Annotated in this window: 53 protein-coding genes and 10 pseudogenes (2 of these 63 running past the window's edge); 34 read left to right on the forward strand and 29 right to left on the reverse strand. The window is 36.9% G+C overall.

Annotation, left to right across the window (positions count from 1 at the left end; all coding sequences use genetic code 11):
* A protein-coding gene (locus CWATDRAFT_RS01475) for a glycosyltransferase family 39 protein (protein WP_007303311.1) crosses the window boundary here: on the forward strand, positions 1–888 show its end. Its footprint begins 954 nt before the window's first position; only the last 888 of its 1,842 coding nucleotides appear in the window; the start codon falls outside the window, past its left edge; the stop codon is at positions 886–888.
* Between the two features lie 149 nt (positions 889–1,037).
* Here CWATDRAFT_RS01475 and CWATDRAFT_RS01480 read toward each other — a convergent pair whose 3' ends face one another.
* The 5 genes and pseudogenes from CWATDRAFT_RS01480 to CWATDRAFT_RS41265 all read right to left on the reverse strand — a co-directional run bounded on the left by CWATDRAFT_RS01480 (position 1,038) and on the right by CWATDRAFT_RS41265 (position 3,887).
* The gene (locus CWATDRAFT_RS01480; RefSeq protein ID WP_007303312.1) at positions 1,038–1,283 is read right to left on the reverse strand and encodes a type II toxin-antitoxin system Phd/YefM family antitoxin; all 246 of its coding nucleotides are present in this window, start codon (positions 1,281–1,283) and stop codon (positions 1,038–1,040) included.
* Entirely contained in the window at positions 1,274–1,663 is a 390-nt protein-coding gene (locus tag CWATDRAFT_RS01485) for a type II toxin-antitoxin system VapC family toxin (RefSeq protein ID WP_007303313.1), read from the reverse strand. Before CWATDRAFT_RS01485 ends, CWATDRAFT_RS01480 begins: the two co-directional genes overlap by 10 nt.
* A pseudogene (locus CWATDRAFT_RS01490) lies at positions 1,663–1,889 on the reverse strand (type II toxin-antitoxin system Phd/YefM family antitoxin). Before CWATDRAFT_RS01490 ends, CWATDRAFT_RS01485 begins: the two are co-directional and overlap by 1 nt.
* 738 nt (positions 1,890–2,627) lie before the next feature.
* Positions 2,628–3,782, reverse strand: a complete 1,155-nt coding sequence (locus tag CWATDRAFT_RS01495) for a serine/threonine-protein kinase (RefSeq protein WP_326997395.1) — start codon at positions 3,780–3,782, stop codon at positions 2,628–2,630.
* Between the two features lie 3 nt (positions 3,783–3,785).
* Complete coding sequence (locus tag CWATDRAFT_RS41265) at positions 3,786–3,887, reverse strand: 4-Cys prefix domain-containing protein (protein ID WP_007308919.1); 102 nt, start codon at positions 3,885–3,887, stop codon at positions 3,786–3,788.
* 132 nt (positions 3,888–4,019) lie between these two features.
* Here CWATDRAFT_RS41265 and CWATDRAFT_RS01500 point away from each other — a divergent pair, with 132 nt between their 5' ends.
* The 3 genes from CWATDRAFT_RS01500 to CWATDRAFT_RS01505 all read left to right on the forward strand — a co-directional run bounded on the left by CWATDRAFT_RS01500 (position 4,020) and on the right by CWATDRAFT_RS01505 (position 6,447).
* The gene (locus CWATDRAFT_RS01500; protein ID WP_007303315.1) at positions 4,020–4,346 is read left to right on the forward strand and encodes a hypothetical protein; all 327 of its coding nucleotides are present in this window, start codon (positions 4,020–4,022) and stop codon (positions 4,344–4,346) included.
* Positions 4,347–4,690: 344 nt separating this feature from the next.
* Positions 4,691–4,846, forward strand: coding sequence for a hypothetical protein (locus CWATDRAFT_RS36860; protein ID WP_157134024.1), 156 nt, complete (start codon positions 4,691–4,693; stop codon positions 4,844–4,846).
* A 173-nt stretch (positions 4,847–5,019) separates the two neighbouring features.
* Positions 5,020–6,447, forward strand: coding sequence for an RNA-guided endonuclease InsQ/TnpB family protein (locus CWATDRAFT_RS01505; RefSeq protein WP_007303316.1), 1,428 nt, complete (start codon positions 5,020–5,022; stop codon positions 6,445–6,447).
* A gap of 246 nt (positions 6,448–6,693) precedes the next feature.
* Here the strand turns inward: CWATDRAFT_RS01505 and dxs are convergent, their stop codons facing one another.
* Positions 6,694–8,604, reverse strand: coding sequence for a 1-deoxy-D-xylulose-5-phosphate synthase (dxs, locus tag CWATDRAFT_RS01510; RefSeq protein ID WP_007303317.1), 1,911 nt, complete (start codon positions 8,602–8,604; stop codon positions 6,694–6,696).
* Positions 8,605–9,084: 480 nt separating this feature from the next.
* Here dxs and CWATDRAFT_RS01515 point away from each other — a divergent pair, with 480 nt between their 5' ends.
* From CWATDRAFT_RS01515 to CWATDRAFT_RS01530, 4 genes and pseudogenes are all read left to right on the forward strand, one after another.
* Positions 9,085–10,569, forward strand: coding sequence for an IS1380-like element ISCwa5 family transposase (locus tag CWATDRAFT_RS01515; protein ID WP_007303318.1), 1,485 nt, complete (start codon positions 9,085–9,087; stop codon positions 10,567–10,569).
* A 231-nt stretch (positions 10,570–10,800) separates the two neighbouring features.
* Positions 10,801–11,046: a hypothetical protein gene (locus CWATDRAFT_RS01520; protein WP_007303319.1), complete on the forward strand. Its 246-nt coding sequence runs from the start codon at positions 10,801–10,803 to the stop codon at positions 11,044–11,046.
* 417 nt (positions 11,047–11,463) lie between these two features.
* Positions 11,464–11,880 carry a peroxidase family protein gene (locus tag CWATDRAFT_RS01525; RefSeq protein WP_007303320.1) on the forward strand — a complete coding sequence of 139 codons (417 nt, stop codon included), beginning with the start codon at positions 11,464–11,466 and terminating at the stop codon, positions 11,878–11,880.
* A gap of 125 nt (positions 11,881–12,005) precedes the next feature.
* Positions 12,006–13,532 (forward strand): annotated as a pseudogene (locus CWATDRAFT_RS01530) (IS5-like element ISCwa2 family transposase).
* Positions 13,533–13,558: 26 nt separating this feature from the next.
* Here the strand turns inward: CWATDRAFT_RS01530 and CWATDRAFT_RS01540 are convergent.
* The 3 genes and pseudogenes from CWATDRAFT_RS01540 to CWATDRAFT_RS01550 form a co-directional block, all read right to left on the reverse strand.
* Positions 13,559–14,275: pseudogene (locus CWATDRAFT_RS01540) on the reverse strand (IS1380-like element ISCwa5 family transposase); the annotation flags it as partial.
* Between the two features lie 204 nt (positions 14,276–14,479).
* A complete protein-coding gene (locus CWATDRAFT_RS36560) occupies positions 14,480–15,886 on the reverse strand; it encodes a hypothetical protein (protein ID WP_007303323.1) in 1,407 nt (468 codons plus the stop codon).
* 278 nt (positions 15,887–16,164) lie between these two features.
* The gene (locus CWATDRAFT_RS01550; protein ID WP_007303324.1) at positions 16,165–17,691 is read right to left on the reverse strand and encodes an IS5-like element ISCwa2 family transposase; all 1,527 of its coding nucleotides are present in this window, start codon (positions 17,689–17,691) and stop codon (positions 16,165–16,167) included.
* A gap of 137 nt (positions 17,692–17,828) precedes the next feature.
* On the opposite strand from CWATDRAFT_RS01550, the gene CWATDRAFT_RS32615 reads away from it, so the two are divergent.
* Together CWATDRAFT_RS32615 and CWATDRAFT_RS42105 are read left to right on the forward strand one after the other, a co-directional pair.
* Positions 17,829–17,903 carry a PEP-CTERM sorting domain-containing protein gene (locus tag CWATDRAFT_RS32615; protein WP_268742150.1) on the forward strand — a complete coding sequence of 25 codons (75 nt, stop codon included), beginning with the start codon at positions 17,829–17,831 and terminating at the stop codon, positions 17,901–17,903.
* A gap of 215 nt (positions 17,904–18,118) precedes the next feature.
* Entirely contained in the window at positions 18,119–18,310 is a 192-nt protein-coding gene (locus CWATDRAFT_RS42105) for a response regulator (protein WP_430639726.1), read from the forward strand.
* On the opposite strand, the gene prfB is transcribed toward CWATDRAFT_RS42105, so the two are convergent.
* A protein-coding gene (prfB, locus tag CWATDRAFT_RS01560; RefSeq protein WP_157134025.1) for a peptide chain release factor 2 occupies positions 18,300–19,413 on the reverse strand; the annotation gives its coding sequence in 2 pieces (ribosomal slippage) (positions 18,300–19,340 and positions 19,342–19,413; 1,113 coding nt in all). The two genes, CWATDRAFT_RS42105 and prfB, sit on opposite strands and share 11 nt — an antisense overlap.
* 34 nt (positions 19,414–19,447) lie before the next feature.
* Positions 19,448–19,702 (reverse strand): hypothetical protein, encoded by a 255-nt coding sequence (locus CWATDRAFT_RS01565; RefSeq protein ID WP_007303326.1) that lies wholly within the window; start codon positions 19,700–19,702, stop codon positions 19,448–19,450.
* Between the two features lie 126 nt (positions 19,703–19,828).
* On the opposite strand from CWATDRAFT_RS01565, the gene CWATDRAFT_RS01570 reads away from it, so the two are divergent.
* The 3 genes from CWATDRAFT_RS01570 to CWATDRAFT_RS01580 all read left to right on the forward strand — a co-directional run bounded on the left by CWATDRAFT_RS01570 (position 19,829) and on the right by CWATDRAFT_RS01580 (position 21,790).
* Complete coding sequence (locus tag CWATDRAFT_RS01570) at positions 19,829–20,410, forward strand: helix-turn-helix domain-containing protein (protein ID WP_007303067.1); 582 nt, start codon at positions 19,829–19,831, stop codon at positions 20,408–20,410.
* A 64-nt stretch (positions 20,411–20,474) separates the two neighbouring features.
* On the forward strand, positions 20,475–21,116 hold the full coding sequence (locus CWATDRAFT_RS01575; RefSeq protein WP_007303327.1) for a transposase: 642 nt from the start codon (positions 20,475–20,477) through the stop codon (positions 21,114–21,116).
* On the forward strand, positions 21,113–21,790 hold the full coding sequence (locus CWATDRAFT_RS01580; protein ID WP_232286925.1) for a PP2C family protein-serine/threonine phosphatase: 678 nt from the start codon (positions 21,113–21,115) through the stop codon (positions 21,788–21,790). The genes CWATDRAFT_RS01575 and CWATDRAFT_RS01580 overlap by 4 nt, the downstream gene beginning before the upstream one ends.
* A 20-nt stretch (positions 21,791–21,810) precedes the next feature.
* Here CWATDRAFT_RS01580 and CWATDRAFT_RS01585 read toward each other — a convergent pair whose 3' ends face one another.
* Both CWATDRAFT_RS01585 and CWATDRAFT_RS38115 read right to left on the reverse strand, forming a co-directional pair.
* Entirely contained in the window at positions 21,811–22,077 is a 267-nt protein-coding gene (locus CWATDRAFT_RS01585) for an STAS domain-containing protein (protein WP_231589094.1), read from the reverse strand.
* Between the two features lie 318 nt (positions 22,078–22,395).
* Complete coding sequence (locus CWATDRAFT_RS38115) at positions 22,396–22,539, reverse strand: hypothetical protein (protein ID WP_007303330.1); 144 nt, start codon at positions 22,537–22,539, stop codon at positions 22,396–22,398.
* 52 nt (positions 22,540–22,591) lie between these two features.
* On the opposite strand from CWATDRAFT_RS38115, the gene CWATDRAFT_RS01590 reads away from it, so the two are divergent.
* Positions 22,592–23,182 carry a ribonuclease HII gene (locus tag CWATDRAFT_RS01590; protein ID WP_007303331.1) on the forward strand — a complete coding sequence of 197 codons (591 nt, stop codon included), beginning with the start codon at positions 22,592–22,594 and terminating at the stop codon, positions 23,180–23,182.
* Between the two features lie 149 nt (positions 23,183–23,331).
* Here CWATDRAFT_RS01590 and CWATDRAFT_RS01595 read toward each other — a convergent pair whose 3' ends face one another.
* From CWATDRAFT_RS01595 to CWATDRAFT_RS01610, 4 genes are all read right to left on the reverse strand, one after another.
* Positions 23,332–24,273: an RluA family pseudouridine synthase gene (locus CWATDRAFT_RS01595; RefSeq protein WP_007303332.1), complete on the reverse strand. Its 942-nt coding sequence runs from the start codon at positions 24,271–24,273 to the stop codon at positions 23,332–23,334.
* 290 nt (positions 24,274–24,563) lie between these two features.
* Complete coding sequence (locus tag CWATDRAFT_RS01600; protein ID WP_007303333.1) at positions 24,564–25,556, reverse strand: aspartate carbamoyltransferase catalytic subunit; 993 nt, start codon at positions 25,554–25,556, stop codon at positions 24,564–24,566.
* A gap of 226 nt (positions 25,557–25,782) precedes the next feature.
* A complete protein-coding gene (locus tag CWATDRAFT_RS01605; RefSeq protein WP_007303327.1) occupies positions 25,783–26,424 on the reverse strand; it encodes a transposase in 642 nt (213 codons plus the stop codon).
* A gap of 64 nt (positions 26,425–26,488) precedes the next feature.
* Positions 26,489–27,070, reverse strand: coding sequence for a helix-turn-helix domain-containing protein (locus CWATDRAFT_RS01610; RefSeq protein WP_007303150.1), 582 nt, complete (start codon positions 27,068–27,070; stop codon positions 26,489–26,491).
* Between the two features lie 127 nt (positions 27,071–27,197).
* Between CWATDRAFT_RS01610 and CWATDRAFT_RS01615 the strand changes: the two are divergent.
* The 4 genes and pseudogenes from CWATDRAFT_RS01615 to CWATDRAFT_RS01630 form a co-directional block, all read left to right on the forward strand.
* Positions 27,198–28,586: pseudogene (locus CWATDRAFT_RS01615) on the forward strand (IS66-like element ISCwa4 family transposase); the annotation flags it as partial.
* 421 nt (positions 28,587–29,007) lie between these two features.
* Positions 29,008–29,796: a Zn-binding domain-containing protein gene (locus CWATDRAFT_RS38120; RefSeq protein WP_007303335.1), complete on the forward strand. Its 789-nt coding sequence runs from the start codon at positions 29,008–29,010 to the stop codon at positions 29,794–29,796.
* Positions 29,797–29,972: 176 nt separating this feature from the next.
* Entirely contained in the window at positions 29,973–30,545 is a 573-nt protein-coding gene (locus CWATDRAFT_RS01625; protein ID WP_007303336.1) for a zeta toxin family protein, read from the forward strand.
* Positions 30,542–30,742 (forward strand): hypothetical protein, encoded by a 201-nt coding sequence (locus CWATDRAFT_RS01630; protein WP_007303337.1) that lies wholly within the window; start codon positions 30,542–30,544, stop codon positions 30,740–30,742. The genes CWATDRAFT_RS01625 and CWATDRAFT_RS01630 overlap by 4 nt, the downstream gene beginning before the upstream one ends.
* A 50-nt stretch (positions 30,743–30,792) precedes the next feature.
* On the opposite strand, the gene CWATDRAFT_RS32640 is transcribed toward CWATDRAFT_RS01630, so the two are convergent.
* Both CWATDRAFT_RS32640 and CWATDRAFT_RS01635 read right to left on the reverse strand, forming a co-directional pair.
* Positions 30,793–31,017, reverse strand: a complete 225-nt coding sequence (locus CWATDRAFT_RS32640) for a CHAT domain-containing protein (protein WP_007303338.1) — start codon at positions 31,015–31,017, stop codon at positions 30,793–30,795.
* Positions 31,014–31,553 (reverse strand): annotated as a pseudogene (locus tag CWATDRAFT_RS01635) (transposase); the annotation flags it as partial. The gene CWATDRAFT_RS32640 and the pseudogene CWATDRAFT_RS01635, both read right to left, overlap by 4 nt.
* Before the next feature lie 70 nt (positions 31,554–31,623).
* Here CWATDRAFT_RS01635 and CWATDRAFT_RS01640 point away from each other — a divergent pair.
* The 6 genes and pseudogenes from CWATDRAFT_RS01640 to CWATDRAFT_RS01665 form a co-directional block, all read left to right on the forward strand.
* Positions 31,624–31,923 (forward strand): annotated as a pseudogene (locus CWATDRAFT_RS01640) (DUF6444 domain-containing protein); the annotation flags it as partial.
* Positions 31,924–32,010: 87 nt separating this feature from the next.
* Entirely contained in the window at positions 32,011–32,433 is a 423-nt protein-coding gene (locus tag CWATDRAFT_RS01645) for a putative toxin-antitoxin system toxin component, PIN family (RefSeq protein WP_007303341.1), read from the forward strand.
* 5 nt (positions 32,434–32,438) lie between these two features.
* Positions 32,439–32,657 carry a ribbon-helix-helix protein, CopG family gene (locus CWATDRAFT_RS01650; protein WP_007303342.1) on the forward strand — a complete coding sequence of 73 codons (219 nt, stop codon included), beginning with the start codon at positions 32,439–32,441 and terminating at the stop codon, positions 32,655–32,657.
* 2 nt (positions 32,658–32,659) lie between these two features.
* Complete coding sequence (locus CWATDRAFT_RS01655) at positions 32,660–33,628, forward strand: tyrosine-type recombinase/integrase (RefSeq protein ID WP_007303343.1); 969 nt, start codon at positions 32,660–32,662, stop codon at positions 33,626–33,628.
* Between the two features lie 314 nt (positions 33,629–33,942).
* Positions 33,943–35,469, forward strand: a complete 1,527-nt coding sequence (locus CWATDRAFT_RS01660) for an IS5-like element ISCwa2 family transposase (RefSeq protein WP_007303344.1) — start codon at positions 33,943–33,945, stop codon at positions 35,467–35,469.
* 3 nt (positions 35,470–35,472) lie between these two features.
* The gene (locus tag CWATDRAFT_RS01665) at positions 35,473–35,865 is read left to right on the forward strand and encodes a hypothetical protein (RefSeq protein WP_042711076.1); all 393 of its coding nucleotides are present in this window, start codon (positions 35,473–35,475) and stop codon (positions 35,863–35,865) included.
* 16 nt (positions 35,866–35,881) lie between these two features.
* Here CWATDRAFT_RS01665 and CWATDRAFT_RS39200 read toward each other — a convergent pair.
* Together CWATDRAFT_RS39200 and CWATDRAFT_RS01670 are read right to left on the reverse strand one after the other, a co-directional pair.
* A pseudogene (locus CWATDRAFT_RS39200) lies at positions 35,882–36,274 on the reverse strand (hypothetical protein); the annotation flags it as partial.
* Positions 36,275–36,416: 142 nt separating this feature from the next.
* The gene (locus CWATDRAFT_RS01670; RefSeq protein WP_007303346.1) at positions 36,417–37,127 is read right to left on the reverse strand and encodes a precorrin-2 C(20)-methyltransferase; all 711 of its coding nucleotides are present in this window, start codon (positions 37,125–37,127) and stop codon (positions 36,417–36,419) included.
* A gap of 158 nt (positions 37,128–37,285) precedes the next feature.
* Between CWATDRAFT_RS01670 and ndk the strand changes: the two genes are divergently transcribed.
* A complete protein-coding gene (ndk, locus tag CWATDRAFT_RS01675; RefSeq protein ID WP_007303347.1) occupies positions 37,286–37,735 on the forward strand; it encodes a nucleoside-diphosphate kinase in 450 nt (149 codons plus the stop codon).
* Between the two features lie 154 nt (positions 37,736–37,889).
* Positions 37,890–39,017 (forward strand): threonine synthase, encoded by a 1,128-nt coding sequence (gene thrC / locus CWATDRAFT_RS01680; RefSeq protein WP_007303348.1) that lies wholly within the window; start codon positions 37,890–37,892, stop codon positions 39,015–39,017.
* Positions 39,018–39,019: 2 nt separating this feature from the next.
* On the opposite strand, the gene CWATDRAFT_RS01685 is transcribed toward thrC, so the two are convergent.
* Positions 39,020–39,745 carry a succinylglutamate desuccinylase/aspartoacylase family protein gene (locus CWATDRAFT_RS01685; protein WP_071892116.1) on the reverse strand — a complete coding sequence of 242 codons (726 nt, stop codon included), beginning with the start codon at positions 39,743–39,745 and terminating at the stop codon, positions 39,020–39,022.
* Between the two features lie 280 nt (positions 39,746–40,025).
* Here CWATDRAFT_RS01685 and CWATDRAFT_RS35370 point away from each other — a divergent pair.
* Positions 40,026–41,552, forward strand: a pseudogene (locus CWATDRAFT_RS35370) (IS5-like element ISCwa2 family transposase).
* 108 nt (positions 41,553–41,660) lie between these two features.
* Here CWATDRAFT_RS35370 and CWATDRAFT_RS01700 read toward each other — a convergent pair.
* The 4 genes from CWATDRAFT_RS01700 to truB all read right to left on the reverse strand — a co-directional run bounded on the left by CWATDRAFT_RS01700 (position 41,661) and on the right by truB (position 47,347).
* Entirely contained in the window at positions 41,661–42,902 is a 1,242-nt protein-coding gene (locus CWATDRAFT_RS01700) for a DUF3747 domain-containing protein (RefSeq protein WP_007303352.1), read from the reverse strand.
* 215 nt (positions 42,903–43,117) lie between these two features.
* Positions 43,118–45,220 carry an AAA family ATPase gene (locus tag CWATDRAFT_RS01705; protein ID WP_007303353.1) on the reverse strand — a complete coding sequence of 701 codons (2,103 nt, stop codon included), beginning with the start codon at positions 45,218–45,220 and terminating at the stop codon, positions 43,118–43,120.
* A 295-nt stretch (positions 45,221–45,515) separates the two neighbouring features.
* Positions 45,516–46,244, reverse strand: a complete 729-nt coding sequence (locus CWATDRAFT_RS01710; protein WP_007303354.1) for a hypothetical protein — start codon at positions 46,242–46,244, stop codon at positions 45,516–45,518.
* A gap of 209 nt (positions 46,245–46,453) precedes the next feature.
* A complete protein-coding gene (truB, locus tag CWATDRAFT_RS01715) occupies positions 46,454–47,347 on the reverse strand; it encodes a tRNA pseudouridine(55) synthase TruB (protein WP_007303355.1) in 894 nt (297 codons plus the stop codon).
* Positions 47,348–47,474: 127 nt separating this feature from the next.
* Between truB and CWATDRAFT_RS01720 the strand changes: the two genes are divergently transcribed.
* The 6 genes and pseudogenes from CWATDRAFT_RS01720 (at position 47,475) to CWATDRAFT_RS01740 (ending at position 54,150) form a co-directional block, all read left to right on the forward strand.
* Entirely contained in the window at positions 47,475–48,080 is a 606-nt protein-coding gene (locus tag CWATDRAFT_RS01720; RefSeq protein WP_007303356.1) for a chorismate lyase, read from the forward strand.
* 314 nt (positions 48,081–48,394) lie between these two features.
* Complete coding sequence (locus CWATDRAFT_RS01725) at positions 48,395–51,286, forward strand: glycerol-3-phosphate acyltransferase (protein ID WP_007303357.1); 2,892 nt, start codon at positions 48,395–48,397, stop codon at positions 51,284–51,286.
* 11 nt (positions 51,287–51,297) lie between these two features.
* Positions 51,298–52,797, forward strand: coding sequence for an Ig-like domain-containing domain (locus CWATDRAFT_RS01730; protein ID WP_007303358.1), 1,500 nt, complete (start codon positions 51,298–51,300; stop codon positions 52,795–52,797).
* Positions 52,798–52,880: 83 nt separating this feature from the next.
* Positions 52,881–53,081: pseudogene (locus CWATDRAFT_RS41595) on the forward strand (hypothetical protein).
* A 7-nt stretch (positions 53,082–53,088) separates the two neighbouring features.
* On the forward strand, positions 53,089–53,859 hold the full coding sequence (locus tag CWATDRAFT_RS01735) for a cobalt-precorrin-6A reductase (RefSeq protein ID WP_007303359.1): 771 nt from the start codon (positions 53,089–53,091) through the stop codon (positions 53,857–53,859).
* A gap of 6 nt (positions 53,860–53,865) precedes the next feature.
* A complete protein-coding gene (locus CWATDRAFT_RS01740; RefSeq protein WP_007303360.1) occupies positions 53,866–54,150 on the forward strand; it encodes a DUF2470 domain-containing protein in 285 nt (94 codons plus the stop codon).
* Between the two features lie 63 nt (positions 54,151–54,213).
* Here CWATDRAFT_RS01740 and CWATDRAFT_RS01745 read toward each other — a convergent pair whose 3' ends face one another.
* From CWATDRAFT_RS01745 to thyD, 3 genes and pseudogenes are all read right to left on the reverse strand, one after another.
* Positions 54,214–54,543 carry a XisI protein gene (locus tag CWATDRAFT_RS01745; RefSeq protein ID WP_007303361.1) on the reverse strand — a complete coding sequence of 110 codons (330 nt, stop codon included), beginning with the start codon at positions 54,541–54,543 and terminating at the stop codon, positions 54,214–54,216.
* Positions 54,531–54,944 (reverse strand): annotated as a pseudogene (locus tag CWATDRAFT_RS01750) (element excision factor XisH family protein). Before CWATDRAFT_RS01750 ends, CWATDRAFT_RS01745 begins: the two are co-directional and overlap by 13 nt.
* A gap of 203 nt (positions 54,945–55,147) precedes the next feature.
* Positions 55,148–56,071, reverse strand: coding sequence for a thylakoid membrane protein ThyD (gene thyD, locus CWATDRAFT_RS01755; RefSeq protein ID WP_007303363.1), 924 nt, complete (start codon positions 56,069–56,071; stop codon positions 55,148–55,150).
* Positions 56,072–56,197: 126 nt separating this feature from the next.
* Here thyD and dnaB point away from each other — a divergent pair, with 126 nt between their 5' ends.
* Positions 56,198–57,671: the 5' portion of a replicative DNA helicase gene (gene dnaB / locus CWATDRAFT_RS01760; protein ID WP_007303364.1), read on the forward strand. Its footprint extends 1,352 nt past the window's final position; 1,474 of the gene's 2,826 nt are visible here — the first part of the coding sequence; the start codon lies at positions 56,198–56,200; its stop codon lies off the right edge, out of view.

Consider the following 57,671-nt stretch of genomic DNA (forward strand, 5'->3'; position numbering starts at 1 on the left):
CCAGTTGAATCTGATTCTATTCCTATTGTTATTCTTTCGGGTTTAATTTTACTGTTATTTTTTATCTGGTTAATTCCTTATAGTATCAGAGGTATAAAAAAAGGATTAAAATTGAATGAATTTCGTCTTCCACTGTTAATTTTAATGACATTTATTGGTGGGGTTATTGCTTTATTTTTAATCATAACTTATGGTGTTGGCGTTGACTTAACTCGTGCTGCTCGTTATAGTTTTACTTATTTTCCTGCGGTGATAGTATTAGTGGGTTTTAGTTTAGGTATTTTATGGCACGAAATTAAACAAGAAAATGAACAATTACAAGCAAAAGAAACAATTAATCCTTTAATTTTATTGAGGAAATTGTATGATAAGTTGAACTGTAATGGTAAATTAGCCTTTTATGCTGTGTGGTTGATGGGATTTCTAGGTGCAGTAACTGTATTGATTAATTTAGGGTATCAAAAATATTATCGTCCTGAACAATTAATATCAGTTATTGAAGAAAATTCATCACAACCTGTTCTTATTGCTACCACTCACAAAAGTTTAGTCCAAGTAGGGGAAATGATGGGAATAGGATTAGAATTAAAGAAAGTTAGTAATCCCCCCAAACCCCCCTTTCTAAAGGTTGATACCCCCAAACCCCCCTTTCTAAAGGGGGGCAATAAGGAAAGAGAAAATCCTGAATTTTTATTCATTCATCAAACCCAAGATAATGATCCACAATCAACTATAAAGCTACAAGAAACAGTTAATAATATGTCTAAACCCCTAGAAGTTTGGGCAGTTAATTTTAATGCAGAAATTGAGTTAAATAATTGTACCCTTGACACAACAAAATATCCTTATATTGATGGTTACGGATATAAAAGATATATTTGTAATTAAATATAATATAACTACTTTGCCAATTATTCCCCCCTTTTTAAGGGGGGTTAGGGGGGATCGTAGGGGATCTCCTTTATCAGAAATAACCTTAATACCGATTTCAAACAAACTAGCAATACTTAATAATAAATATAGCAATCAGTAATGATTTATGAGAATTTCTCAGGACATAATAATATTATTGGTTCATCAAAATCACTACTAATTGTTATTAAACCCTTTGCAGTGCCACGATGACGGCGTTTAGAACTTGGTTGATTAATTCTAGTTAGTTTATAAATTGCTTGAGCATTTTTTGTAATAATTATCTCTTGGCTATCTCTAGATAAAACTTCTAAGATTTCCGGATTTTCTTTAATTTCTTTTAGTTCTATTTTCACTTTAACTAAGTCCATAAACGTTGAACAGAATAAGAATAAAATGCTATATCTCTACTTAAAATAGGAATATTTTCTGTAATCCCTTGAGCGATCAATAACCTATCAAATGGATCATTATGATGAAAGGGTAAAGTAGAAATTAAAGCTAAATGGTTCAATTTGATTGGTAATAAGTCAAAGTCTTCGAGTTTAATTTTATCATTAATATAGTCTTCTAATGGTAAGGATAGACTTAGTTTACCTTTGCTTTGTTTTATTCCCATTTCCCATACACTGGCTAAACTAATCAGTTTTTGATGGTTAACATCATCCATGATTTGACGACCCCTATTACTCAAGTTAGGATGACCAGAAAAGAACCAAATTAAACTATGAGTATCTAATAATACTTTCATTACATATAGTCCTTAAAGTCTTCTAAGGGTTCGTCAAAGTCATCACTAATAGAAATAATATCTTTATCACTTCCAAAAAGAGAAGGACGTTTTTTATCTTTTTTATTGAAACTAATTTTACCATTGGCTGATTATTTTCAGTGATAATGATTTCTTCTCCTGTTGATGCTATCTCCAGAAGTTTTTTTATCTGAGGTAATGCTTGATTAATATCTATGGTTTCCATTTTTTATCGAAAAATAATGGGTCTAAAACCCCGCCCTAACAGGCGTAATTGTGTTACAATCAGATTGTAGCAATATTCAGCTACCTACTGGGGGTCCCCCAGAAAGTGACGACTAACCCTGAATTGGCAGGGTGTCTGGAAACAGATGGATGTATGACCTAGTAAGGTAAGTACCAGTCAGCCTGAGTTACCTCGTATGAGAGTAGGTTTCAACAAGTAATTGTTGAATCAGAACCCACTCGCCTTTAGGCAGTGGAGTATGTCAAATTCCTTTTAAGCTGTTAAGCATCTAAATTACTATACTAGACTTACGGGGAGAGGGTTTGCTAATTTTTTGCTTAATTTCATGATATGTGGTTTAAATGAAACCTTAACCCAAACCCAACATTAAACCCAATAAAACCTATTTGTAGGGGTCAACGGCCGTTGACCCCTACCGTACTAAATATTTAGTACAAAAAACAATAATAAATAAATCGATCCGGCTGACGGCGGAAACCACAAAGGTAAAAAATGAAAAGGGTAGAGAACAAGAGGATAAAAGAGTAAAGGGTCAAAGATTTCTCCCGAACACACATACTACCCGAAAACCGTAATTGACGTTGCGGACTTCGCGCCTAAGGACGTCGTTGCGAAACGCGGAACGGCAGTAAACAGGATTTTCGCCCCAAGAAACGCTCCGCAGCACTGAATATGATTAATTTTGCTTATTTTTAGCTAAATATAAGGTTTCAAATTTCATCCAAGCACTGCCATCATTAGGCGCACCTTCATAGTTAGAATGGAAATCATCTCTAATGGATCAGGTTTAGGTTGAGGGGTTTGTATTTGAGGAGAGGAAGGAACAAAAGTCTTAGCTATTGGTTTTTCTGAGGAAGAAGAAGGAACAAAAGTCTTAGCAACTTGTTTTTCTGAGGAAGAAGAAGGAACAAAAGTCTTAGCAACTTGTTTTTCTGAGGAAGAAGAAGGAACAAAAGTCTTAGCAACTTGTTTTTTAACTGGAGGTTGAGGTGTTACTATTGGTGAACTTGTAACTTGAGATGTATCTAAACTATTTAGGTCATTTAATACTGCCTCTGCTGTTTGATAGCGGTTGCTTATATTCTGTGCCAACATTTTATCTAAAATATCTGCTAACCCTGGATTAATAGTTATTCCTTGTTCTTGTGCGTATTCTCTCCATCGCCAATCACTATGATTTTCGTCTAATAATTTATCAATAGTATTGCCATATTCATCCTCATCATTGGGGAAACATTGAGTTAATAATCTAACTGCTGTTACCCCTAAACTATAAATATCACTAGCAGGTTTTGCTCTCCCTTGCATTTGTTCCATTGGTGCATAACCTGGAGTATAAATAACACTCCCTGCCATAGATTTCATGGTGGTACTTACTTGTTTAGATGCACCAAAATCTATCAATATTAATTCTGCTGTTTTTCCTGATTCATAATTATTAGTCGAAACCCGACGCATGATATTCTCTGGTTTAATATCTCGGTGTAATATTTTTTGTTTATGGAGATAGTCCAAAACAGGCAATAATTCTCTTAAAAATAGCTTAATTTTTCCTTCACTAAACCGCCCTTTTTGCCAAACCTCATCAAATAATGTATCACCTTCAATAAATTCTTGAACCAGATAAAAATCATTATTATCTTCAAAATAAGCATAAAGTTTAGGGATTTGGGGATGATTTAATTCATAGAGACGTTTTTTTTCCCGTTTAAAGAGTTCTTGTGCCTTCTTTAAGTTAGCACCTTGCATTACAGTTACTAACTTCTTAATGACTCTTTTTTCATCCATTAAATGCTGATCTTCAGCTAAATATGTTCTACCAAAAGCTCCTTGTCCAAGTTTTTTAATGATTTTATAATGAACTTGAAAAATATATTATTGACTGCTTTGAGGTAATTTTTCGCCACAGCCATGACACTTTCTATTGTTATCGGGATTTTCTGGTTTGTTGCAACTAGGGTTGAGACAATATAGCATTTTTTTCAGTTATCAGTTATCAGTGATCAGTGATCAGTGATCATTAGATTGTAGGCCGATGCACTGCCCACCTTACTAAAAATAGGATAATATATTAGTAACATAAACTATCATTGATTTGAGTCTAGCATAATGTCAACAGTCACAGAAAACGACCTAAAAGAATTAAAAGAACTGATCATCGATAATAATAAGACATTGGAGATGATCATAAATAATCAGAAAGTGTTAGAAAAAGGTCAAGCTGATTTAAAAGAACAGTTAACAGGGATTGATAAAAGATTAGCTATTGTAGAAACCCGTTTAGAAGACTGGAAACCTTCTATTGATAAAATTCCTGACTTAGCAGAAAAAGTAGGAGAGTTAAAGAACTGGAGACAGTTTTTAATTATTACTGTAACTGCTGTTTTTAGTGGGTTTATTGGTTGGTTTATTCGAGGAGGTACTTTCAAACCTTAAAGAGATTTGGAGTTCCTCGGAATGACAATTATCCATCATTAAGGAGTGATCAGTTATCAGTTGAATGAAACCCTTTAACTAGAATAAGGACAAAAACCAACAACTACAACAAGAAAGAGGAATTAGCTTTGATAATATTATCCAAGCTATTGAACAAGGAAACCTCCTTGATGTTATCAAACACTATAACCCCGATAAATATCCCAACCAAAAGATTTTTATTGTTAAAATGGACGATTATGCTTATCTTGTTCTCTTTATGGAAAATGACTTAGAGATATTTCTAAAAACAATTATCCCGAGTCGAAAAATGACAAAAAAATACTTAGGAGGTTAATTAAATCATGAATTCCCTTAATCATGAAGAAAAAGAACTTTTAGAAAGCGTTAAAAAAGAAGAATGGCAAAGTGTTGACAATGTATCCCAGGAAATTAAGCGTTATCAAACCTATGCTAGTCATCAAATAAATCAGCAAAAAATAGAAGTAACTTTATCCTAATGTCGGGCAGAATACCCCATCCTTCTACAAGGTGGGGATGAATGACCGACCAAAATATAAACTGACCTAAGGGAATCCTATTAGAGAAATACAGTGGCAATTCTTTCAATTAACCACTATAATAAGAAAAACAATATGCGATCAGATTCTTGAGTAGAAAAATCTAACCAATAATGATCATAGCTCACAAATACAAGTTAAAAGCAAGTCCATCTCAAGAAATAATAATGACCAACTGGTTATCTATGCTCAGAAGTCATTACAATTTCTGCCTGAGAGACAGGATTGAAGCGTATGAGCAAGTTAAATCTCCCAAACTAGGTAACTATTCGGACTTAAAAACAAAAGCCCCTTGTTGTCCGTTTACCTGTTCAATTTCTCCACAATCCCAATTAGGAGAACCCTTCAAAAAATCAGGTAAAAAACGTAATGCCTATGAAATGCAATCCTCTGAATTGCCCTTCTTAAAACAAGCTAGACCCTGGTACAAAAACATTCATTCTACAGTTCTACAGCAAAATTTAAGGCGACTTAAAACGGCTTTTCAAAACTTCTTTGATGGTAGAGGATATCCAAAGTTTAAGACTCGTCAAAGATTTAAAAGTTTTAGCTATCCTCCCAATCAAGTTAAATTGGAGTTAAACAAAATCTATCTTCCTTCTATCGGTTGGATGAGATTTTTTAAGTCTCGAAATATTCCTGATGGATTTCAGTTAAAGACTGTAACGGTTCGCTCATTAGCTGATGATTGGTACGTTTCGATAAGAATAGAAAATAAGGATGTTCCTCAATCAAGTCCGAAGGATTTAAAACAGATCAAAACAGCCATTTCGGGAGACTTAGGAATCAAGAAGCTATTAGCTTTGAGCAATGGAGAATTGATAAAAAATCCTCAATTTGAGAAACGCTTGTCAAACAGAAAAGCCATTAGACAACGTAGAGCATCTCGTAAAAAAAGAGGCTCATCTAACCAGAAAAAAGCCTATACTAAATTAGCTCGTATTGACCAAAAAATAGTTAATCAAAGAGAGGATTATCAATGGAAAGTCGCTCACCACCTTGTTCGTTTATCTGATGTAATTATTTTAGAAGACCTAAACATACAAGGAATGATTAAAAAATGTCGTGCTAAACAGGATGAGAACGGCAAATTTCTTAAGAATGGTCAATCAGCAAAAAGAGCATTAAATCGATTAATCAGAGATTGTTCTTGGGGAAATCTTATAGAAAAAATTGAGTCGGTAGCTGCAAAGTTTGGGTCGATTTGTTTAAAGGTTAACCCTAAATTTACATCCCAAAAATGTTCGCATTGTGGACATATTCAAAAAGAAAACCGCAATAAAGAACGCTTTTTGTGTCTTAATTGCGGTTTTCTGGCTGATGCTGACGTTCAAGCTAGTGTGAATATCGGTACTAAAGGACTTGAAACTCTTGGAATTAGTCAATCTAGGCTACTGATGGTCAATCAGAAAGTTACGCCCAAACCTGAATTAACAGGTTCTAGTCATAGGGAAACATCAGTCTCGTTGGAGATTGAGCCTGGGAACCCTCAGCAATTAAGTTTGTTTGAGTGGGTGAATGGGGAAGTGATTCCCTGTTAGAATCCCCAACTTCAGCGCAGCAAGTTGGGGTACTTCAACCGTAGAAGATAGTCAAAAAATTCAAAATCTCTCTCATAAGCTTGGTCAATCTATTAGTAATTTAAGTCAAGACATTTTACATAAATATTTACAAGGTGAATTAATTGAAAGAGAACGATAGAGAAAAATTGATAAAAAAACCCTAGTGCTAGGGTTTTTGAATAAGTAGGAGGAATTAATAAATTCCCCCATAAATATAATTTAAGGTTAAGCCACCACAGAGGGTTGTGCTACCTTAAAGAAAAGTTGTCGAATTTGTTCAGCAATTTGAGGACTGGTTAAACCTAAATCAGCCTTTGACTGATCTGGTTTAGCATGATCAACTAATTTATCAGGAACCCCAAACCGTTTAATGGGAACCACCACATCATTATCCATTAATGCTTCAGCAACTGCCGAACCAAAACCACCCATTAAACAACCTTCTTCCAAAGTAACTACCTTACCAATGCGTTGCGCTAAAGGTAAGATTAACTCCGTATCCAAAGGTTTAACAAAACGGGCATTAATTACCGTTGCTTCAATACCGTGTTCCTTGAGAAGTTCCGCCACTTGTAAAGATTGATGAACCATAGTTCCGTAAGCAACGAGGAGTACATCATCACCGCTACGTAAAATCTCTCCTTTACCCACAGGAATCGGTTCCCAACCTTCTTCCATCAAAGGAACACCTACACCATTACCACGGGGATAACGCATAGCAATGGGACCATCTGTATAGTTAATTCCCGTTACCACCATACGCTGTAACTCCGCTTCATCTTTGGGAGCCATAATGGTTAAATTAGGAATACAACGCAGATAGGCTATGTCGTATAAACCTTGGTGAGTAGGTCCATCGGCCCCCACAATACCGGCCCTGTCTAAACAGAGGAAAACGGGAAGATTTTGGATACAAACATCGTGTAACACCTGATCGTAAGCCCGTTGTAAGAAGGTGGAGTAAATAGCCGTTACTGGACGTATGCCTTCACAAGCTAACCCGGCAGCCAATGTTACAGCGTGTTGTTCAGCAATACCCACATCGATGTATTGTTTAGGCAGTTTTGCCTGTAGTTTATCTAAACCCGTTCCCGTAGCCATAGCAGCAGTGATACCAATAATCTTGGGGTTATTTTGTGCCAGGGTTGTCAGAGTATGGGCGAAAACCTTGGAATAACTGGGGGGTTTAGGTTTATTGGAGGGAATAGCCTTACCCGTAGCCAAATTAAAGGGACTTTGAGCATGGTAGCCCACCTGATCCTTTTCTGCCAGTTCATAGCCTTTACCTTTGACAGTAGCTACATGAACAAATACGGGGCCAGGGGTTTTATGGGCCTGTTTAAAAGTAGAAATGAGTTCCTCTAAATTATGACCATCAATGGGGCCAAAATACTTAAAGCCCAATTCTTCAATTACCGCCCCAACTTTAGGCATGGCCAGGCGTTTCATCCCTTCTTTAACCCGTTCCATGTCTGGGGTTAAAGACTCTCCAAAGAAGGGTAAATGTTTGAATTGTTCTTCCAGGTTATCAGAAAGAAACTGTACTGGATCACTCAAACGAACTTTATTGAGGTAGCGAGAAATAGCCCCAACATTGGGAGAAATAGACATTTCGTTATCATTCAACACCACCATTAAATTAGTGTGGGGTAAATGTCCAGCGTGGTTAATAGCTTCCAGAGCCATACCACCAGTTAAGGCACCATCACCAATGATAGAGACAACCTTATAATCTTCTCCCTTTGCGTCCCTGGCCAATGCCATCCCTAAGCCAGCAGAAATACTGGTAGAAGCGTGTCCAGCACCAAAATGGTCAAATTTGCTCTCGCAGCGTTTTAGGTAGCCAGCAATGCCATCCTTTTGCCGTAGGGTATGAAAATCATGATAACGACCAGTTAACATTTTATGGGGATAGGCTTGGTGGCCCACATCCCAAATCACTTTGTCGCGATCGAGATCGAGGGTTTGATAGAGGGCAACGGTTAATTCTACCACCCCTAAACCAGGGCCGAGGTGTCCTCCACTAGCAGCAATGGTCTGTAAATGCTTTTCTCGAATTTGACGGGTAACGTCTTCTAATTGTCGAATTGATAAACCATGTAGCTGATTAGGATGAGTAATATCGCTTAAATTCATCGAAAATTTTTGTTCCCAAACCCCGTCCCTTCAGCAAGCCAAGGGACGGCTTTACAATCCCCTAACGGGGGCGAGTTTTGAAACACCGACAAGGCCGAGACTCGCAAACTCCTATCGTTGTATACTATTTTGACATCTTAGGCTCGGCTTTTTCATGGTGAGGCTGGGGAACAAGAAAAAAATTAGGTGCAGCCGTTGATTGTCAAGCAGGTTTCCCGAATTTCTCACAAAATCTGCGATCGCCAAACACAGAAGCCTTACAGGAAGTGGGTTTGAACAGAGCGATCGCAGATTTCCCCAACCAACAGTCTGTTGTCAGATTTTAAGTTAAAATCAACCCGAATTAGACAAAGATGAAAAGATAAATCAATCACTCATTTTTCCAAAAAAATTATTAATAAAATCTCTAATAGTACTAGATTGTTAGAATAAAATATGCTATAATTTAATTATTAAAGCAATTTATCTTAAACTGATTTAATGAGTCCCAGTCATCCCCGAACCCCTCGTCAAGTAATCAACTTTAGTAAACAGAAAGGAAAAGAAATAATCGCTAATTTTGATGGGGGACTAATCACTTCAGATGCGGGGATTGTCTGGATAGCTGAGTTGGATAAAAAACTGGGAATTACGGAGAAGTTTGGTAACTGTTTTCAAGATCATCGTCATCAATCTTATGTAGATCATTCCGTTCATGAGTTATTAGCACAAAGGCTTTATGGAATTATTTTAGGCTATGAAGATGTCAATGACCATGATAAATTACGTCACGATCCTGCCCTTAAGATCGCTTTAGAAAAGCTTAATGAACTTGAAGATAAAAAGGGATGGTTAGCTGGAAAAAGTACAATTAATAGATTGGAATATTGTCCTGAGACTATTCTCGACCAAAAAACGAGTCGTTATCATAAAATAGAACCCAACTTTGAAGCCATTGAAAAATCTTTTGTCGAATTTTGTTTAGAGTCTTATAAAAAACCTCCCTTAAGTATTATATTAGATATGGATGTCACGGATGACCAAGTACATGGTAATCAAGAAGGGGCATTTTTTAATAGTTATTATCACGGAGTATGTTATGCTCCTTTATATATTTTCTGTGGGCATCATTTATTAGTGGCTAAACTTCGTTCATCTAATGTAGATCCAGCCGATGGAGCCTTAGACGAATTACAAAGAATTATCGGACTAATTAGAGAAAAATGGTCAGAGACTCATATCCTAGTTAGGGGTGATAGTGCCTATGCCCGTGAAGAAATCTTCTATTTTTGTGAAAATCAGCCTTTAGTTGATTATGTTATAGCTATGGGAACAAATGGCGTTCTTAAGTTACGAGCGGATGATGTAATTGAAAAAGCCAAACATGAATATGAAAAAAAACTAGCTCCAATAACTGAATTAATGGATAGTTTATTTCAGAAAAAAGAAGATTTAGAAGAAGTTAAAAAATTAGTACCAATTTCTACTTGGTATCGCTCTATTCGTTATAAAACAGAAAAGTCATGGAGTTGTCAAAGAAGAGTAGTGACAAAAGTTTGTTATGGAAGTGATGGCTTAAAAATGCGCCATGTGGTGACATCTTTGCCCGCTTCAAAAATTCCACCCTCAAAACTTTATACAAAAAAATACTGTCCGAGAGGCGAGATGGAAAATCGGATTAAAGAACAACAATTAGACTTGTTAGCTGATAGAACTTCAACTCAAACATTTCAAAGTAATCAACTAAGATTATGGATACATTCCTGGGCTTATGTTCTCATAAATGCTTTTCGTCAACACTGTTTAAAAAAAACTTCATTGGCTAAAGCAACTGTGGGAAGAATACGTCTAAATCTTCTTAAGTTGGGAGCCAGAATAAAGATTAGTTGTAGAAGAATTATTATCGCTATAGCTAGTGCTTGTCCTTATCAAGATATTTTGTCTATTGCTAACAAAAGAATTAAAACTATTCCTAATACTGGATAAGTAGAATAAGTTGTTTTCTAAAAAAGATATCTATCATAAGTTGTTGACTGACTGATACTTTCATTTAGTCTTATTTATCGTGGAGAAAATCAAAAGTTAATATAATTATTCCCTCTTAAACTCAATTTTTGGATAATCAAAGTCAATTTTTTTATTCATCTATATTCAAAATTTCTATTAGTCCTAAAAATTATCATTTTTCATCTCTGGATTGGGCTTTCAAATTAATTTGTGAGAAATCCGGGGTTACCATTAGTCCCTTGTCTATTAGCACTTTTTACAGCAGCAATTATCCTCTGGTTTATCGATAATAAGCAACGAGATAAAATGGTTTTTAAACTAACATTAGATTCATTATTAAAGACACTTACAGATAAACCAACGGTGGGACGTATTGCGATCGAATACCTTAAACAGTCAGAAAACCGAGAAAATAAAGCTTTGATTACAGAAAAGTTGTTGAAAAAAACTCAATAATTGACTTCTCCTGACTCCAAAGCAATTAATAATTAACAATTAATAATTAAGGTTCTCCAGGACATATAGCAATCAGTTATCAGTTGTGAGAATTAAGTGAATTGTGATCCCCCCACTACCCCCCAACCCCCCTTATTAAGGGGGGATCATAAGGGGGGAACTGAACGGGGGATCTTGATGTTCTCATGAATCATTCCTGATTGCTATACTATGCTAAAAAACAGTTTTAAATCCGTGAAAGCAAAGAGTGGGCAAGCAATTGAGATTCAAAAATCTGTTAAAAACCCAAAGCCTTGCCCTATCTGGCTTTTTGATGATTTAGCATAGTTCATACTGTAGAACCGTCTAGGTAGCTAAAACCTATCTATATCTTCTAAAATAATATAAATATTAGTAGATATATAGGAGTCAGTAACAATGGCACTGTTCAACCTGAATATTGCCCAGGCAAGAACTGTAAATAATACTCAGACTTTTTCTGATACATATAGTCGAATGTTTCCCTGTATTAGTGCTTTAAGTGCCGATGAAAAGGCTTTAGTTCATTTGGGAACAGCAATGATTCAATCAAAGGCCCAAAGTCTTGATAAAACCTTAGACAATAAAACAATTCCCGCAGGCTATACCTATTTAGGGCAATTTATTAACCATGACCTTGAATTTGATATTATCTCTGTGGGTTCAAAATTAGTGGAACCTGAACAACAAAAAAACTTTCGTACTCCTCTGTTAGATTTAGATAGTGTTTATGGACAAGGACCCAAAATTCAACCCTATCTTTATCAACCAGAAGATCCCGATCTACTAATGATTGGATTAACTAGGGTTTGCTGAATAAAAGCAAAAGCCTATTCTTTAAAAGGTTACACCCATATTCGCGATCGCAAAAAAGATCAGCTTTGTCGGCTACAAACCGCTATAATTGGTAGAAACACCTCCCAGTTGTTGGTCAAGAATAAATGTATCGAAAAGAGGAGCAACCTTTACCGCCCCCAGAAAAATTTGAATTACCTTTCGAGGGCAAATTGTCCCCCAATAATCGTTGGGTAATCATGGCAGAGTTGATACCTTGGGATGATTTTGAGGAAGAATATGCTAAACTTTTTTCAGCAGAAAAAGGTGCGCCAGCCAAACTATTTAGAATGGCATTAGGGACATTAATTATTAAGGAAAAATTAGGAACAAGTGATAGAGAAACTATAGAACAGATTAGAGAAAATCCCTATCTACAATACTTTATAGGTTTAAATTGTTATCAACAAGAGCCACCACTGGAATCTTCAATGCTAGTTCATTTTAGGAAAAGAATTGATGGAGAATTGATAAACAAAATCAATAAAAAAATAGTAAAAAGAGAAATAGACAAGAGTGATAAAGAAGTAAAAAAAAAGGATTGTCTCCAAGAAAAAGGAGGAAAAATAAAAAATAAAGGTAAACTAATTTTAGATGCGACTTGTGCGCCAGCAGACATCAAATACCCAACGGATTTAGGCATATTAAATCAAGCCAGAATTGAGACAGAAAGAATAATAGATAATCTTTATAAACCATTAAGAGTAAAATTGAGAAAAAAGCCGAGAACTTCTAGAAAAATTGCTAGAAAGGAATACTTAAAAGTAGCTAAAAAACGAAAAGTATCTTATCAAGAAAGAAGAAAAGCTATCGGGAAACAGTTAAAATACCTTAAGAAAAATTTAGGAAATATAGAAGACTTAATTCAAGCTGGGGCTTCCCTGGAAAATCTGAGTAAAAGACAGAAAAATTGTCTAGAGACTATCAAAAAAGTTTATGAACAACAACAGTCAATGTGGGAGAATAAGACCCAGAGTGTTCCTCAAAGAATTGTAAGTTTAACTCAACGGCATATTCGTCCAATAGTGAGGGGAAAAGCAGGAAAACCAATAGAGTTTGGAGCTAAACTCTCAGTAAGCTGTGTAGATAACTATGTGTTTCTAGATAAAATAAGTTGGGAAAACTTCAATGAATCTTGTCATTTAAAAGAACAAGTAGAAAAGTATAAAGAAACGTTTGGCTATTATCCCGAATCCGTCCATGTAGATAAAATTTATCGAACTAGGGAAAACAGAAATTGGTGTAAGGAAAGAGGGATAAGAATCAGTGGTCCGAAGTTAGGAAGACCTCCGAAAAATGTCAGTGAAGAAGAAAAGAAACAAGCCCACTCCGATTAATGCTTCCGTAATGCTATTGAGGGAAAGTTTGGACAAGCTAAACGAAGATTTAGCCTAAATCTCGTGATGACAAAACTCCCTGAAACCTCCATTACATCTATTGCTATTACATTTTTAGTTGTCAATCTTTCTAAACTTCTGAGGCAGTTTTTGTCGCTTTTTTTGTCCTTATTTACTAATAATAGAACAGGGAAACTCATCAAACCGCCTTTCATTAATTTTGATTATACTTTAAACAATTTTTATGTACTAAAACTTATTGATTTGTCAGAAAATTCTTGGTCAAAAGTGGCATAAATTTTGGAGAAACTTTTTCAGCAAACCCTAATTAGTCCGATAATTCTTTGTAATTCGTCTAAGGCTCCATCGGCTGGATCTACATTAGATGAACGAAGTTTAGCAACTAATAAATGATGCCCACAGAAAATATATAAAGGAGCATAACATACTCCGTGATAATAACTATTAAAAAATGCCCCTTCTTGATTACCATGTACTTGGTCATCCGTGACATCCATATCTAATATAATACTTAAGGGAGGTTTTTTATAAGACTCTAAAAAAAATTCGACAAAAGATTTTTCAATGGCTTCAAAGTTGGGTTCTATTTTATGATAACGACTCGTTTTTTGGTCGAGAATAGTCTCAGGACAATATTCCAATCTATTAATTGTACTTTTTCCAGCTAACCATCCCTTTTTATCTTCAAGTTCATTAAGCTTTTCTAAAGCGATCTTAAGGGCAGGATCGTGACGTAATTTATCATGGTCATTGACATCTTCATAGCCTAAAATAATTCCATAAAGCCTTTGTGCTAATAACTCATGAACGGAATGATCTACATAAGATTGATGACGATGATCTTGAAAACAGTTACCAAACTTCTCCGTAATTCCCAGTTTTTTATCCAACTCAGCTATCCAGACAATCCCCGCATCTGAAGTGATTAGTCCCCCATCAAAATTAGCGATTATTTCTTTTCCTTTCTGTTTACTAAAGTTGATTACTTGACGAGGGGTTCGGGGATGACTGGGACTCATTAAATCAGTTTAAGGTAAATTGCTTTAATAATTAAATTATAGCATATTTTATTCTAACAATCTAGTACTATTAGAGATTTTATTAATAATTTTTTTGGAAAAATGAGTGATTGATTTATCTTTTCATCTTTGTCTAATTCGGGTTGATTTTAACTTAAAATCTGACAACAGACTGTTGGTTGGGGAAATCTGCGATCGCTCTGTTCAAACCCACTTCCTGTAAGGCTTCTGTGTTTGGCGATCGCAGATTTTGTGAGAAATTCGGGTATAAGTCCCTCCAGCAACCCAAATTTTATCCCCACTGCGGGATGCAGCTAAAGCATCTTGTAGATCGGTAAACGCATTACTCCAAGAAGTCCCATTATTATCCCCTAAAGCAGTTGCTCGGACATAAAGAATGCGAGAAGCAGCAGGAGTGGGTGCAGGAGAGAGTTCTGCCCCTTCATAAGCTCCTAACTCCACGTTTGGTCCGAGAACACGGGAATTACCGGATAAATCTAAGGGTATGGGTTCTGTGGTATTACCATCCCCATCTAAGTCTTGATCATCAGAAGGTAATAAGGTTTGATTCCCTGCATTTAAACCAGGAGAACCAGATTTTAAGCGTAAATCATCCCCTTTCGCATTAACAAATAAGGGGTTAGCATCTGTAGCATTAAACTCACCATTTTGGACAATAGTGCTACTAACATTAATGGTTCCCCCATCATTTAAAATCTGTGTCCCAGTATCGCTACTATCTTGGTTATTCCAAACAATACTATTCCGTAATGTGGTGGTACTAGATAAGTTGTAAACGCCTCCACCTTCAACGGCTGAGTTATTGCTTAGGGTACTATTAGTGAGGGTACTATTACTAAAGTCATTAAAAATACCTCCTCCCTCTCCTGTGTTAGCAGAGTTTCGACTGAAAATAGCATTAACAAAATCAGGATTACTGCTGCTGGTATTATAAATTGCACCACCATCATTCAGGGCAGCATTGAGACGAAAGGTACCATTAACAATTTCAGGACTACTGAAATCATTGTAAATACCAGCCCCTCTGGTTGCCGTATTATATTCAAATAAGACATTAGTGAGAATGGGATCACTATTATTTTCGTTATATAATGCCCCACCATTGATAGCATTATTCTCTCGGAAAGTAATATTATTGAGAGTGGGACTTCCTGCCGAAACATAGACTCCCCCACCGTTTCCGAGACTTCCTGCACCGTCTGCATTACCCCCAGTAATAGTAAACCCATCGAGGATCGCACTGGTGTTTAAGGGACTAGCAATAGAACCCACAGCACTAACAACATGATAGGAATTATCTGCAATCCCTGCACTACCAATTTCACCGCTTAAAATGGTGACATTATTATTAATATTTCGTTGATTTAACCCGGTTTCTGTACCTGCGAAACCTCCATAAATTTCTACATCATTTTTCAGAGAAAAAGTAGTATTGCGATCGAGTCCTGTGGTTGGGGTATAAGTCCCCGCAGCAACCCAAATTTGATCCCCTGCTTGTGCAGCAGCGATCGCACTTTGTAAAGTACCAAAAGCACTATTCCATGAGGAACCATTGCCAGTCGAACCAGATTTTACGTAAATAATAGCCATGAAAATCTCTTTGGTATAAAGTCGTTAGTGAGAAATAAAACAAATTACTTTTGGTTAGGGAACAACAAATCTTTTAATATTGAATCCAATTATTAAAAGATAAAATATAGGTTATTTATGATGGAAAAGCTCTAAAATTATCAGTGTTTATTTAGATACAAGAACTACTAAAAAACACTGAGCTATACTTAATTTATCTTATGTACTTGAAACAATCTTCTCTATATCTACTGAAAATAACTTATATTTAGGGTTTGCTGAAAAAGTTTCTCCAAAATTTATGCCACTTTTGACCAAGAATTTTCTGACAAATCAATAAGTTTTAGTACATAAAAATTGTTTAAAGTATAATCAAAATTAATGAAAAGCGGTTTGATGAGTTCCCCTGTTCTATTATTAGTAAATAAGGACAAAAAAAGCGACAAAAACTGCCTCAGAAGTTTAGAAAGATTGACAACTAAAAATGTAATAGCAATAGATGTAATGGAGGTTTCAGGGAGTTTTGTCATCACGAGATTTAGGCTAAATCTTCGTTTAGCTTGTCCAAACTTTCCCTCAATAGCATTACGGAAGCATTCATCGGAGTGGGCTTGTTTCTTTTCTTCTTCACTGACATTTTTCGGAGGTCTTCCTAACTTCGGACCACTGATTCTTATCCCTCTTTCCTTACACCAATTTCTGTTTTCCCTAGTTCGATAAATTTTATCTACATGGACGGATTCGGGATAATAGCCAAACGTTTCTTTATACTTTTCTACTTGTTCTTTTAAATGACAAGATTCATTGAAGTTTTCCCAACTTATTTTTTCTAGAAACACATAGTTATCTACACAGCTTACTGAGAGTTTAGCTCCAAACTCTATTGGTTTTCCTGCTTTTCCCCTCACTATTGGACGAATATGCCGTTGAGTTAAACTTACAATTCTTTGAGGAACACTCTGGGTCTTATTCTCCCACATTGACTGTTGTTGTTCATAAACTTTTTTGATAGTCTCTAGACAATTTTTCTGTCTTTTACTCAGATTTTCCAGGGAAGCCCCAGCTTGAATTAAGTCTTCTATATTTCCTAAATTTTTCTTAAGGTATTTTAACTGTTTCCCGATAGCTTTTCTTCTTTCTTGATAAGATACTTTTCGTTTTTTAGCTACTTTTAAGTATTCCTTTCTAGCGATTATTCTAGAAGTTCTCGGCTTTTTTCTCAATTTTACTCTTAATGGTTTATAAAGATTATCTATTATTCTTTCTGTCTCAATTCTGTCTTGATTTAATATGCCTAAATCCGTTGGGTATTTGATGTCTGTTGGCGCACAAGTCGCATCTAAAATTAGTTTACCTTTATTTTTTATTTTTTCTCCTTTTTCTTGGAGACAATCCTTTTTTTTTACTTCTTTATCACTCTTGTCTATTTCTCTTTTTACTATTTTTTTATTGATTTTGTTTATCAATTCTCCATCAATTCTTTTCCTAAAATGAACTAGCATTGAAGATTCCAGTGGTGGCTCTTGTTGATAACAATTTAAACCTATAAAGTATTGTAGATAGGGATTTTCTCTAATCTGTTCTATAGTTTCTCTATCACTTGTTCCTAATTTTTCCTTAATAATTAATGTCCCTAATGCCATTCTAAATAGTTTGGCTGGCGCACCTTTTTCTGCTGAAAAAAGTTTAGCATATTCTTCCTCAAAATCATCCCAAGGTATCAACTCTGCCATGATTACCCAACGATTATTGGGGGACAATTTACCCTCGAAAGGTAATTCAAATTTTTCTGGGGGCGGTAAAGGTTGCTCCTCTTTTCGATACATTTGTTCTTGACCAACAACTGGGAGGTGTTTCTACCAATTATAGCGGTTTGTAGCCGACAAAGCTGATCTTTTTTGCGATCGCGAATATGGGTGTAACCTTTTAAAGAATAGGGTTTTGCTTTTATTCAGCAAACCCTATCTTAGGTGCTGGTGCCGCTATCGGTTTTGGAAGTGCTTTCAAACGTAAATTAGCTCAAGCTAAAAAGAAATAGAAGATTAGACTGACTACATTTGTCCATTCTAACTTTAACGCTATAACAAAGATATAACTATCCGTCGTAACGCACCAAAAAAGTATATTTTGGTACGTTACGCTGCTCTAATACACCCTACAATTTTCTTGACATTAACTTTACAAAAAGTCTCCTATAATATTTTTTTGTCCTCAAAATTACATTATCAAAAAAATGACCAAAATGATATAATTATGAGAATTCTGTTGGTAGAAGACGAAGAAGACTTAGGACTAGCTATTAAACAGGTTTTAGTTAGTAAAAAGTATATCGTTGATTGGATTAAGGAAATGGATACATTGATGCTTTGGTTAACAAAAAGTAGAAATCAACGGCCGTTGATTTCTACTCCGAACTCCGAACTCCGAACTCAGACTACCCTTTAGGGGCAGTATCAAAACGTAAATAAGCTTCGATAAACTCATCTAAACTACCATCCATCACCCCATTAACATCAGTTGTTTCTATATTAGTTCGTAAATCTTTCACCATTTGATAGGGATGAAAAACATAATTACGAATTTGGGTTCCCCAAGCTGCTTCTACAATATCCCCACGAATTTCAGCAATTTCTTGGGCCCGTTGTTCTTCGGCAATAATTAATAGTTTTGCCTTCAATAATGCCAAGGCTTTTTCTTTATTTTGGAGTTGGGAACGTTCTTGGGTACAACGAACGGCAATACCCGTAGGAACATGGACAACACGCACGGCAGTTTCCACTTTATTAACATTTTGTCCCCCTTTTCCCCCAGAACGAGAGGTACTAATGTCTAAGTCTTTATCGGGAATATCTACCTTAAGATCATCTTCTTCTAATGCTGGCATGATTTCTATTCCAGCGAAGCTAGTTTGACGTTTGCCATTAGCATTAAACGGAGAAATTCTTACCAGTCGATGGGTTCCTTTTTCCCCTTTTAAATAACCAAAAGCATAACGGCCTTCTATTTCCAAAGTAGCGGATTTAATACCAGCTTCATCCCCTTCCGAGAGTTCAGTTAAATGGACCTTATAACCCTGTTGTTCTCCCCAACGGGTGTACATTCGTAATAGCATTTGCGCCCAGTCTTGAGCATCCGTTCCCCCGGCACCAGCATTAATAGTTAATACGGCCCCCTTTGTATCATAAATGCCGGATAATAACTGCTGTAATTCCCAGCGATCGAGATTATGGTTAAGTTGAATGATGTTATCTTCGGCCTCTTGACGTAAAGTGGCATCATCTTCCAATTCCAATAATTCAGCGATCGCCTTGGTATCGTCTAATTGAAGACACCATTGTTGATACTGTTCTAATTGGGATTTAAGATCATTTAACTCTTGTAGGGTGGTTTGTGCCGTTTCTGGTTGATCCCAAAACTGCGGTTGTGCGGAGGTATTTTCCAGATCTTTAATAACTGCTTTGAGTGCAGGTAAGTCAAAGATAGTCCTGGGTTTGCCCCAGGCGCGAACCAATCAATTCAATTTCTCGTTTCAGTTCTGTTGTTTCCATAAACTACAAACTATCTAAAATCTAAAAGTTATTGTTAGTTACCACCAAAGAGACGATTATTAGGTAAATCAACGATAAAGTTGCTAAAGCCTAACACATCTCGAATCGGTTGAGTAATGATTCGGAAAGCAGCTAACACTTTACCTAACAATGTCCGACTAACAACAATAACATCTTCATTTTGTAGGGTAACATATTGAGTTACATCTAAATTTTCTACCGTTTTAATGGGATTTAATCCCTGTCTAACTACCTTACCCTGTTCACGATCAAATCTCAGCAAAGTCACTTCTTCCCTGTTGATTAAAGGAATAGTACGAGGTAAGGAAGCTACCGCATCTAAAAAGGTACTACTGCAGCTTAGCGAAAGTAATCCACCAGATTTTTACAGAAACTTTCGTGACTAGCCACGACAATGTGTTTCAATGAAACTAACGGAAGAATCTCGAAGTTGATGTCCATGATAAAAGCATTGCCAATTAACCTCTCCAACCTACAGAAAACAGTACTCCAACAAATAGTGAGAGGGACAACAAACCCCTATCGCCTTGTTAGACGAGCCAAGCTAATCTTAGCCGCAGCATCAGGAGAGAGCAATAGTTCGATTAGTCGAAGATTAGAATTAGACCGAGTACAAGTGCGTCAGTGGCGATCGCGATGGTTTGAGGAGAGAGAAAAACTGAGTGCCGCCGAAGAACAACAGGTAACGGAGAAAGCATTAATGGTCTTGATCAAAGGAATTTTAAGCGATCGCCCAAGACCTGGAACAACAAAATCCTTTACGGTCGAACAAGTAGTCCAGATTGTAGAGATCGCTTGTGAAGAATGTGAAAAATCAGACAGACCAGTGAGCCATTGGACACCTTCAGAGTTGGCGGATGAAGCCATAAAAAGAGGAATTGTCGAAAAGATTTCCCCCCGTAGTGTGGGGCGTTTTTTAAAAAGAAGCGACATTACAACCACATCTCGTTCGTTACTGGTTAAATGCCAAAATTGATGATCCCTTAAAATTTAAAAAGCAAGTCAAATATATCTGTGAACTTCATCAAGAAGCTAAAACTTTGTTAGAACAAGGAATTCATTTAATTAGTACAGACGAAATGACAGGGATTCAAGCTCTTGAGAGATTATTTCCGACCAAAAGAATCAAGCCTAAACAAGTAGAAAAAATCGAATTTGAATATGAAAGACACGGAACTTTAAGCTTGATTGCGAACTGGGATGTGGCAAGAGGAAAAGTTGTTAGTCCCTCTATTGGACCGACAAGAACAGAACAAGATTTTTCTGAACATATCCAGAGAACGATTAAGATTGATGAAAAAGCAGAATGGATTTTTATTGTAGATCAACTCAACACTCATAAATCGGAAAGCTTAGTCAAATTAGTAGCAGAAAGCTGTGGAATTACTATTGATTTGGGGAGAAAAGGAAAGGAGGGGATTTTGCAATCTATGGACAGCAGAGCAGATTTTTTATCAGATGAATCTCATCGAATTCGCTTTGTTTATATTCCCAAACATACATCGTGGCTTAATCAAATTGAGTGTTGGTTTTCGATCTTAGTCAGGCGTTTACTCAAAAGAATTACTGTCCGTTCAACTGAAGAACTATCCCAAAAAATTCTCAATTTTATTGATTACTTTAATCAACATTTTGCTAAGCCGTTCGTTTGGAAATTTAAGGGCTTTAAAGATCATAAGTGACTGGTGGATTATTTTTGCTAAGCTGCACTAGTCAGTTGGGAGGAGATGGGTTTGACTATTTTTGGTTGGATAATGATCATTTAGCTCTTTATCTTTTGGATGTTTCAGACCACGGACTTCGGGCTGCTTTACCTGCTTTAGCTGTTATTAATTTACTCCGTTCTCAAAACTTGAGTCAAGTCGACTATTATCAGCCTAATCAGGTTTTAACCGGACTCAATAAAACCTTTCAAATGACCGATACTAATGATAAATATTTTACTATTTGGTATGGGGTTTATAATTGCAAAAGTCGTCAACTTTCCTATGCTAGTGCTGGCCATCCTCCTGCTATTTTATTAACTCCAAACTCGGAACAAGAACTAATAGAAACTCAACTGAAAACTCCTGGACTACCGGTGGGAATGTTTCCTGAAGCAAAATATGTGAATAAGTCTTTATTGATTGATAGTTTATCTAAATTATATGTTTTTAGCGATGGTATCTATGAAATTGAACAGGAAGACGGAACTATGATCGGATTAAGTCATTTTTTGTCTATGCTTCGAGACTGTCAAAAAGATAATTTACCTAGTTTAGATTGGTTAATTAACCGACTGCAATCTTCTAACATTAGAGAAAAGTTCGACGACGATTTATCTATTGTTGAAGTTACTTTCAAGGAGAGTTTTTAGATAGCTAATTTATACATTTCCTACATCATCTTCATCATCTTCTCAAACTCCTCTCGACTTTCATAAATTTTCAAAATCTTGTCCATATCTGTTAACTGAAGTAGCATCATTACCTGCTCATTTACAGAACATAAAAATAGTTTAGCTCCTGCAGCACGAACTGTTTTTAAGGATAAAACTAACGCCCCTAAACCGGAACTATCCATAAAACTAACATTCTTGAAGTCAATCACAATAACTTTGGGCTTACCTTCTAATAGTTTTTGGATATGCTGACGAAACTGAATAGCTTTTGTTCAATCAACCATCCCAGAGGGTTCATAAACTTGGAAAGAGTCTGCCATTGAGAATAAAACTAAAAAATTTAGAATATAAAGTTCACAAGACTAACATATCCTATCCTACCATAGAAAATAATAAAACCAAAGTAGAGAATTTTTAAGTATATGTTCTCAAGGACATAAAATCAAAAGAACTTAAAACACCGTGAGTTCGGAGTTGGGAGTTCGGAGTTAGAATCTATGATTTTTTTTGACGAGACAATGAGGGTTTAATACTTCAGATTTGAGTCAGTTTTCTACAAATCTCCTTATATCGAACTGAGGTTAGAACAGATAACTGATATCATCTATGGGGGCAGGGGCTGATAAATCTGATGGCAAGAAGGCACGGGCTGTAACTGCAACCAAAGCTACTAAAAACATTAAAACAATTAATAGGGGAGCGATATATTGACGGAAAAATGCCATAATAAAACTTCTAAAATTTATCTATACTCTCTGATTATATCAAATTAGGTTGATGTCTGCTCAATTATTTTCTGATTCACAAATTTTAATCGCCGGGGTTGATGAAGTGGGGCGAGGTTGTTTATTTGGCCCTGTGGTTGCTGCTGCGGTTGTATTTGAAAAAGCAGCTATTTCTCAACTTCCGGAAATAGGGGTTAAAGATAGTAAACAACTTTCGGCTAAACGTCGGGAAATTTTGGCTACAGAGATTAAAAATAGGGCTATTTCTTATTATATTAGTTATGCTTCTGCTAGAGAAATTGATCGCTTAAATATCCTCAATGCTTCCTTATTAGCGATGCAACGCTCTGTAACTAAACTCTCGGTTACTCCTGAACTTTGTTTAGTGGATGGGAATAAAAAAATCCCTAATATTACTATTCCTCAAGAAACAATTATTGGAGGCGATCGCACTTCTCCTATTATTGCTGCTGCCAGTATTTTAGCTAAGGTTTGGCGAGATAAATTAATTATTCGTTTAGCTACTAAATATCCTCATTATGATTTAGAAAACAATAAAGGTTATGGCACTAAAAAACATCGCCTTGCTTTACAAGAATATGCTCCTTGTTTTCATCATCGTCACTCTTTCAAACTAAAATGAATAAATGTCATTCTGAGGTAATTAAATATAAAACTTCGTAGTCAAGGCTTTAGCCTTGATCATGACTAGCTTTATCCTCCTAAAGGACTCACTACGAACTTATACTTCTTGATTAAGTTTAAGGTGATCTAGAATGAATATATAATTAATTATTGTTTCTGTCGTAAATAATTCAATAATTTAATAAACTCATCGGGTAAAGGTGCGATCGCTTCTATTTTTTCTGAGGTGATAGGATGGGTTAATGTTAGTTTATGAGCGTGTAATGCTTGACCTGATAAATTCATTTTCAAAGAACGGTTATTACTATATAAAGGATCGCCAACAATAGGATTACCAAAATAACTACTATGGACTCTTATTTGATGGGTTCTACCAGTTTCTAAGATAAATTTAACTAAACTATAATTACCCAATCTTTCTATTATTTCCCAATAAGTAACCGCCTCTCGTCCTGGTTTTTCTCTGGGCACAACTGCCATTCTTTTCCTATCCACAGGATGACGACCAATAGGTAAATTAATCATCCCTTTATCCCTGTTGTTTTCATCTTCTTCATTATTTAAAACACCATATATTATACCTAAATATTCTCTTTTTGCTGTTCTATTTTTAATTTGAAATTGTAAGTTTTGATGAGCAAAATCTGTCTTAGCAACTACAATTGCTCCGGTGGTATCTTTATCTAAACGGTGAACAATTCCTGGTCTTTGTACCCCACCAATTCCTGCTAAATTAGAACAGTGATATAAGAGGGCATGAACTAGGGTTCCTGTTTCGTGACCGGGTGCTGGATGAACCACTAAATTAGCCGATTTATTAATAATAATTAACTGTTCATCTTCGTATAAAATATCTAGGGGTATGGGTTCTGGTTGTAGTTCTAAAGGTTGAGGTTCGGGGATATTAACTTGTAAGCGATCGCCTATTTTTAATTTAATTTTTTTATTGGGACAAACTTCATTATTTAAGGTAATATTACCCTGTTCTATGAGTTTTTGGATACGGGAACGAGAAATATCTGTAAGCTGATTAGATAACCAAATATCCAAGCGATCGCCTTGATTTTCTACAGTTAAATTAATGGTCATATAACACTATATTACAGTAGGGTGGTTTAGACAGCTATAATTTAGGTTACCATAGGAACATAAAAATCCGTCATAAAACACCACACCATCTTATTTAAAAAGGAAATAATGGCATAAATCTTGATATTGCTATAATTAAGCACAAAGTTATCAATTAAAAAATATAAGTAATCATGATAATTATTATATGAATATTGAGACATAATAATTCTTGTTTCTGGTGGGTTACGGTGGATAGTTAGGGAATCAATTAATCTCAGAAAATATGGCCACCTAACCCACCCTACAGACTACAGACTTTTTTCAGAACTTGTTCCGATTAAAAATAATAAAGCCATTCTCACAGCAATACCACTGGTAACCTGTTGTTGAATTAAACTAAAATTAGGATCATCCATTAATTCTGAGCTAATTTCTACCCCACGATTAACTGGTCCAGGATGCAATATTTTAACGTCAGGATGACATAATTCTAAGCGACTGTGAGTAATACCATACTGTTGATTATATTCCCGTAAACTAGGTAATAAATAATCAGTCATTCTTTCCTTTTGTAAGCGCAAAGTCATGACAAAATCAGCCTTTTCCAAAGCAGGTTTTAACTCCCAATGTAAAAATAATTTGCCTTCATGGGACTCATTTTGCATCTCCTTAAACCATTCAGGAACTAAAGTAGGAGGCCCCACTAAATGAACATCAGCACCAGAGGCCGTTAAACTCCAAATATTAGAACGAGCTACCCTAGAATGTAAAATATCCCCAACAATAGCAATTTTTTTACCCTTTAATAAAGCGAATCTAGGATTATCAAAATCCAATAAACAACACAAAGTAAATAAATCTAATAAACCTTGAGAGGGATGTTCATGTTGACCATCTCCTGCATTGAGGACACCAACCCCAGTTTGCAGACGATCCATTTCTTGTGCGATCGCATGGGGAACACCTGCCTGTCGATGACGAATAACCATGAGATTTGTTCCCATAGCTAAATAGGTTTTAGCCGTGTCTAAAATCGTTTCTCCCTTGGTCAAAGAAGAGTTTCCTGGGGCAAAATTCAAAATATCGGCGGAAAGACGTTTGGCAGCCAATTCAAAACTGCTACGGGTACGGGTAGATGGTTCAAAAAACATATTTGTCACCACCACCCCTTGAAGTGCCGGAACCTTTTTTGTGCGACTAGATAACACTTCACGGAAACTAGAAGCCGTTTGTAGTAGGGTATCATACTCATCAACGGTCCAATCTTTTAACCCTAAAACATGATGGCGAGTCCAAGTCATATAATAGTTACCATAGGCTTCGTTTGCAGCAAACTGTAATCTATATTATCCCAATTAGGGTGATAAAAAGGATAATGGTTGCATTATTTTGGCTGCTAGAATTAAACTATAAGCTAGAAAAACACCCAAATTTTGAGAGTTGTGTAATCATCCATGCTAAAAGTAACCAAGCCATTCAATCAACTGTTGTGTATCCTAGTGCAGCTTAGCAAAAATAATCCACCAGTCACTTATGATCTTTAAAGCCCTTAAATTTCCAAACGAACGGCTTAGCAAAATGTTGATTAAAGTAATCAATAAAATTGAGAATTTTTTGGGATAGTTCTTCAGTTGAACGGACAGTAATTCTTTTGAGTAAACGCCTGACTAAGATCGAAAACCAACACTCAATTTGATTAAGCCACGATGTATGTTTGGGAATATAAACAAAGCGAATTCGATGAGATTCATCTGATAAAAAATCTGCTCTGCTGTCCATAGATTGCAAAATCCCCTCCTTTCCTTTTCTCCCCAAATCAATAGTAATTCCACAGCTTTCTGCTACTAATTTGACTAAGCTTTCCGATTTATGAGTGTTGAGTTGATCTACAATAAAAATCCATTCTGCTTTTTCATCAATCTTAATCGTTCTCTGGATATGTTCAGAAAAATCTTGTTCTGTTCTTGTCGGTCCAATAGAGGGACTAACAACTTTTCCTCTTGCCACATCCCAGTTCGCAATCAAGCTTAAAGTTCCGTGTCTTTCATATTCAAATTCGATTTTTTCTACTTGTTTAGGCTTGATTCTTTTGGTCGGAAATAATCTCTCAAGAGCTTGAATCCCTGTCATTTCGTCTGTACTAATTAAATGAATTCCTTGTTCTAACAAAGTTTTAGCTTCTTGATGAAGTTCACAGATATATTTGACTTGCTTTTTAAATTTTAAGGGATCATCAATTTTGGCATTTAACCAGTAACGAACGAGATGTGGTTGTAATGTCGCTTCTTTTTAAAAAACGCCCCACACTACGGGGGGAAATCTTTTCGACAATTCCTCTTTTTATGGCTTCATCCGCCAACTCTGAAGGTGTCCAATGGCTCACTGGTCTGTCTGATTTTTCACATTCTTCACAAGCGATCGCTACAATCTGGACTACTTGTTCGACCGTAAAGGATTTTGTTGTTCCAGGTCTTGGGCGATCGCTTAAAATTCCTTTGATCAAGACCATTAATGCTTTCTCCGTTACCTGTTGTTCTTCGGCGGCACTCAGTTTTTCTCTCTCCTCAAACCATCGCGATCGCCACTGACGCACTTGTACTCGGTCTAATTCTAATCTTCGACTAATCGAACTATTGCTCTCTCCTGATGCTGCGGCTAAGATTAGCTTGGCTCGTCTAACAAGGCGATAGGGGTTTGTTGTCCCTCTCACTATTTGTTGGAGTACTGTTTTCTGTAGGTTGGAGAGGTTAATTGGCAATGCTTTTATCATGGACATCAACTTCGAGATTCTTCCGTTAGTTTCATTGAAACACATTGTCGTGGCTAGTCACGAAAGTTTCTGTAAAAATCTGGTGGATTACTTTCGCCAAGCTGCACTAGTTTGATGAACGTAACTATATCGGTTAGGATAAGGAGGAGAAGTTATGACAAAATTAATAGGTCGACAACAGTTATCTCTTCAACAAAGACTGATTGACCAGCAACAACAACAAATCTCTACACAACAGCAAGAAATTGAAAAATTGAAAGAAGAGAGAGATAAGCTAAAAAACCGTAACTCAAAAAACAGTTCAGTCCCCCCATCATCAGACCCACTAAAAAAGCCTTCTGACAAAAAGAAACGCAAAAAAGGATTTAAACGCGGACCAAAATATGACCACCCAGGGAAGACCCGTAATGGTTTTGGTCAGCCCGATAAGATAGTCCCTTTAGAACTAGAAAACTGTCCTGTTCGTGGGGGTTCAGTGGAACGAGATGAAGTAGTTCCCGAAAAAGTCCAGCAAGTGGCTGAAGTAGTAGACCAACCCATAGAAATCAGGGAATATCGTCGCGGATTCTATAAATGTCCTAGTTGTGGATGGTCAGATTACAGTCCTGTTCCATTGGGAGTTAAAGAAGGATTCCGTTATGGGGCGCGATTAAGTAGCATCGTGGGCTGGCTTGGCTATGGGGGTAATCTTACATGGCGTAAACAGGAACATTTTATAGAGTATGTCTTTGGCATTCCCATTTCTCAAGGGAGCCTTGCCAAAATGCACAAATGGTTTCAAGAAAGTTTAGAACCCTTGACCAAACAGTGGTTAAAGTACATCCAGCAGCCAGGAATCCGATGTGTTGACGAAACCAGTTATTGCATCGATGGCATCAAGTATTGGGTTTGGGTAGCCACATCAAATGAGGTCTGTGTGTTGATGTTGGCTCCCACTAGAAGCTCCGCAGAAGTCGAGAAATTGTTAGGAGCAGATTTTAAGGGCATCCTCACCAGTGACTGCTATAGTGCCTACTTTAGACAAAGTGCGATGGCCAAACAGAAATGTCTGGCACATTTAGAACGAGAGTTAGAGTCCCTTAAAACCAGTCGTTTTCAAGCGAATCGAGAATTTGCTGCCGATGTACAGCAAGTTTTAGCAACCGCCCGTATCCATTATCGTCATTATCATGCTCGAAATTTAACCCTTGAAGACTTAGGCTCCAAAAGAACAGAAGTCGAGAACTCACTGCAAAAGATTTTTAAAGCAACTCCCAAAAAAGGATGGCCTTATGATGCACAAAGATTGATTAACCGTCTCAAACGTCATTGGGAAGAGTGGTTCACCTTTCTAACTTATCCTGAAGTCAAACCAGATAATAATGATGCTGAGAGAGCTTTACGTCCCATTGTCATTCACCGCAAAGTAAGTGGGGGAGCAAGAAGCGACTGGGGTGCAGAGTTAGTCACCCAAATGTTCAGTTTTTTAGAGACCATGAGATTACAGGGGCAAAATGCCATTGTCCAATTATGCGAATTATTGTCATTAGCTGGTCGGAGTCCCCCAGGATTAGAGATGTAAAAGGCTCCGGAGCCGATGGGGGATAGATTTTTCTTGATCCCCCTATATCTCTGCACAAAAATACACAAGGTTAGCGGATAATCTCCGCTAACAAAAAACTATCTTACTATTCTTTTTTTTCTCATATTGTTGTTTTTATTTGAGGTTTTAAAAAGACTTGATTCTGGGAATGTTAGTCATTAAAATAGCCGTAATAAATTAGCTTAAATTTTACGCTAAATCACAGGGCTTATATTTTTGTTGACTCAACTGATGTTGTTTGTAGTGCTTTTCAATAAGACTTTTTTGTTGCGGTGAGCAGTTACAAACTAATGTATGGAGATGTCAAAAACTTGACTTAAAACAAAACAAAGCTTTTCTTGAATTAGAAGATTCATCAGATAGAAGAACGAAACCTGATGTACAATTAGCCATTGAACCTTTGTCTAAGTTAGAAGACTCAAAGATAGTCAAGACAGCTATTCTCAATGGTAATTTAAGACTGATTTTCTATTGGGGTAAAGTTAAGCGACAAGTGATGGGATTCAAAGAGTTACAGTTAGTTTATGCCCCCACTTGTATTAATCGAAACTGTAGTCATTATCAGATTCCAAAAGCTTCTCAGGTGACTAAATGTCCTGGTTGTGGGTGGACACTTAAACAACGATTAAATACCCAAGAAATTGAGAAGTTTGAGTTTAAACCTCCTTTAGAAACAACCATAGAAGTTCTTCTTTTGAGGATTGAAGTTAATGAAACCTTGGCAACAGCGATTACGAATAAGGTGATAGAAATCAAGAAAGCTATCTTGAAAAGTTACAAAGATCCTGATGATATTCCCCATCAATTAAGTCCGACTTTCACTTATGAACCAGTGCATTTAGCTTTACATTCTTTGTGTCACTTGCTAACGAAAACAGTTCCTTTATTATTCTTAGCGAGTCATCAAGATTTGAGCAGTTATACTGAACAAAGACCGGCTAATATTGGAACATCTCATCGTACTATCGCTTACATTTTTGATAGCGTTCACGAAGGTTGTGGCACCACAGAAGCTTTGGTAAATGATTGGGATAGTTGCGTAGAAAAAGCACTCTTATTGGCAACTAATTGCGATTGTGGGGATATGGGGTGTCCTCGTTGTTTGACGGAAATTGGTTGTCCTGAATCTAATGATGGGTTATCTAAGCTATTAGGTTTATGGTTGTTAGAACAGATTACTCATTCTTGAAATTGTTAACATTTTTGATGGGAAACTATACGAAACCAAACAGAAAAGTTATGAAGATTGGTTACGTTTTTCTGGAAATCATTAAATCAAAGGTTGATTTAAACTACTATAAAAGTGAGTCTTTATAACCTTTTTAATAGAACAAGAGGTTGTACCTATTATCTGAATAATTATTGATGCCAAATGTTTATGTAATTGGTGGGGCAAATGGTTCAGGTAAAACCACCGTTGCCCGGATATTATTACCCAACTTCCTTGATGTTTTTGAATACGTCAATGCGGATGAAATTGCTGCCGGACTGTCTCCTTTTAAAGCTGAATCAGTAGCTATGCAAGCAGGGCGGTTAATGTTAGGGCGTTTAGATACTCTGGTTCAAGAAAGAGCAAATTTTGCTTTTGAAACCACACTGGCCGCTCGAAACTTTGCCCGTTTTTTGAGAAAATGTAAATCTGATGGTTATACTATTAATTTGATTTATTTTTGGTTACAAACTCCTGAATTAGCCATAGAAAGGGTAAGAAGACGGGTTGAAAGTGGAGGTCATAATATTCCCCTTGAAGTTATCCGTCGTCGCTATGAAAGGGGACAAAGAAACCTGAACGAGTTATATTTACCTTTGTGTGATAAATGGATCGTTTATGATAATTCTAGGGATAATCCCCAATTAATAGCAGAATGTCCACTGAACAAACCAGCAATTATTTATCAACCCAATATTTGGCAACAAATAACTAAACTCTCGTCATGATTAACAAAAACCCTGATAAATTATCTGAGCAAATTGACACTGGTGTTAAAACAGCAATCCGAAAAGCGATTGAGAGACACCGAAGATTAGGCGAGTCAATTAGTATTCTCAAAGATGGCAAAGTTGTTACTTTAACCTCTGATCGAATTCCACAATCATCACAGATAAAAACAGAGCGCGCTCGTAACCAATCATAACAAGAGTAATGGCAGACTTTTTGCCCCAAAATGCTAAATAATGGTTTAATTTAATCAGCTATTAGTTTTCCACTATCCCCCGTCAGCACAAATCCGGCCCAATAATAGGGATGGGGATACTTTCTCCGTGTATCTTGCTGTGCTAATTTTAATGCTTCTGCTTTACTTTTTCCAGCACGAAGATAACCATAAAATTGCTGCATCAAAAGACTGGTAGATTCATCATCTACGTTCCATAAACTAGTGCAGCTTAGCAAAAATAATCCACCAGTCACTTATGATCTTTAAAGCCCTTAAATTTCCAAACGAACGGCTTAGCAAAATGTTGATTAAAGTAATCAATAAAATTGAGAATTTTTTGGGATATTTCTTCAGTTGAACGGACAGTAATTCTTTTGAGTAAACGCCGGACTAAGATCGAAAACCAACACTCAATTTGATTAAGCCACGATGTATGTTTGGGAATATAAACAAAGCGAATTCGATGAGATTCATCTGATAAAAAATCTGCTCTGCTGTCCATAGATTGCAAAATCCCCTCCTTTCCTTTTCTCCCCAAATCAATAGTAATTCCACAGCTTTCTGCTACTAATTTGACTAAGCTTTCCGATTTATGAGTGTTGAGTTGATCTACAATAAAAATCCATTCTGCTTTTTCATCAATCTTAATCGTTCTCTGGATATGTTCAGAAAAATCTTGTTCTGTTCTTGTCGGTCCAATAGAGGGACTAACAACTTTTCCTCTTGCCACATCCCAGTTCGCAATCAAGCTTAAAGTTCCGTGTCTTTCATATTCAAATTCGATTTTTTCTGTAATTGCTCACCGCAATAAAGAATCTGTCTTGACAACATAAAGGTAAAATCGGGGATTTTTATGTATAGTGGGGGTTATGACCACAAATGCTACCATTGATTCAAAGCTAGTTAGAGCTATCGCCGATGAACAGTTGGCGAACAATGTCTTCATGATTGAGTGGCTAGTCAAGGCACAACAACAGTTATCTCTTCAACAAAGACTGATTGACCAGCAACAACAACAAATCTCTACACAACAGCAAGAAATTGAAAAATTGAAAGAAGAGAGAGATAAGCTAAAAAACCGTAACTCAAAAAACAGTTCAGTCCCCCCATCATCAGACCCACTAAAAAAGCCTTCTGACAAAAAGAAACGCAAAAAAGGTGTCTTGAACGTTTTAATATGTTCCATGAGAAATTGAGCAGTTAAGCTGCCTTCGGGTTTATGATAGTATATATGCTATCATAAGTCCATGACTACCAAAATTGTCGTGGATACTAGCGTTTTTGTGAGTTCGCTGATTGGATCTATGGGGCCTAGTCGTGAACTAATTCGATGTTGTTTAAGGGGTGAATATCAGCCGTTGATGGGAAATGCTCTGTTTTGTGAGTATGAATCTGTTATTAATCGAGAAGAGATCAAAGCAAAATGTCCTTTGACTTCTTCAGAAATAGAGGTGTTATTCCAAGCTTTTTTGAGTGTTAGTCAATGGGTTAATATTTACTTTTTATGGCGACCTAATTTAACGGATGAAGCTGACAACCACTTAATCGAATTAGCAATGGCTGGAAATGCTTCATTTATTGTTACCAATAATCTTAAAGATTTTCAAAATACTGATTTATTATTTCCAAATTTATCAATTGTAAGACCCGAACAAATTATTAGGAGTTAACTAAAATGGCGACTTTGACAATTCGTTTACCGGATGATAAGCACTACCGATTAAAGGAGCTTGCCCAAGCGAGGGGCATCAGTGTCAACAAGTTAATTGAAGAACTTTCCACCATAGCGTTAGCTGAATTTGATGCCGAAAGTCGATTTAAGGCTATGGCAGCCAAGGGAAGTACAGAAGAGGGGTTGAAACTCTTGGAAAAACTTGATGCTCTAACAAAATAATCATGGTTAAACTCCAACAAACCGCTCTCGATGCCGATCCAAAAGAAAATCTCCAGTTAACTCAACCCATACCTGTGACCCTTCATCCGGCTCAAGTTTATTTGTCGGGGTTGGGAGAAGGGAGCCGTCGTACCATCCGCTATTCCCTTAATACTATAGCGTCGTTATTAACGAATGGGGACTGTGATGCGGATACCTTAGATTGGTCGAAGCTGCGTTACCACCATACGGCTGCTGTTAGGGTGGCTTTGTTGCAAAAGTTGGCTCCGGTGACGGCGAATAAGATGTTATCGGCGTTGCGACGGGTGTTATTGGAAGCCTATCGTTTGGGGTTGATGGCTGCTGATGATTATCAAAAAGCGGTGGATTTTCCCAATATTCAAGCAGAACCTGAGTTAAGGGGGCGATCTCTTGATTCAACGGAAATTAGGGCGTTATTGGGGACTTGTGGAGAGGAGAGTGTTATGGATATTCGGGATGCAGCCATTATGGTGATGTTGCGAGGGACGGGAATACGTCGCTCTGAGTTGGTGAAACTGGAATTAAGGGATTTTGATGAGCAGACGGGGGAGGTGTTGGTGCGTAAGGGTAAACGAGGGAAGACTCGACGGGTTTATTTACCATTCGATGCTATTTCGTTTATTCAGCGATGGTTAGGGGTGCGAGGGGAAGAGGAGGTGTGTTTGTTTTGTCGTATCCATCGGGGGGGTCATTTAAAGTTAGGCCAGATGAACTCGGATACGGTTTGGCGGATTATACAAAAACGGGCAAAAATGGCGGGGATTGAGTCGTTTTCCCCTCATGATTTTCGGCGGACGTTTTGTAGTGATTTATTGGATGCAGGGGTGGATATTGTCACGGTGCAGAAGTTGGCGGGTCATAGTTCTCCGGTGACTACTGCTAAGTATGATCGACGGGGTGAGGAGACGAAACGACGGGCGGTTCAGTGTTTGAAATTGACGGATAGTTGACTATTCCTTAAGTTCCTGTAAAAGGTTCTTTAAGAAGGTTTCAAAAGTATCTATATTGTCAACTGTTCTAGCCTTCTCTAGAATTTCTTGATACTTTTCTTCAGAGAGGGATTTATCTTTAATTTTGTTGATTATTTCTTCTGTGACGGCTTTTCGACGAGATTTAATTTCTAAAATAGGGTTTGCTGAATAAAAGCAAAACCCTATTCTTTAAAAGGTTACACCCATATTCGCGATCGCAAAAAAGATCAGCTTTGTCGGCTACAAACCGCTATAATTGGTAGAAACACCTCCCAGTTGTTGGTCAAGAACAAATGTATCGAAAAGAGGAGCAACCTTTACCGCCCCCAGAAAAATTTGAATTACCTTTCGAGGGCAAATTGTCCCCCAATAATCGTTGGGTAATCATGGCAGAGTTGATACCTTGGGATGATTTTGAGGAAGAATATGCTAAACTTTTTTCAGCAGAAAAAGGTGCGCCAGCCAAACTATTTAGAATGGCATTAGGGACATTAATTATTAAGGAAAAATTAGGAACAAGTGATAGAGAAACTATAGAACAGATTAGAGAAAATCCCTATCTACAATACTTTATAGGTTTAAATTGTTATCAACAAGAGCCACCACTGGAATCTTCAATGCTAGTTCATTTTAGGAAAAGAATTGATGGAGAATTGATAAACAAAATCAATAAAAAAATAGTAAAAAGAGAAATAGACAAGAGTGATAAAGAAGTAAAAAAAAAGGATTGTCTCCAAGAAAAAGGAGAAAAAATAAAAAATAAAGGTAAACTAATTTTAGATGCGACTTGTGCGCCAGCAGACATCAAATACCCAACGGATTTAGGCATATTAAATCAAGCCAGAATTGAGACAGAAAGAATAATAGATAATCTTTATAAACCATTAAGAGTGAAATTGAGAAAAAAGCCGAGAACTTCTAGAAAAATTGCTAGAAAGGAATACTTAAAAGTAGCTAAAAAACGAAAAGTATCTTATCAAGAAAGAAGAAAAGCTATCGGGAAACAGTTAAAATACCTTAAGAAAAATTTAGGAAATATAGAAGACTTAATTCAAGCTGGGGCTTCCCTGGAAAATCTGAGTAAAAGACAGAAAAATTGTCTAGAGACTATCAAAAAAGTTTATGAACAACAACAGTCAATGTGGGAGAATAAGACCCAGAGTGTTCCTCAAAGAATTGTAAGTTTAACTCAACCGCATATTCGTCCAATAGTGAGGGGAAAAGCAGGAAAACCAATAGAGTTTGGAGCTAAACTCTCAGTAAGCTGTGTAGATAACTATGTGTTTCTAGACAAAATAAGTTTGGAAAACTTCAATGAATCTTGTCATTTAAAAGAACAAGTAGAAAAGTATAAAAAAACGTTTGGCTATTATTCCGAATCCGTCCATGTAGATAAAATTTATCGAACTAGGGAAAACAGAAATTGGTGTAAGGAAAGAGGGATAAGAATCAGTGGTCCGAAGTTAGGAAGACCTCCGAAAAATGTCAGTGAAGAAGAAAAGAAACAAGCCCACTCCGATGAATGCTTCCGTAATGCTATTGAGGGAAAGTTTGGACAAGCTAAACGAAAATTTAGCCTAAATCTCGTGATAACAAAACTCCCTGAAACCTCCATTACATCTATTGCTATTACATTTTTAGTTGTCAATCTTTCTAAACTTCTGAGGCAGTTTTTGTCGCTTTTTTTGTCCTTATTTACTAATAATAGAACAGAGGAACTCATCAAACCGCCTTTCATTAATTTTGATTATACTTTAAACAATTTTTATGTACTAAAACTTATTGATTTGTCAGAAAATTCTTGGTCAAAAGTGGCATAAATTTTGGAGAAACTTTTTCAGCAAACCCTAACTACTGAACAGATTTGGTTGGGGTATAAGCATCGCTTCCCCGTGGAAACTAACTTCTATGTTGCCCAGGATAGTGCGGGGATGGAAATGCCCAGAGCCTGGACTGAGAATGCTATTAAGCGTCGTATCAGTTTAGCGATGCTAGCTGGGTTTGTACTCAAAGCGATCGCCGCCATGTCTGAACCTCTATCAATTGGACCCTGGGATCGAAGACCTCAACCCACGGCTGGTAGGTTAGCCAATTATCTTGATATTCATATCCATAATTTTCTGGCACTTGCTCTGAGCGGGGTCAAACCAAGAAACTACAAAAAAATTCCAACTCCTCAGAAGAGTAAGGGTTTGCCGTTGCCAGATACGGCTTAGATTGGTAAAACACGAGTATACCTTTTTTATCGGTAAAAGTAATATGCTTTTTAGTTTCTTCTAACCGCCAACCTGACACTTTATACTCAACTGAACGACTATTGTGTTTGAATTTTGGATAACCCTTTTTACCCTTAACTTTATTTTTGCAATTGTCGTAAAAACGAGTTATGGCACGTAGAGTCCTTTCTACCGCAGTTTGACAAGCATGGGAGTTTAACTCTGTGACAAAATTATATTCTTTTCTCAATCGGGTATTGTATCGAAACATCTCAGTTTTTCCTACACTACGATTATCCATCCAGAAACGAAGCACCTTGTTTCGCACAAACTGTGTGGTTTTAATTGCCTCATTGATGGCATCTATTTGGTATTGTTTGGGATAAACCTTGTATTCGAGAACAAACATCGAATGATATTCAACCTATCAGTATCATTCTAACACAGATTTCCTGACTGTGCGTCCTAAAGCGATGCAGCGCGGTCTTGGTGGTTCCCATCAAGGAGCGACTGCATCAAGACGGACGGGGCTTGAACCCCTGATTTTCTCGTCAAGTATAGATGATCATCACAGAAAAATAGGAGAGGTTGAGAGTTGGCTGATGACGTAGGTTTCGATGGATTTTTTCTTCTGCTTGGTTTGCCCGTTCTACAATAAAAGCTTGGTCTAGTAAATTGAGTTTATCTAACTTCTGCCAAACTTTAGTATAAACCGAACTAAATTTTAACAACACAATAACATCAGCCCAACCTAAAACTTGGTCTAACTCAGGCATATTGTATAAGGCAGGGAGAATGGCTAAATTTTGGGAACCAAGGGTTAAAGGAAGTCCTAGAATAGAAGCTGCGGCCATAGGAGAAGAAACCCCAGGAATGGTTTCTATGGGGACTTGAGGATAATTTTCTCTAAGGGTTTGGGCGAGATAGGTAAAGGTACTATAAAAACTCACATCCCCTTCACAAGCAAAGGCCACATCCATTCCTTGATGGAGATACTGCCAGACAGTTTGGGCTGCTTCGTGCCAAGCTTTGTGTAACTGTGTCTCATCTTGAAGATAGGGAAAATAAAGGGGTAACTTTTTTTGCTGTGGAGTTATCCAAGGGGCAATAATTTTCTGGGCTAAACCTTGTTTACCGTTAACCCCCAGAGGAAAGGCAATGACTGGCACTCGTTGTAATAACCGTTGTCCTTTGACAGTAATTAATTCCGGATCACCGGTTCCCACACTCACCCCGTATAACGTTCCCACTCCTGTCTGCATCAAAATTAGTTTAACCACTTATGGAATCTCGATCATAGCAAAACCCAGCAGTTATCGAAATTTTCAAGGCGCGCGCCCTAGAAAAATCCCTAGTTTGTGTTTGAGCAAAACCCAATTAACGTAAACTATTAATTGGAACAATCGGAAGGAGTTAGCGAGTGGAACGTACATTTATCATGATTAAGCCCGACGGGGTACAACGGGGACTGGTAGGGGAAATTATTGGTCGTTTTGAGGCTAAAGGGTTTACCCTAGTGGGACTAAAATCACTGTCAGTGTCTAGAGAATTAGCCGAAGAACACTACGATGTCCATAAAGAACGTCCTTTCTTTGGTGGTTTAGTCGATTTTATTTGTTCTTCTCCTGTTGTGGCTATGGTATGGGAAGGAGATGGAGTCGTGGCTTCCGCAAGGAAATTGATCGGCGCAACTAACCCCCTATCTGCCGAACCGGGAACAATTCGGGGTGATTTTGGCGTTAGTGTAGGGCTGAACCTGATTCATGGTTCTGATGCTATCGAAACCGCTCAAAAAGAGATTAATCTCTGGTTCAGCGAAAAAGAATTACTCTCTTGGGAACCCACCGTTAACGCCTGGTTATACGAATAAATATTATCAATTCACGAGAATTTCTACTAAACAGGGAGGGCGTTAGCTCACCCTTTCTTTAACCTATACCAGGGAGAAATCCCCGATTGAGGGACGAAATATGTCACAATAAAGTAGAGTCACAACTGACCAAATCCCTGACACAAACAACCCTATGATTGTTCAACCGTTAACGTCTCCTCCTTCAGCACCCAACTCAAAAACAATCACACCTTCCTCAGACGTTAAACCTTGGCCTGGGTTAATAGAAACCTATCGCCCCTATCTTCCTGTCACAGAAAAAACCCCAGTTTTCACCCTCCTCGAAGGCAACACCCCTCTTATTCCGGTTCCCTACATTTCTCAACAAGTGGGTAAAGGGGTAAAAGTGTTTGTGAAATACGATGGTTTGAACCCAACTGGCAGCTTTAAAGATCGAGGTATGACCATGGCTATTTCTAAAGCCAAGGAAGAAGGGGCAAAAGCCGTTATCTGTGCCAGTACCGGAAATACTTCTGCTGCTGCTGCTGCCTACGCTAGACGGGCTGGGATGCGAGCATTTGTAATTATTCCTGATGGTTATGTGGCCTTAGGAAAACTGGCTCAAGCTTTATTATACGGGGCAGAAGTTATCGCCGTTGAGGGGAACTTTGATGATGCGTTAACGGTGGTCAAAAATATGGCCAAAGATTATCCTGTGACTTTGGTAAACTCCCTCAACCCCTACCGTTTAGAAGGTCAAAAAACCGCAGCTTTTGAAGTGGTGGATGTACTGGGAAATGCCCCTGACTGGTTATGTATTCCGGTGGGTAACGCAGGAAATATTAGTGCTTATTGGATGGGTTTTTGTCAATATCGGAGTTTCGGCAAAAGTGATAAACTACCAAAAATGATGGGCTTTCAAGCAGCAGGGGCAGCCCCATTTATAGCCGGCAAACCCGTGCCTAACCCGGAAACCTTAGCTACGGCCATTCGCATCGGCAACCCGGCTAACTGGGACAAAGCTTGGGGGGCAAAAGATGCCAGTCAAGGGGAGTTTAATGCGGTTACAGATGAGGAAATATTAGAAGCTTATCGTATTTTGGCTGCCCATGAGGGTATTTTCTGTGAACCAGCTAGTGCAGCTTCTGTGGCCGGTTTGTTGAAGGTTAGCGATCGAGTGCCAGCTAATTCTACGGTGGTTTGTGTGTTAACAGGTAATGGTTTAAAAGATCCTGACTCTGCCATTAAACATAGTAAGAATCAAGTTAAATCTGGCATTAAACCTGAATTATCACAGGTGGCAAAAGTTATGGGTTTTTGAACTTAGCTTTCTTGTTTGTCCAAAATTCCTAGATGAATAATGCCATCTCCTTGATTAACCAGAGGATTTTGAGTTTCACCAATAACCATTCCTTCAATGGCTGCCTTGATAGTGGTTGTTTTTTCACCAAAAGCATCCCCAATCATTCCTAATGGTTGTTTTTTTGCCACTGTTTCCCCTAAAGAAACAAATCGGCGGAAAATTCCACTGCGAGAGGCGCGAACCCATTGAGATTTTCTGATTTTAACCCCTACTTCAATGGCTTTGGGGTCAAATCGTAGTGCTTCTCCGGCTTCATAAAGAAGCACAGGAATTCCTTTTTTACTGGCTGCTTGGCGTAATGAACCATCAGGGGTGCTTGATTGGATCATCACAGGAGCATTAAAAGCTTGAGCAACGGCGTAGGTTTGCTCATTTTCTAAATTGGCACGAATTTGGGGTAAATTACTGCGATGAATAGCTCCTGTATGAAGATCAATACCATGAGTGCTACGACTGACAATTTCTCTCATGAATAAATGAGCTAAACGGGAGGCCAAAGAGCCATTGGCCGAGCCAGGAAAACAACGATTTAAGTCTCTGCGATCGGGAAGATAACGGGATTCTTGAATTAAGCCAAAAACATTGACAATGGGAACGGCAATTAAAGTCCCTGATAATTGACTAGGTTCAATTTTTTTGAGGACTTGGCGAATAATTTCCACCCCATTGAGTTCATCTCCGTGAATAGCTGCACTTAACCCGCATTTCTCACAAACTGATCAGTAATCAGCTAGAGGTTAGATGTGGCTTATTTTTCAAGCGATCGCTTAAAATGGCACACTGTTATTTTTTACTCGCCCCTCAAATCAAGGTTAAACTCAGACTACATAGGGTTTGCTGAATAAAAGCAAAACCCTATTCTTTAAAAGGTTACGCCCATATTCGCGATCGCAAAAAAGATCAGCTTTGTCGGCTACAAACCGCTATAATTGGTAGAAACACCTCCCAGTTGTTGGTCAAGAACAAATGTATCGAAAAGAGGAGCAACCTTTACCGCCCCCAGAAAAATTTGAATTACCTTTCGAGGGCAAATTGTCCCCCAATAATCGTTGGGTAATCATGGCAGAGTTGATACCTTGGGATGATTTTGAGGAAGAATGTGCTAAACTTTTTTCAGCATAAAAAGGTGCGCCAGCCAAACTATTTAGAATGGCATTAGGGACATTAATTATTAAGGAAAAATTAGGAACAAGTGATAGAGAAACTATAGAACAGATTAGAGAAAATCCCTATCTACAATACTTTATAGGTTTAAATTGTTATCAACAAGAGCCACCACTGGAATCTTCAATGCTAGTTCATTTTAGGAAAAGAATTGATGGAGAATTGATAAACAAAATCAATAAAAAAATAGTAAAAAGAGAAATAGACAAGAGTAATAAAGAAGTAAAAAAAAAGGATTGTCTCCAATAAAAAGGAGAAAAAATAAAAAATAAAGGTAAACTAATTTTAGATGCGACTTGTGCGCCAGCAGACATCAAATACCCAACGGATTTAGGCATATTAAATCAAGCCAGAATTGAGACAGAAAGAATAATAGATAATCTTTATAAACCATTAAGAGTAAAATTGAGAAAAAAGCCGAGAACTTCTAGAATAATTGCTAGAAAGGAATACTTAAAAGTAGCTAAAAAACGAAAAGTATCTTATCAAGAAAGAAGAAAAGCTATCGGGAAACAGTTAAAATACCTTAAGAAAAATTTAGGAAATATAGAAGACTTAATTCAAGCTGGGGCTTCCCTGGAAAATCTGAGTAAAAGACAGAAAAATTGTCTAGAGACTATCAAAAAAGTTTATGAACAACAACAGTCAATGTGGGAGAATAAGACCCAGAGTGTTCCTCAAAGAATTGTAAGTTTAACTCAACCGCATATTCGTCCAATAGTGAGGGGAAAAGCAGGAAAACCAATAGAGTTTGGAGCTAAACTCTCAGTAAGCTGTGTAGATAACTATGTGTTTCTAGACAAAATAAGTTGGGAAAACTTCAATGAATCTTGTCATTTAAAAGAACAAGTAGAAAAGTATAAAGAAACGTTTGGCTATTATCCCGAATCCGTCCATGTAGATAAAATTTATCGAACTAGGGAAAACAGAAATTGGTGTAAGGAAAGAGGGATAAGAATCAGTGGTCCGAAGTTAGGAAGACCTCCGAAAAATGTCAGTGAAGAAGAAAAGAAACAAGCCCACTCCGATGAATGCTTCCGTAATGCTATTGAGGGAAAGTTTGGACAAGCTAAACGAAGATTTAGCCTAAATCTCGTGATGACAAAACTCCCTGAAACCTCCATTACATCTATTGCTATTACATTTTTAGTTGTCAATCTTTCTAAACTTCTGAGGCAGTTTTTGTCGCTTTTTTTGTCCTTATTTACTAATAGTAGAACAGGGGAACTCATTAGACCGCTTTTCATTAATTTTGATTATACTTTAAACAATTTTTATGTACTAAAACTTATTGATTTGTCAGAAAATTCTTGGTCAAAAGTGGCATAAATTTTGGAGAAACTTTTTCAGCAAACCCTAATTATTAATTCCTGAAGAATATGCTGAGAAACAGTCCCTTTTCAGTACCCCCCCTATTCAGGGGGGCAGAGGCGATCGCTAATTTTTATTAGCCTGTTGTGCTTCAGCTTCAACACATTCTAAAACTCGTACCATAGCGGCCACAGTATAGTCACGGGTTGCTTTTTCGTCGGGACGAAAGGCAGTTCCCCTTTCATTCATGGGAGTAGCTACACCACAATAACCAGACATTTGAGTGATGACTGTTTTCGCCCAACTACCAGAAGTATCAGAAAAGGCCATCGCTTCTTGGGTTTGTTGTAGTTCCCGTGGTAAGTCTAAACGATTTTTGAGATGGATGGCCATACGACGCATGGTATCCATTAACTCAGCCCGACTAATGGGTTCACTAGGTTGTAAAGTGTTATTAGGATTACCAATATTCAGGAAATTCCACTGGGCCCATTTAATTTTCTTGGCACTCCAACGGGAACTCTCCACATCTTTAAAGGGAACAACATCCCTTTCTGGGGTAGCATCTAAATCGACTTTATAAACGGTTCCAATGGCATCAACGGCCATAGAAATCAACTGTTCACGGGTCACAGGTTGATCAGGGCGAAATGTATTATCATCAAACCCAGAAACTAAACCCATTTCAACCCCCTTGGCAATTTGGCCTTGGTAAATGTTGCTGCTAATATCGCTAAAATTAGCTTGAGAAGTCCTTTGGCTAGGGGATGCACTGGTGGCAGGTGGGGTATCAGGGATGTCACCACCTGCAGCGATCGCAGCTTGAGAACCGCTAAAATAAAAGTGGCCTAACACTTTCTCTTGATAGGTGCGTTTGGTGAATTGCCAACCTGGATAAAGGTTAATTTTCATGAAGCCTTGGGCCATTCCCTTGGTACTACCAAGGACAATTTCACTGTAACCAGCACTTCTGGGGGTTCCCACTAAGACTAATTCTCCACCACGGGGAACCACACGCAATAAATAATCTAAACCGAGATCATTACCGTCGAGACGAATGGAATAACCGTTACTATCCGTAGAACGACGACAAATGCCGGTAAAATCAAAATTGAGTAATAAAGGGTCTATTAAGGTGGGGTTTGAGCCATTTTCTGCCCAACAGTCTCTTTTCTCAGGAATTTGTTCGATAACTAAAAGGTCATATTTTCCCTCTCCGTAGGGTCTAGCAACGGCAATCACTTTACTTTGATCTAAAGCAGTCTCGCTAAAAGTAGAAGCTTTAACGGGAAGATTGACAGGTATTAAACTACTCAGGGTAACAGTGGCTAAAGTAGCTAATTTTAGGGGTAATCTAGATATTTTCATGTTTTAAACTATAAGGTGATGTTCTAGGGTTTCTAGAATAATAGCGAAAGACAATCCCATTCATCGCTTTCTGTAGACAGATTTCAAGGGAATGGAGTTCCACTTAATAGGTATTATGACAAAGCTGCTCAATTTTGAGTTGATGAGAGTGACAATTATCAGATTGCCTATTGATTCCCCAAATACCATCGAAAATTAATTAAGTTTTAAGATTTTTACCCCGAGTTGGAGACCTCGTCGTTAACGACAGGGTTTAAATGATGAACTTCTATTATTTCTGTATATTCAAATTCATTAGGACTTTGTTCAACTAAGGGATAATCAACACCATTAAGACAAATAGTATCTTTTTCGCAGTTAGGTTTAGGGGAATAATAGACTAAAACATACTCTTTTCCAATATAATTATTGGTTTCTTCTTGGACTTCGCCACGCCATTGAGTTTTGGTTACTAAAATAATTAATTGATTGGCTAACTTGGGAATTGATTTTGCTACTTGTCTACGATAAATTTCATCTAAACTACCAAAAGGTGAGTCCATAACTACGGGGAATGTACCACTATCGGGACCCATTAAGGTATTTTTCTGACTCAAGTTTCTCACACTATCAATAATTCCCCCGATAAAGGAAAGGCTTAAAATTTGATTTTCTCCTGTTGAGGCTGCAACATTAACTGCTTTTCCCGATGTATTTTCGATTAAGTTTAATTCATAACCTTGACTGAGTCTGGGAAGATAAGGAGTAAAAGAAATAGAACTAAAAATAGATTGCACTCGTTTTTCTAAAGAGAGACGAAACTGTTTTTCTAGACGACTTCTAACTTCAATCAATCTTTTCCTTGCTTCTCTAGCTGCTTCAATTCTTCTTTTGGCTAAAATTTGTTTTTCTTCTTTTAGTTTTTGTTTATTAACCTCTTTATCAAGGGTTTCTATTTGTTTTTCCACAGTGCTTAATTGTTGTTGAATTCCCCCTTGCTCTAATCGTAATTCTCGAATTGTTTGTTTAATCTTATCTAAACTTTTTTGTAATTGTCTGATTTCAATATCAGGATAATGACGAAACTTTTGATTAATATCGTCTAATTCTCTTTCAACGTTAGATAATTCTACCCTAGATTTTTCAAGCTTCCCTTGTTTTTCATCGATATTGTCCCAAAAATTAATTACTTTATTTTCCATCTCATTAACTTGAGATTCTAGGCGAATAGCTGATTCTTCAATGGCAGCGATACCTGCTTTATCCATCCATTGTTTTACCTTTTCATAATGAATATTTCCTTCGATTAATTCTTGACCACAAATACAGGTTTGACTCTTCAATAATTGTTCTACAAATTGTTTCTTAATGCCACTGGGTAATTCTCCTCGTTGACGTAAATCTGTAATTATTTTGCTAAATTTGGGAATAACATCGCTTAAAAATATAAGATAACCTTGACTAGAAATACGGCTTTTTATTTGTTTTTTTGCATCTCTGATCTCATTTTTCAAATTAGATTCTTGTTTCTCTAGTTTTATTTTTAAGTTTTTAATCTCTTCATTTTTACTTAAATTTATCAATCTTTGGGATATTTCTTGTTGCTCTATATCCTGAGATTTTATGGTTTCTATAATATTTTGTTGTTTTTCTTGTAAGCTATTTTGTTCTTGTTCTAATTTTGTTTTTTCTTTGAGCTTTTTCTTAATATTAATATCACCGATTATTTTGAGTTCACCTTCTAGGATTTTTTCGACTTTTTTGAGATGATCAATAGAACGATCTAATACTTTTACCCCTAAAAGTTCTTTTGTATCTTCAGCAATGCGACTTTTATCATTACTGCGAAAAATATGATCTATATGTTCCCCATCAAAGAAAAAGTATTGGTGTAAACTTTCGGGTAAAATACGGCTAATAATGTCATTAGGTTGTTGTAGGGTAGGATAATAGCGACCATCTTCGTCTATTATTGACATAAATAGTTTATTTTGGCTATATTGAATCTTCCCATCCTGATCTAGACAAGCGTAACATTGCCGTTTAACTTTATAACGTTTATGTTCGTGTTCAAAATGAATTTCTACCCAACAATTTACAGAAGTTCCTATATCTACTTGCATAATTGCCCGTTTATTAATTAATAATTGAGGAGCAATAAAAGCAGCCGTAAACTTCTCGTATAAAACCCAGGTAAAAGCGTTTAATAAGGTGGTTTTTCCTGAGCCATTATTACCATGAATCATGGTGGTATTTTTCCCATCAGAAGCAAGGAATATTTCTGGAGTCGTGCCATAAAATTGTCTAAAGTTACATAATTTAATCGATAAAAGTTTCATTGAATAACTTCTTTAATAATTTGAACGATATCATCATTAATATTCCGTGGCGCTCTCTGAGATAATTTACTTTTTTCTAAAGCCAAAATTCGTTCAATAATCTGATAAATTTCTGGGGAGGCCGTGGTAATGGGTTCTTAAACTTGACTAACATTAACTTCTTTATCCATCTTGACTAATCGCTGAGCTATTTTTTTCTATGTCTCAATTATTACATACATAACAGGAAAACCCTATGTGACAACACAAAATGTTATCACATAAGGTGCTTTTTCTGATTTTTTGCTATGGACTTTTAGAAGAAACCTAAGCGGTAGCCACTATTTTGATAGTTGCGGTTAGAAGCTAGAGATAAATTAGACTGTAAGGTAAGAACAAAATCTTGTGCTGGTTCAATAGCAATCACCGTTGCTTCCCCACCCCCAATAATTCCAGCTTCTGGTAAACCCCATCCAGCTAAGGTTCCTACTGCGGCCCCTGCTAATACTTCTAAAGCATCAATACGGCGATCGCCTGTAACCCCTGCAATAATGGCGGCGGCCCCGGCCCCAGCTACCGTACCCCCTAAAATTTCTCCCACACTCGCCCCTTCTCTAATGGTTTCGGTTCGACTCACCACTCTAGAAGTAGCATTAAAAGGATATGGTTGACCATTAATAATAATTTCACGGGCAATAAACTGAGAGCCACCACGAACAGGTCTAATTTCTCCATTAACCTCACTGCCAGCCGGAATTAATACGTTGCGATTACTATCACGGATGGTTGCTGCGGTTCTCAGGGTTATAGGTAAGGTTTCTTCTGGACTGACCAAAATTCTTTCGCCGTTTTGAAAATCCATAGGGATACGGGTTCCGGCAGGAATAGTAACGCTGGTATTGACAGGAGAATAGTTTTGAGAGGGCCTTGGTAATAATTGGGCGTTTGCTGGTTTTAAGTTATGAAATGGTGATATTGCTGTGATTCCCATTAATAAGGCGATCGCACCAGCTATTCCTGATTTACCGTAGTTTAAGTTCAACATAATACACCCTCAAATTTAGAAGTCAGAAGTTAGAATTTAACCCAACTTGATTTCATCATAGGACAGAGTTCCATAGGATGTCAGTCCCATAATTAAAAATAAAGTTCCTCAATCAAGTGGAAAAAAAGGGAAGTGTAGTTCGTAGTCAAGGCTTCAGCCTTGATGATAACTAACTTTCTCGTCTGTTAGGACTTACTACGAACTTACCTCTATTTAATAACAACTTTTGGCTTGAGAATTTGATGAGTATCTTTAGAGATAATTTGACTGATTCCTAAAAACTCCCCTGCTTCATTATTTACCTGAATAATGTCATCAGCAGTAACAAAATTAATAGAAGAAATTGCTATTTTTTGTCCTTGACCCCAACGTTTACCTTCTTCTAAAGAAAGAGTAATATTGGGTAAATGTTTTAGAAGTAATCCTGGTTCATTTAAAGAAAATGTTCCTTCTTCAATTTGTTTTTCTAACTCTTCTAAACTAATGCTTTCTGATAGAATCATGCCACAACTTTTAGTTCTGGTTAATGCTGCTAAGGTTCCCCCAACCCCTAGCTTGTCCCCTATATCCCTGGCGATCGCCCGAATATAAGTCCCTGGACCACATTCAATATTAACCACCAATTCACAAAATTCTTCTACATACCAGTCTAAAACTTCTATTTTGTCAACCTTAACTCTTCTCACAGGAATATCCACGATTTCTCCTTTCCTTGCTAACTCATACAATCGTTTACCATCTCTTTGAATAGCACTATATATAGGGGGTATTTGCTCAATTTCACCTAAAAAATCGTTGAATAAGGGTTTAATCTCTTCTATAGTCAAATGAGAGGCAGATTGACGTTGAATAACCTCTCCTTGGAGATCATCGGTTGTGGTTTGCATCCCGAAGCGAATAGTCGCCCGATAAGCCTTATTTTCTGGTAAAAAAGGTAAGAGACGAGTTGCTTTACCAACTGCTATGGGTAAAACCCCTGTTGCTGCTGGATCTAGGGTTCCTCCGTGTCCTACCTTTTTGATGTTTAAGAGTCGTCTAACCTTGGCAACACAATCATGAGACGTAAACCCTGATGGTTTATTTAAAGGGATAAATCCAAGCATATAGCAGTTTTTAGAGGGTTTTCTGGGAATGACAATTATCCATTGTCCATTAATAACTGTTCACTGATAACTGACGAAGGTTTTGCTATCATAAAAATTAAAGAATAGTAAAGTTTTATTAAGAACCTTGACAGCCAAATTGAAACCTTATCATAAAAGCACTTTAGCCCATCAGTGGCACGCCTTAGACATTGTTTGGGAAGGAGATCAAGACGTAGTGAAGCGTGGACTCCCCCATGATACCTTATCCCCTGCGTGGCAGATGTTGCTGTTGGGAGATGGTTCCCCTACCCGTCATTTACAACTGTTGACCACGGAAAAAACGGAAGTGGATCTCATTGATATGTCTCCCATTGGTAGCGAAGACGACGGGGCCCCACCCCAAGTCGAAATTGTACCGGAACCCCGTTTAAGAAGACAGGTTTGGTTACAGACAGGATCGGGGCAAAGATTAGCTTATGCTACTTCTTGGTGGGATGCCAACCATGTAGATGAGTATCTACAAAATCGTTCTCTGCCCATTTGGGATAGTTTATCACGGTTACACACAGAATTATATCGTGACATCCAAGGTATATATTATGGTCATTCTCCAGTATTAGAACAAGCATTTCAAGAGAAGGGACCTTTTTGGGGAAGACATTACCTATTCTGGCACGATCGCAAACCTTTAACTTTAATTTATGAGGTCTTTTCTCCCTATTTACGCAAGTATTTAGGACCGATTTGTTAAAATTAAGAATTAAGAATTAAGAATGTAGAATTTTATTAATTCTTAATTCTTGGGGGACTCAAGGTAATTTTGAGTCTTAATTTCGTTTTTTATAACCCTCAAAACCCACTGGAGTCTTAAGATAAGATAAATTGCTTTTAGGTTAAGAAAATAATGATTATGATCAAAGAACTGAACATATAGCAATCAGACTTCTCATCCTCCCTATATCATGAACTTTTCCAGCAAAATCCAGTCAGTATTGGGGTATCTTGAGGGTTTCATGAATAATTACTGATTGCTGTATCTGCTTTTTGCCCTGATCTATTTTACTTATGACAACTATTATTGGTTCTTTAATTATTTTTTGTTTTTGTCCGTTACTAGGAGGACTTCCTTTAATTGATTGGTTAAATTATATTTTTAAAGGACAGAAACTATCTCAGATGGGAACTGGCAATGTCTCCGTTTCAGCAGCTTTTTATCATGGGGGTACTTTTGTTGGTATCTTAGCTGTTTTATCAGAAGCTGGAAAAGGTGTTTTGGCGGTTTTATTAGCCCGTTATTTTTTCCCCGTTGAACCTTGGTGGGAACTGATGGCATTAATAGCCTTAATTATCGGTAGGTATTGGATGGGAAAAGGGGCAGGAACCACTAATTTATTTTGGGGTATCATGGTTCATGATTTGGGGGCAACTTTCTTAACTACACTTATTAGTTTGAGTAGTTTTACTCTTTTTCGGGATCGGGTAACAGGGCGTTTATTAGCTTTATTTTTACTAGCTTTTATTTTAACGGTTAGACATCCCCACAATCTAACTTATGTGGTCTTAGCTTGGAGTTTATCAGGGTTAATGGCTTGGATCTTTAAGCAAGTTCCTGACGATCTGTCTTTACCAGAAAGTGGTGTTAAATCTTCTTCTAAAACTATGTTTAAATTTTTTCGAGGGGAAAAATCTCTGTCATCTTTAAATGATAAGCTAGATAGTAATAAAGTCGGTAATAAAGCAGCTAATTTGGCTTATTTAAGAAGCTTAGGTTATGGTGTTCCCAATGGTTGGATTTTACTACCAGGAGATGATCCACAAATTATTTTAGATTATCTAGTCCCCAGTGTAGAAAATCCTTTTGTTGTTCGTTCTTCTGCCTTGGGAGAAGATACAGAAACAGCTTCGGCCGCAGGGCAATATTTGACTCTTTTAAATATTACCAATCAACAAGCATTGTCAGGAGCTATACTGGATTGTATTGCTGCTTATAATAATCCCCACGCTGTTAAATATCGTCAAGATAAAGAACAAGATGAGCAAGGTATTGCTTTATTGATTCAAAAGCAAGTTCGAGGGACTTTCTCAGGGGTTGCCTTTAGTCGAGATCCCGTTAATCCTATGAATAACTGTGTTATTATTGAGACGTTGCCAGGGGACGCTAATCAAATTGTTTCGGGTAAAACTACCCCGGAACAGTATCAGGTTGAAGTCTATGAAAATTTAGAGAATGATGCTATTAAAATTCGTAGTCTAGAACAAACTGAGTCTAGAAATGTTCCAGATTTTATCATAGAAAAGGTTGCCATATTAGCGAGGTATATTGAAACCATTTATCATGGCATTCCTCAAGATATAGAATGGAGTTATGATGGAGAAACTTTGTGGATATTACAAACGAGAACAATTACCAATTTACAACCTATTTGGACAAGAAAAATCGCAGCAGAAGTGATTCCTGGGGTGATATCTCCCTTAACTTGGTCTATCAATAAACCCTTAACTTGTGGTGTGTGGGGTGATATTTTTTCCCTCGTTTTAAAAGATAAAGCCAAAGATTTAAACTTCGATGAAACTGCTAGACTACACTTCCAACAAGCTTATTTTAATGCAACATTATTGGGTCAGATTTTCCAACGGATGGGACTTCCTCCAGAAAGTTTAGAATTTCTAACTAGAGGAAGTAAAATGACTAAACCTTCTCTGGTTTCCACCATCAGTAATATACCTGGTTTGTTGCGCTTAGTGAAAAGAGAATGGACTTTAGAGGATGACTTTTCTAAAGATTATCAAAAGTCTTTCCAACCTCTCTTAAAAAAGTTAGCCGATCAACAAATACAGGAACTTTCTGCCCAAGAATTACTGGATAATATATCAGCTATTTTATCCTCATTGAAGTCCGCAACTTACTATAGTATTTTAGCCCCTTTGAGTTTAGCCATAAGACAAGCTTTACTCAAGGTGTCCCCCGAACAACTGGATAATAGTGTAACTCCCGAAATTGCTGCTTTACGAGCATTAGAAAAGTTAGCAGATGAAACGACTTTGTTTATTAAAGCAGATAATATTGATGATTTATTCTCCCTACTAAGGAGTAGTAATGAAGGGAAAGAAATAATTCAAAAGTTTAACCTAATTATCGAAAAATATGGTTATTTAAGCGATGTGGCAACTGATATTTCTGTCCCTTGCTGGCAAGATGATACTACCATGGTCAAAAACTTATTTACTCAGTTAATTATTAATAGTAATAATAGTAAGCATAAAGTCACAAAAAATAAGAAAACCTGGCAAGTAAAACAGGTTCAAAAAAGACTAAATCTGAAAGGAAAAGTAACAGAGGTTTACTCTCAGTTATTAGCTATGTTACGCTGGAACTTCCTAGCAATAGCTGAAGAGTTGGTTAACAAAAAAATACTTGATCAACCTCAAGATATATTCCAGCTAACATACTCTGAAATCGACGCAATAGTGCAAGGAAAATATCAACAAAACTTATCACAAATACAGCAAAAAGTCAAGGAAAGAAAAGAAGAATTTACTATCAATAAGAGTCTAAAAAATATTCCTTATGTTCTTTATGGAAATATTACCAAAATACCAGAAAATAGTAGGAAATCATTAGCCAAACAATCTGGAAAAATACAAGGAATTGGAGCAAGTTGTGGAGAGGTAGAGGGATATATCAAAATTTGCCATAACCTTCAACAAATAGCCGAGATTAACAACAATACCATTTTAGTTATTCCTTATACTGACTCAGGTTGGGGGCCTTTAATTGCTAATGCAGGTGGTATCATAGCGGAAGTGGGGGGAGCTTTATCTCACGGGGCAATTATTGCACGAGAATATGGAATCCCAGCCGTTATGAATATCAATCATGCCACAGAAATCTTTCAAGAAGGCCAACGGGTAAAAATTGATGGACAACAAGGCATTATTGAGCTACTAGAAGACTAATGGGAAAAACTATGGTTAATATCCTTAAAAAAACGCTAAAGCTTAAAGATTGGCTAAAAAGTTACCGACAATTTGACTGGATAGTTATAGGTTGCATTCTATTTCTGATGTTACCCATATTAACCCTATTAACTATGGGGGATCAAGTTCCCTTTCAAGTCCAATATTTTAGTTGGGAAGGCAAAAAAGTAGGGGTTAAAAATAAAACATTTACCCTAAGTTTTAATCGCCCTGTTAATACTAATAGTGTTGAAAAAAATCTAATTATTGAACCCCCTCTTCCTGGTAGAATTTCGTGGCAAGGAAGGACTTTAATTTATACGTTGGATGATCCTCCTATTTATGGAACCAATTATCAAATAAAGTTAGAAAATGTTCAACTAAGCTATCAGGATGAAGAAATTAAATCTTTTGTTAGTTTATTTAGTACCCGTGACCGAGTTTTAGCCTATATTGGTATCGAAGGAGAAGAAAAAGGTCGTTTAATCCTATACAATATTACTAATCTTAGTCAACCCCAAAAAACTATTCTCACGCCCCCAGATTTAATTGTTACTAACTTCAAGATTTATCCTAATAGTGAAAAGATTATTTTTAGTGCTTTTGAACCCAATCTTCGTAGCAATGAGTTAGCGACACAAGAACTTTATACAGTAACCACCGGATTTAATGTTGATCCCTCGAAAACACCATCTCAGCGAGCAGGAAAACTGAAAAGTATTCTCGATGCTCAAGAGTATCAAAATATAAATTTTGCTCTCTCACAAAATGGGGAAGTTATTGTTGTCCAAAGAGTTAACCACAGAAATAAAAATGATGAGAGTTTATGGTTAATTAAAGATAATAATAAAATCATATCTTTGGGTATTCCTGGTTCTGAATTTGTGATTGCTCCCGATGGAAAAAGCTTAGCTGTTAGCCAACAAGGAGGAATAAGGATGATTTCTCTGGGAGGTGATGGGAATAACTCTCGTATTTTTGCCAATTATGAAAAACCCCTTAGTTTTTCTCCATTTTCAGAAAAACTTTTGCTAGTTAAAGATAATGTTGACTACACTCGTTCTTTAGTTGTTGTTGATAAAAATGGGGAAAATAAAGAAGTATTTCGTAGTCCCTATCCTATTCTTGGGTGTGAATTTGAACCGAGGGATGAGCAAGTTATTTACTGTTTAAAAACCGATGTGATTCAAGGGGAAAATGGACAATATCGGCCAGAACCTTTTTTATCTGTCATCAATCTTAAGGAAGGAACAGATTTCCCTTTGTTAGCCTTACCCAACTCCGAAAATGTTATGTTAAGTATGTCCCCTGATGGGGTTGCTTTGTTATTTGATCAAGTTGTGACCACTTCTCCCCAGTCTTCTACAGACTTACTAACAACTGAAAAACAAGCGATCGCCGATGGACAGGTTTGGTTACTACCATTACCTGACTTAAAAGAAGAAAATAAATCCTTAAAAATTCAACCACGAGAACTAATTTTTGGCTTTAAACCTCAATGGTTACCTTAAGAAAGTCCTCAAGTCACAGATTATAAGTTAGAATGAGTTAGAATTGAATAAGAACCATAAGAACAAAGATCAAAAAGGTTAACATGAGTAACATTATTGCTGTCCTTGTCTTGGGAATTTATCTAGTAGGGATCTAAAAATTTATTTCAGGGTACAATTGCACAAATTTTAACCGTCAGTTGCCGACGAAATTAATGCTATCCTTACTTTGGCCGGTTTTGCTAATTGTTAATGGTGCTTATCGCCAAAACTTTACCAAAGCTTTAAAAGGAAGAAGAGAATAACCATCCCATGAAAAAAGTTGGCAAACTTTGGTTAATAGGTGGAACAGGAGACAGTGTTACTATCGTGCAAACTATTCGGGATCATTCTTTTCCTTGTCTGATCACTGTAACCACCTCCACTGCAACTAATCTTTATCCAACTAACTTACTAAGTAGTATTCAAACAGATAAATTAGATACAGCAGGAATCCAAAAGTTATGCAATCGAGAAACCGTTAAAGGAATTATTGATGCGTCTCACCCTTTTGCGGTCAATATTTCTCGACAAGCGATGCAGGTTGCTAGACAGGAAGGGATTCCTTATCTACGTTATGAAAGACCATTATTAACTAATAATTCCTATCCTATATATCTAGATAGTTTTGAGGATTTAATAACAGGCAATTATTTACAAAATAAACGAGTTTTATTAACTATAGGATGCCAAAATTTATGTCGCTTCCAACTATGGCATCAACAAGCAACTTTATATACTCGTATTCTTCCTAAGTTAGACTCTTTAGAGATGGCTTTAAAAGCAGGATTCCCAGCCAGTCAAATCATTGCTTTACGCCCTCCCATTAGTTTACAGTTAGAAAGGACACTATGGCAACAATGGGGGATTAATTTAGTAGTCACTAAAGCATCTGGAAAACAAGGAGGTGAAAATATTAAAGTACAAGTTGCTCAAGCATTAGGCATCCCTTTAATCATAATTAAGCGGCCTTTACTAAACTATCCACAACAAACAGAGCAATTATCTGATATCATTGAATTTTGTTATCAATGTTTTAAATAGTAAATTATGTCTGATACTATTACTCCCGACGTTAGCGATCGCATTTGTAAACACATGAATGACGATCATAGTAATGCCATTGTTTTATATGCTCAAGTATTCGGAAATGTTCCTGAAACAGAAACAGCCATCATGGAATCTATTGACCCCGAAGGAATGAATTTATCCGTAAAGGTTAAGGGAGAAAATAGACCCATTCGTGTCAAATTTGATCACGTTTTAAAAGACTCAGAAGATGCCCACCATACCCTAATTAGTATGGTTAAAAAAGCCAGAAATCCTCAAAATTAGTCTTTAGTTAGTAGGGGCTTAATTGCATTAATTCTCTACTAGCTAAAGATAAATGATCACTGATTAAGCCACACCATAATTGGTATAAGGACGTTTATAAGGAGGATGTAACCCTAAGATAATATCATCCTCAGGAACACCTTTTTCCACTAACTCTTTACCGATATCATATTCAGTCATATTATGTTGAATCCAGATTTTTTCGCCTTTGATATCAATATGAATATAAACCGCATAAACACGGGTTAATCCTTGCCATCCTAGATCAAGAAGTTGATAATGATCCTGTTCCTTATCAAAGAGAAGTTGACATTCGATATTAGGATCATTGTTGGTTGCGTGGGATGTTAATAAACCTTGGATAATTTGGCGATATTTTTTTAGTTTTTCCATTGAACAATTTCCTCCTGATTAGGATTATAAGCAATGATATTAAGGGCATATTATCGGATAGCAGCTTTAGTAAAACGTTCTTGAAAAAAGGTATTAAAAATGTCAATAGGTACAGCTAAATAAAGGACCCTTTGAGGTTCAGTCATTTGTAAGGCGAGACGATAACTAAGAAATTGACCTAAAGCATTGTGAAAATCGTTGACATTAGAAGGATTAATAAAACTTTTGATTTCGACTGCTATTTTTTGTCCGTCTTTCTCAGCAGCAAACACTTTTTCAGATCCTAAATCAATCTCTAGCCTAACACGATCAATACGAATGGTTAAGGGATCTTGGGTAATTGTCCATCCTTCTTTGATTAATGCTTGTTTAACTGTTTGGTGAAATAAGTCTTTAGCCATAAATTATCAATATGATCGTAAATACAGCATATCAAGATCATTCTAGAAAAGCACACAGAAGGCTATATTTCTTATTTCATGAACTTAGAAGGAATTGTGATTGGGCACTGATTTCTCTCTACTCACATCTTGCACCTGACGTTGAAAACCCTATTTTGACCTAAATGGCAACGAATTCAATAGGGTTTTAGCCCTTTAATTATCTAAACATTAGGAACAATATTTGTTAAAGCAGATTTAATGGTAGAATATTGGTATTGAAAGCCTAATTCTAGTGTTTCTTTAGGTAGAACTTGTTGACCTTCTAAAACAACTTTTGAGCCCTCTCCTAAAAGCACTTCTAAGGCAAAATCTGGGACTGGCAACCAGGAAGGTCTATTCATAGTTTCTCCCAGGGCTTCACATAACTCTTTCATCCGCACAGGATTGGGTGCTGTTGCGTTAAAAGTTCCCACGATACCTGACCGTTTTAAAGACTCTTTAATTAACTCTACTAAATCATCGATATGAATCCAAGAAAACCACTGACGACCACTGCCAATAGGTCCCCCAGCAAATAATTTAAAGGGAGGAATCATCTTAGCTAAAGCCCCACCTTTCCCCAAAACAATACCGACTCGCAGAATAACTAAACGAACATTTGCTTTTCTAACTTCTTGTGCTTCGCTTTCCCAAGCTTGACAAACTTCTGCTAGAAAATCATCACCGGGGGGGCTATTTTCATCAAAGGTTTTGGTTTCGCTAGTACCATAATAACCAATGGCAGAAGGGTTTATTAGGACAGATGGTTTATCTTTTGCTTTACTAATCGCTTCTATAATTTTTCTTGTTCCTAACTGACGACTTTCTAGGATCGCTTTTTTATGTTCAGGACTCCATCTTTCGGCGATGGGTTCCCCGGCTAAATTAACCACAGCATCACACCCTGAAATTTTTTCTTGCCACTCCCCTGACTCTGTGGCAATATAAGGGACAATCTCTAGATTGGGAAAAGTAGAAGCAGGAAAAATTGTTTGGGCGCGATTAATATTTCTGGTGAAGATTATGAATTGATGATCTTCATCTCTTAAACTATTGACTAATCTAGTTCCTACAAATCCAGTTGCGCCAGTAATTGCGATTTTCATCGTTTAAATAATTATTGTTATATTTCTTAGCATAACTGATCAGGTAGTGGCAATTCAATTTAGTACACAGTTACCTAAAAAACCAGAATTGCAGTAAAATTGAGATGTTGTCTTTTTAAGCTGCTTATGGTTATTAGTCAAGCCCTTCCTCCCCAAAATATTGAAGCTGAAGAATCCATTTTAGGTGGAATATTACTCGATCCCGAAGCTATGGGACGGGTGGTGGATCTCATCTCTCCAGAAGCGTTTTATGTCCAGTCTCACAAAGAGATTTATCAAGCAGCTTTAAGGTTATATGGACAAGGAGAACCGACGGATTTTTTAACGGTTAAAAGTACCTTGGAAGATTATAATTTATTGGAACAGGTTGGGGGATTAAATAAGTTAACCCAGTTGTTGGATCGAACAGTTTCTGCTGTAAATATTGACCGCTATGCAGCCTTAGTAATGGATAAATATTTACGTCGTCAATTGATCTCTGCGGGACATGAGATCGTTGATTTAGGTTTTGAAACAAGTCAACAATTAGAAATTGTTTTAGATGAATCTGAAAAGAAGATTTTTGCTTTAACTCAAAAACGTCCTCAAGAGGGATTAATTCCTCTTTCTGATACTATTATTAAAACATTTAATGAGTTAGAAAAACTCCATGAACAAACCACACTACCTGGTATCGAAAGCGGTTTTTATGACTTAGATGCTATAACGGGAGGACTACAACGTTCCGATTTAATTATTATAGCTGGTCGTCCATCTATGGGAAAATGTTTAGCTACTAATTCAGAAATTATTTTAGCCGATGGAAGTTTAGCAACTATTTCAGATATTTATCATAATCGTCAGGCTAAATTATTGACTTTAAAAAATAACTTTAAATTTTCCTTAACCGAACCTTCTCATTTCATCGATGATGGAATAAAACCAGTATTCAGAGTCACAACTAAACTAGGACGTTATATTGAAACTACTTTAACACATCCCTATTTAACTATTGAGGGATGGCAGAAACTGTCACAACTAAAACCAGGAAATAAAATTGCAATTCCCCGTAAAATTAATATTTTCGGAACTCAAAAAATTCCTGACTACAAAGTTAAAGTATTAGCTTATTTAATAGGGGCTGGTTGTTTAACAAAAAAATCTCCACTATTCACTAACAAAAACCCCTTATTACAAAAAGACTTTATAAAATATGTTGAGAATTTTAAAGGAATCAAAATAATAAAAGATGATTCTCGAGAAAGAAGAACATCAAGTTTTTATATAAGTGGGGATTTGGATTTGATCAGAAATAATCGACAAAAATTTGCAGATTCTCTCAAAAAAATAATCAAAAGTCAAAATTTATCTAATCAGAAATTAGCTGATATTCTAAAGGTTAGTGTTTCTTCAATATATAATTGGCAAAAAGGAATTTGTGTTCCTAATGAAACTACTTTTTATAACCTCTGTGAAATTCTAAAAGTTGATTCTCATGAACTTGATCCTTATGGAATATCTAGTATTAGAAATAATGGGAAAAATTCTTTGACAATTTGGTTAGAAGAATTAGGAATATGGGGCCAAACTTCTCGTCATAAAACCATTCCATCAATTGTTT

This window comes from Crocosphaera watsonii WH 8501, from assembly GCF_000167195.1.
GTDB lineage: Bacteria > Cyanobacteriota > Cyanobacteriia > Cyanobacteriales > Microcystaceae > Crocosphaera > Crocosphaera watsonii.

Bases quoted from the DNA above. Each gene is read 5' to 3' on its own strand.
- CWATDRAFT_RS01480 (WP_007303312.1), bottom strand. From the start codon at position 1,283: ATGGACTTAGTTAAAGTGAAAATAGAACTAAAAGAAATTAAAGAAAAT.
- CWATDRAFT_RS01485 (WP_007303313.1), bottom strand. From the start codon at position 1,663: ATGAAAGTATTATTAGATACTCATAGTTTAATTTGGTTCTTTTCTGGT.
- CWATDRAFT_RS41265 (WP_007308919.1), bottom strand. From the start codon at position 3,887: ATGCTATATTGTCTCAACCCTAGTTGCAACAAACCAGAAAATCCCGAT.
- CWATDRAFT_RS01500 (WP_007303315.1), top strand. From the start codon at position 4,020: ATGTCAACAGTCACAGAAAACGACCTAAAAGAATTAAAAGAACTGATC.
- CWATDRAFT_RS36860 (WP_157134024.1), top strand. From the start codon at position 4,691: ATGAATTCCCTTAATCATGAAGAAAAAGAACTTTTAGAAAGCGTTAAA.
- CWATDRAFT_RS01505 (WP_007303316.1), top strand. From the start codon at position 5,020: ATGATCATAGCTCACAAATACAAGTTAAAAGCAAGTCCATCTCAAGAA.
- dxs (WP_007303317.1), bottom strand. From the start codon at position 8,604: ATGAATTTAAGCGATATTACTCATCCTAATCAGCTACATGGTTTATCA.
- CWATDRAFT_RS01515 (WP_007303318.1), top strand. From the start codon at position 9,085: ATGAGTCCCAGTCATCCCCGAACCCCTCGTCAAGTAATCAACTTTAGT.
- CWATDRAFT_RS01525 (WP_007303320.1), top strand. From the start codon at position 11,464: ATGGCACTGTTCAACCTGAATATTGCCCAGGCAAGAACTGTAAATAAT.
- CWATDRAFT_RS36560 (WP_007303323.1), bottom strand. From the start codon at position 15,886: ATGGCTATTATTTACGTAAAATCTGGTTCGACTGGCAATGGTTCCTCA.
- CWATDRAFT_RS01550 (WP_007303324.1), bottom strand. From the start codon at position 17,691: ATGTATCGAAAAGAGGAGCAACCTTTACCGCCCCCAGAAAAATTTGAA.
- CWATDRAFT_RS42105 (WP_430639726.1), top strand. From the start codon at position 18,119: ATGAGAATTCTGTTGGTAGAAGACGAAGAAGACTTAGGACTAGCTATT.
- CWATDRAFT_RS01570 (WP_007303067.1), top strand. From the start codon at position 19,829: ATGTGTTTCAATGAAACTAACGGAAGAATCTCGAAGTTGATGTCCATG.
- CWATDRAFT_RS38115 (WP_007303330.1), bottom strand. From the start codon at position 22,539: ATGGCATTTTTCCGTCAATATATCGCTCCCCTATTAATTGTTTTAATG.
- CWATDRAFT_RS01590 (WP_007303331.1), top strand. From the start codon at position 22,592: ATGTCTGCTCAATTATTTTCTGATTCACAAATTTTAATCGCCGGGGTT.
- CWATDRAFT_RS01595 (WP_007303332.1), bottom strand. From the start codon at position 24,273: ATGACCATTAATTTAACTGTAGAAAATCAAGGCGATCGCTTGGATATT.
- CWATDRAFT_RS01600 (WP_007303333.1), bottom strand. From the start codon at position 25,556: ATGACTTGGACTCGCCATCATGTTTTAGGGTTAAAAGATTGGACCGTT.
- CWATDRAFT_RS01610 (WP_007303150.1), bottom strand. From the start codon at position 27,070: ATGTGTTTCAATGAAACTAACGGAAGAATCTCGAAGTTGATGTCCATG.
- CWATDRAFT_RS01625 (WP_007303336.1), top strand. From the start codon at position 29,973: ATGCCAAATGTTTATGTAATTGGTGGGGCAAATGGTTCAGGTAAAACC.
- CWATDRAFT_RS01630 (WP_007303337.1), top strand. From the start codon at position 30,542: ATGATTAACAAAAACCCTGATAAATTATCTGAGCAAATTGACACTGGT.
- CWATDRAFT_RS01645 (WP_007303341.1), top strand. From the start codon at position 32,011: ATGACTACCAAAATTGTCGTGGATACTAGCGTTTTTGTGAGTTCGCTG.
- CWATDRAFT_RS01650 (WP_007303342.1), top strand. From the start codon at position 32,439: ATGGCGACTTTGACAATTCGTTTACCGGATGATAAGCACTACCGATTA.
- CWATDRAFT_RS01655 (WP_007303343.1), top strand. From the start codon at position 32,660: ATGGTTAAACTCCAACAAACCGCTCTCGATGCCGATCCAAAAGAAAAT.
- CWATDRAFT_RS01660 (WP_007303344.1), top strand. From the start codon at position 33,943: ATGTATCGAAAAGAGGAGCAACCTTTACCGCCCCCAGAAAAATTTGAA.
- CWATDRAFT_RS01670 (WP_007303346.1), bottom strand. From the start codon at position 37,127: ATGCAGACAGGAGTGGGAACGTTATACGGGGTGAGTGTGGGAACCGGT.
- thrC (WP_007303348.1), top strand. From the start codon at position 37,890: ATGATTGTTCAACCGTTAACGTCTCCTCCTTCAGCACCCAACTCAAAA.
- CWATDRAFT_RS01700 (WP_007303352.1), bottom strand. From the start codon at position 42,902: ATGAAAATATCTAGATTACCCCTAAAATTAGCTACTTTAGCCACTGTT.
- CWATDRAFT_RS01705 (WP_007303353.1), bottom strand. From the start codon at position 45,220: ATGAAACTTTTATCGATTAAATTATGTAACTTTAGACAATTTTATGGC.
- CWATDRAFT_RS01710 (WP_007303354.1), bottom strand. From the start codon at position 46,244: ATGTTGAACTTAAACTACGGTAAATCAGGAATAGCTGGTGCGATCGCC.
- truB (WP_007303355.1), bottom strand. From the start codon at position 47,347: ATGCTTGGATTTATCCCTTTAAATAAACCATCAGGGTTTACGTCTCAT.
- CWATDRAFT_RS01725 (WP_007303357.1), top strand. From the start codon at position 48,395: ATGACAACTATTATTGGTTCTTTAATTATTTTTTGTTTTTGTCCGTTA.
- CWATDRAFT_RS01730 (WP_007303358.1), top strand. From the start codon at position 51,298: ATGGTTAATATCCTTAAAAAAACGCTAAAGCTTAAAGATTGGCTAAAA.
- CWATDRAFT_RS01735 (WP_007303359.1), top strand. From the start codon at position 53,089: ATGAAAAAAGTTGGCAAACTTTGGTTAATAGGTGGAACAGGAGACAGT.
- CWATDRAFT_RS01740 (WP_007303360.1), top strand. From the start codon at position 53,866: ATGTCTGATACTATTACTCCCGACGTTAGCGATCGCATTTGTAAACAC.
- CWATDRAFT_RS01745 (WP_007303361.1), bottom strand. From the start codon at position 54,543: ATGGAAAAACTAAAAAAATATCGCCAAATTATCCAAGGTTTATTAACA.
- thyD (WP_007303363.1), bottom strand. From the start codon at position 56,071: ATGAAAATCGCAATTACTGGCGCAACTGGATTTGTAGGAACTAGATTA.